We start from the raw sequence: 57,671 nt of genomic DNA, 5'->3' as shown, positions 1-57,671 counted from the left end.
GGCCGTTAGCCGGCAGATCAAAAAGCTGGAGGACGAGCTCGGAACACCCTTGTTCGAACGTTTTTCCGACGGTTTGCGATTGACCGCGGCTGGCGAGATCGTCCTGAAGCATGCCAAGGATACGCTGCTGAAATACGAGATCATGAAATCCGATCTCGGCGATCTTCAGGGCAAATGTGCCGGCCGGGTCCATATCGCTTCGCTCGACAGTCTCGCCGTCCAGTTTCTGCCGGAATTCGTCATGGGCTTCCACAAGCGGCATCCGGCAGTGGATTTCCGCATCCGCAACGACAATTATACCAGTATTTTCCGCTTTATAGCGGAAGGCGACGTCGATATCGGCGTCACCTTCGATCTTGCCCGGCCTCATGATATCAAGCTGGTTTATGGCGTTCCGATGCCGCTGATGGCGATCGTGTCGCGCAATCATCCGTTGGCGCGGCAGAAGTCGGCCACGCTGCAGGAATGTGCGCAGTTCAAGCTGCTCTTGCAGCTCGACAATGAAGTGATGAGCTCGATGATCGCCGTCGAGCTCGGTGCCCTCAACCGCGTTGGCCGTACGCTGGTTGCGACCAATAATCAGATGATGCTGAAGCCGCTGATCCTGTCGGGCGAGGGTGTCGCGTTCTTCACGCCGCTTGGCCTTCTGGAAGAGCTCGAGGCAGGCGAGGTCGTTGCCCTGCACATCGCCGGCTCTCGGTTGCACAATCTGCAGGTCGGTATCGTCGTGCCGCGTCAGCGCCAGCTCACGCACGCGACGGAAGTGGTGATCGAGTCGATGAGCATTGAGTTGAAGAAGTTCAGCGACAAAATCCATGCCGTGATCCAGAGGTAAAGCAGATGACGATATCCACCCGGTTGCTGCTTCGCCCCGGCTATCAGGTTGCGCAGCGTTTCGACGGCACGGCACGGTTTCAAGTAGGCGCGGACAGATCGCTCGCCTTTGGCCCAGGCGATCTGGTGATGCCGTCGCCTGTCAATGCCCATGACCATGGATATGGAATCCGCACGCTCGATTTCGGCGCAGTCGACGACGCCTTGGAGCTCTGGATCCCCTTTATGCGCCTGCGACCGCGAACCGATGCCTATCTGGAGGCGTTGGTCGCGTTCGCACGGCTGGCGCAAACGGGTGTGGGTGCGACGATGCACTGCCACAACTCGCTGAATATCAACCGGCTCGGTGATGAAGCCGCCGCCGTCATCCGCGCTGCGGGCGACGTCGGTATTCGTTTGGGCTTGTCCTGTCCGTTGCTCGATTTCGATCCCTGGGCCTATGGCGGCGGGCCGGAGAAATTGAAGCCATTTCTGAGTGAGGAGGATTGGCAAGATCTGTCCCCGAGCATTCCGGTCTATGCGCCGATTAAACAACAGATCGCCGCCGTTGAGGCGGTGGCGGCGGCAAATACCAATCCGATGGTCGATGTCCAATACGGGCCGATTGGTCCACAATGGTGTTCAAACGCCATGCTAGAGGCGATCGCCGAGGCGTCCGCGTTGAACAACCGACGCATCCACATGCATTTTCTGGAAAGCCCCCGGCAACGGCAATGGCTGGATCGCCGCTTTCCGCAGGGTGTCGTTCGCTACCTCGATGAAATCGGCTTCCTGTCGCCGCGGCTGGCGATTGCGCATGGGGTACAGTTGCAGCCAGCAGAATGCGAGTTGTTGGCGGAGAGAGGCGTGCAGCTCGTCAGCAATCCCTCGGCCAATCTGCGCCTGCGTTCCGGTATTGCGCCGATTGCCCTTGTAGCGGAGAAAGGCCCAGCGCTTGCCATCGGGCTCGACGGCTCCGGCTTTGACGACGATCAGGATCTCTGGCGGGAGATGCGGCTAATCTATCTTCTGCACGGCGGGCGAGAGCTGGCGCGCCGGTTTACCGCGAATCAAATCTTTGACGCCGCCATTCATATCGGTGCCAAGGTGGTCAACGCACCGGCAGCCCAGGATTTCGTGGTGATCGATTATGATGCCCTGACCGCGGATTGCCTGTTCGACGACATCGACGAGGCGGAGGTGCTGCTGACCCGCATGACATCGGCCTACGCCAAGGGGCTATTTGTCGACGGGCGCGAGATCATGCAAAACGGTCGTCTGACCACCGTCGATTTTGAGGGCGCGCGGCAGCAATTGCGCGAGCAGGCCAGGGGCGATCTGCCCCGTCTTCGGCGCGAACGACAGCTCGCCGGAATATTGTCTGCAGCAGTCCGCCGCTACTATTCTCGCTGGTGAGTAGGTCGGACTGTCTAGGCCACGCTCGTCAGCTCAGCGGCAATCGCATCCAGTGTATCCAGGCGCTCCGTCTCTGCGATCTTCAGGTTTGGCGGCAATAGATTGTTCCATATCGCATTCCTCGTGCGCTTGCCGACGAGATACTTGACCGAAGGAATGAGAGGGTGAGCAGCGATCGCCTGCCTGATATGTCTGACCCTATCGAGTGTCGCGCGATCGCTCTGGTTCTTCCAAAGCCGCGCCGAGGATTGCGGGTCGATATTGACGGTCGCGGAAATGCAGCCCGCGAAATTGTCCTTTTCCGCGCTGGCAAGTGTGGCCTCGTTGCTCGGAAAGACCGCAAAGCCGGGAATTTGCGCGAGTTGACGAGCGTAGTCCAGATTGCCTGAACTATCTTTCGCGCCGCGAATGCGCTCGGGAAATAATTGGATCAGTTTTGCTGCAAGGGCAGGGGAGAACTCGATGCCGGTTAACTGCGGGAAATTATAGAGATACACCGCGATAGGTGTCTCGGCCGTTTCTTGAATGACCTTGGCAAACCAGGCAAAAAGCCCTTCTTCCTGAACCGGCTTGTAATAGTAAGGCGGCAGGATCAGCGCGGCGGCATAGCCTAACTCGTGAGCTTGCCGCGTCAGCGCGATCGTCGTTTCGAGATCGGGCGTACCTGTGCCGACCATCATTCTGTCGCCGTCGAGACCCTTTGCGGCAGTCGCCATGAGGGCACGCCTTTGCGAAAATGACAGTGAATTCGCCTCGCCCGTCGTTCCCAGCACATTGAGAAGATCGCATCCTTTCGCCAGGCACCAGCGGCCATGTTCCAGGAAAGCGTCCGTATCGACGGTTCTGTTTTCGGTAAAGGGAGTTGGTACGGCTGCAATGACGCCACCGATCTTTGCTACTGTCATGTCGATATCCATTCTGGATGGTGACGCCTGTCTTAATCAGGCTCTTTCATATGCGGCGACGAGTGGGTGATCCCGACCGGTCGTATAGTTCTGGTCCCAACCGCCGGGCGAGCCCCAGCCGGTGACATCGGGGCCGAAGAAATCCTGATTGACGGCCTTGAACTGCACCCGGTCCTGCGGAATTTCCTCGTCCCAGGAAATCGCATCGACCGGACAGACCGAGAGGCAGAGACCGCAATTGATGCATTCGCCAGGATGTATGTAGAACATTCGCCCACCCTCGTAGATGCAGTCGACGGGACAAGCGACCGTGCAATCGCCATCCTTAACGTCGATACAGGGATCGGTAATGACATAGGCCATTCGGCGGCACCTCAATCTCGGCTTGAGGCGAGTATGGCAAAGCATGGCGTTGCGAAAAAGCGCCGATTTTCGATGTTTTAATTGCCGAAAAGGCAACGGTGACCTAGCGTCGAATGGATATCGCCATCAGGCCATCAGACGCCATTTTGATGGCTTGATGTGCGAGGCCTAATTGTCACTACAGGAGATCAATATCGCTGAACCGCAATTGTCCGTCCGCAGCACCAAGGCATTATAGCGGCGAGGCAAGCTTCAAAGAGCCTTCCCGATCATCTCCGCCGCTTTCGAGCCGATCGCCATCGCCGGAGCATTGGTATTTCCCGAAGGGATGAAGGGAATGATCGAGCAGTCGATGACCCGCAGGCCATCGATGCCGCGCACGCGCAGTTTTCTGTCAACAACCGACATCGGATCGTCGTCCGGCCCCATGCGCAGGCTGCCGGATGGGTGGTAATTCGTCTTGACGGTCTGGCCAGCGAATTTGGCAAGTGCCTCGTCATCCTGCAGCGCGGGGCCGGGTAGGATCTCGTCGGCGATCTTCGATTTGAATGGTTCCGTCTCCAGCAATTGGCGGGCGACCTTCAGCGAGGCGAGCGTCAGGCGCAGGTCGTCGGGATCGCCGAAGAAATTGCAGTCTACCAACGGCTGATCCGCAGGGTTGGCCGAGCGCAGCTTGACACTGCCGCGTGCCTTCGGGCGCAGCAGGCAGGAGGTGAAGGTGACGCCATAGGTCGGCTTTGCTGAGGAGACATCACGGTCGAGATAGACGATCGGGGCGCAATAGAGCTGGATCGATGGCCGGTCGCTACCGTCCGGATCGTAGAACAAGCAGGATTCAATGCCGGTCGTTGTAACCGGACCTGAATTGAAGAGCAGATATTGCAGCCCGTTGCGAAGCATGGGCCAGCCCTTGTCCTCACCGAAATAGCCGGATTTGGCTTTGGTCGTGGCGATGACCGGCACCTCATGGTGATCCTGCAGATTGGCGCCGACGCCAGGAAGATCGAGAGTTACAGCAATATCATGTTCGCGCAGATGATCGGCCTGGCCGACGCCGGACAGCATCATCAGTTTGGCGCTGTTATAGGTGCCCGCCGCGACGAGGACTTCCCGCTCGGCGTGGATGGTTTGGCTTTCGCCATTGCGCGTAAAGGTCACGCCGGTCGCGCGGCCGTTTTCGATGACGATACGGTCGACGCGAGCATCGGTGAAGATCTCCAGCCTTTTATCGCCGGCAAGTGGATCGAGGAATGCCTTCTTTGCATCGGAACGCTCCAACTTGCCGTTCCACTGGCCGTAGGTGTGCTGCATGATGCCGACGCCGTTTTGCCTCACGCCGTTGAAATCGGGATTGTAGGGATGACCAAGCCCTTGCGCGGCCAGCAGGAAATCCTCTGTCGTATCGGAGATGTATCCCGGCTCGGAGATGCGCAGGTTTCCGGATATGCCGTGATATCTGTTGTTGAAGCGGGTGTTGGCTTCGATCCCTTTGAAGTGGGGCAGCATGTTCGCATAGGACCATTCTATCCCATGGCCAAGATGGGCAGCCCAGCCATCGTAATCCTCTTTCTGACCGCGCATGTAGACCATGGCATTGACGGCACTGCCGCCGCCGAGCGCCTTGGCGACCGGAACGATCGGCCCGCGGCCACCGAGTTGCGGCTGCGCAACCGTCTGATGCATTTCGAGGAAATCATCGCGGGCAAGATATTTCATGTAGCCGGCGGGAAAGGACATCAGCTTGGCCGTCTTGCGCGGGCCGCGCTCGATGATGAGCACCGAAAAGCCGAAATCACGCACCAGCCGCATGGCCGCGACACAAGCTGCCGAGCCACCGCCAGCAATGATGAAATCATAGGTCTTTGCCAAGAACGCTCCCCCCTTTCGGTCGATAAACACCGTCTTAAATCGACCGGATCATGCCCCCGTCTACCCTGATCCGCGCCCCTGTGATGTAGGATGCCCGCTCGCTAGCGAGAAAGGCAACGACGTCGGCGAGCTCGTCTGGCCGTCCGTAACGGCCTGCCGGGATGGTGGCGATCGAAGCGGCGCGGACCTGATCGACTGTCATGTTCTGCCGCTCGGCCGCTGCCTGATCGAGCTGGTCGACGCGATCGGTATGAATGCGTCCCTGGACGATGACGTTCACGGTGACACCGGCAAAAGCCACTTCACCGGCCAGTGTTTTCGACCAGCCGACAACCGCCTGCCGCAGCCCATTGGATATAGCCAGCCGCGGTATCGGCACTTCGACGCCGGACGAGGTGAGGGTGATGATGCGCCCCCATTTGCGTTCGACCATCTTGGGCAGAAGCTGCTGGGTAAGCCCGATCAGGTTTGCCACCATGCCTTCGAAGGCGCGGATCCAGATGTCGGGCGCGACCGTCTGCGCTTCACCAGGCGCCGGCCCACCGGAATTATTGACCAGAATATCGACGCCGCCCTCGGCCAGGATGGATTGCGCGAGGGCTGAGACGCTGGCGCGATCGTTCAGATCAACATGCATAGCGCGGATTTTGCCGGTGGCGCCAGGCTCCAGCTTGCCGTTGAGCGCGTCGATCAGTTCACTGCCGCGCGCCGCGCCTATGACGTCGACCCCTTCATTGGCCAGTGCCAAGGCGATTGCCGCGCCCAGACCCTTGCTTGCGCCAAGCACCAGCGCCCTCTTGCCTTCCACGCCGAGCTTCATGCGCCGATCTCCTGAAGACGCCGTTTTTGTCGGGCGAGCAAGCGCTCCACATCCTTCACATCGAGTGGCGAAAGCTTGGCACCGGGCTTGCGCAGGGCGGCGGATTTGATGACGCCGCGCTTGGCAAGAACATATTTGCGGGCGGCAAGGCCAATGCCTTGTTGCTGCTCGTAGCGTGCGAGCGGCAAATAGGCGTCGAAGATTTCGTGCGCCCGGTCGACATTCCCAACCGAATAGGCTTGCACGACGCCCACCATCATTTCCGGATAGCAGAAGCCGGTCATGGCGCCGTCGGCGCCGCGACCCATTTCCTCAGGCAGGAAGAGCCCGCCATTGCCGCAGAGGATGGAGATGCGCCGCGTCTCACCCTTGTCGCTGTAGGCGCGCAACGCGGTGATCTTCGACAGGCCTGGCCAATCCTCGTGCTTGAGCATGACGCAGTTCGGCACTTCCTTGATGATCCGGTCGATGACTTTGGGTGCGATGGTGACATTGGTCGTCAGCGGGTAGTCCTGCAGAACGAAGGGCGTGTCACCCAGCACTTCGCCAACCGATTGATAGAAGGCAAAGGCCTGGTCGTCGGTCTTGATTGTCCAGGGCGGGGCGACCATCACGCCCGCAGCTCCCTGGTCCATCACAGCCTCGGCCAGTTCCTGCATCGGCGTAAGCCCCGGTGCGGAAACGCCGACGACAACGGGCAGGCGGCCATCGAGGCGCTTGAGCACGCGCTCCACGACGGTCCGCGATTCCTTCGCCGTCAGCTTCGGTGCCTCGCCAAGCTGACCGAGCACCGTCAGCCCCGTCACCCCAACGCTTTCGTAGAAATCCACCATGCTGTCGATGCTGGTAAAGTCGAGCGCGCCGTCGTCGGCAAACGGGGTTACGGCAATCACATAGACGCCTTTGGCGCCTTCTGTCAGTCTGGCCATTTAGCCGCCTCCAAATTCATTCGCCGAAACAGATGATCCAGTGCTACTGGTAAACATCGTCATAATTTTCATTGTTCGTCAAACGATTAGGCAGCGTTACTTTGATCGAGCCGCGTTAGCGGAGCCGATTTCCCTGACCATCGAAATAGCGGCGTCTTTCCGGCGAGCAGCGCAGATAAAGCGCATCACCGCGCTGAACATCTGGACCCTCGCGATACTCGGCGATCAGGTTCTGGCCGTCCTCAGTCTGACAATAGAGGTAGCGCGTGCCGCCGAGATATTCGTCGAAATCGACGGTCACGCGGATCGCGTCATGGCTGTCGGGTACCACGATCAGATGTTCCGGGCGCATACCCAGCATCAGCTTGTCGCCGGCCGTCAGGCTCGCTTGTCGTATATCCGTCCTGATTGAACCGCCGGGGACTTTGGCGGAGCCATCGGAGGCCCATTCGGCTTCGATCATGTTCATGCGTGGCGAACCGATAAAGCCCGCAACGAAGATATTGGCCGGATCTTCATACACCTCGCGCGGGCTACCGACTTGCTCGATCTTGCCGTCCCTCAGCACGACGATCTTGTCGGCCAGTGTCATCGCTTCGGTCTGGTCGTGCGTCACATAGATCATCGTGTTGCCGAGCTCACGATGCAGCCGGGCGATTTCGATGCGCATGGAAACGCGCAGTTCGGCGTCCAGGTTGGACAGCGGCTCGTCGAACAGGAAGACATCCGGCTTGCGCACGATCGCCCGGCCGATGGCGACACGCTGCCGCTGACCGCCGGAAAGTTGGCCGGGACGGCGGTCCAGGAGATGATCGATCTTGAGGATTGCCGAAGCGGCCTTGACGCGCGCCTCGATCTCGGTGGCATCGGTTCGGGCCATTTTCAGCCCGAAACCGAGATTTTCGCGCACGCTCATATGCGGATAAAGCGCATAGGATTGGAAGACCATGGCGATGCCGCGCTCGGACGGGTCGAGATCGGTGACATCCCGACCCTTGATGGCGATCTCTCCATCAGTCACTTCCTCCAACCCAGCAATCATTCTGAGCAGGGTCGACTTGCCGCAGCCGGATGGGCCGACGAAGACGACGAAGGCACCCTCCTGCACATCGAGATCGATACCGTGAATGACCTCCAGCCCGCCATAGCTCTTGCGGACGCCGGTCAATCTCATGCTGTTCTTCGCCATATCAGGCTCCGTGTTGCATCTGGTCAGCGCGGATCCAGACCAGCATCTCACCCGGTTCACGATTATCCCACAGATGATAGGGAACGAAACGGGCCGTGGCGGGGCGGCTCTTGGGCGGCGCCGTTCGATAGAGATCCGATCCCCAGTCAGCCTCAGCGCGGGCCACCGGAATGTCGAGCGCGACTGCACCCTCTAGCGCTGCAAGTTCCGCAGTCTGCGCCGATGCAGGATCGGTGATGAGCGAGATAGCGTTGAGATCGCGGCCATTGTCCGTGCTTTCGACGCAGTAGACCAGCGGCCCGCGCATCAATGCCGCGCGTCCTAGATCCTGGCGTACCCTGGGATTGGCGAACAGGGTGCGCGGGATCAGCGGAATATTGAGGTCGACCTTGTCGCCGCCCTGCCACTCCCGCTCGATACGTGCATAGCCATCGACGGTGACTGATGAGAGATCGACGGGAGCACCGTTGATGGCAAGCGTTGCGCCCTCGGCCCATTCAGGGATGCGCAGGGAAAGTGCAAAGCGGGCGCTGCGGTCCGGATTGACTTCGAAACCGATGGCGCCGTCCCAAGGGTAATTCGTCTTCTGGGCCAGTTCGACCGTGACGCCGCTTGCGAGCGGAACACGGGCCTTGCTCTCGCCGTAGAGATGGACGGCGATTTCGTTGTCGGCAGCCGCATACATATAAGAGCCGACCGAGGCCAGCAGGCGGGCAATGTTCGGCGGGCAGCAAGGGCAATTATGCCAGGTCCAGCGGTGATGCTTACCGGCGCTCTCAAGCGGGTTTTCGTAGAAGAAGGTTTTTCCGTCGAGCGAGAGCCCGGCCATCGCGCCGTTATAGAGTGCCTGTTCCATGATGTCCGCATAACGCCGGTTCGGCCCGCGGCCGAGCATGCGGTTCGCCCAAAAGACCAGTCCGACCGAGGCACAGGTTTCGGCATAGGCGCTTTCGTTCGGCAGGTCGTAATAGTCGGTGAAGCCTTCATTGGAAGCGGCCGGCCCAATGCCACCGGTGATATACATCTGCTTGGTGGTCAGATCGTCCCACAGCGTTTCCAGCGCCAAGGTCAGGCTGTCATCATTATATTCCGTGGCGATATCGGCCATGCCGGAATAGAGATACATAGCGCGCACCGCATGGCCGACGACCTTTGTCTGCTCCCTAACTGGCTGATGGGCCTGATTGTATTCATAGGTCTTCTGCACGAATTTCGCCGGATCGCGGCCGTCGCGAAGTGCCTCCTCGGTGAAGAAATGCGGCTCCTGACCACGCTCGTCGATAAAATACTTGGCGAGATCGAGATATTTCTTCTCGCCGGTGACCCGAGCGAGCTTGACCAGCGCGAGTTCGACCTCTTCATGGCCGCAATAGCCCCGAAGCTTATCCTCGCCATGGCCGAAAACGGTGATCATGTAATCAGCAAAACGGCTCATGACGTCGAGCAGCTTGCGCTTTCCCGTTGCCTGGTAATAGGCGACGGCGGCTTCGATCAGATGCCCGGCGCAATAGAGTTCGTGGTGGTCGCGCAGGTTGGTCCAGCGGCGGCCTGGCTGCACGCGCTGGAACCAGGCGTTCAAATAGCCATCCTCCTGCTGCAGTTTTTCATACATGTCGATGATTGCGTCAGCGCGGGCCTCAAGCTCAGCATTCGGGCGGCGATAGAGCGAATAAGCAATTGTCTCGATCGATTTGCCGAGATCGCTGTCCCAAAACATCTGCGTCGAGCCTGACCAAGTCTGCAACGGCATGACGATGCCTGGGCTCGGCTGGTCGACGTCGATTGCTTTAATCATGCCGGCCTCGACGCAGCGGTCGAGCAGGGTGGCGGCCGTCGAATTGCAGATCGCATCCTGCCGGGCACCGAAAAGGCCGTGAAGCTCGACATTCGGTACGGGCAGGGGGCGGAATTGGCGACTTTCTTTGTCTGACATTGCTTTCATCCGTTTCGTTTGAGGTTCATTTCACCGCGCCGGCCATCAGACCGCGCATGTAATAGCGTTGCAAAAGCAGGAAGACGATGACGCAGGGTATGGTCATCACGGCGATGCCGGCCTGGACTGCACCCCAGTTGACCGCGCCGAGCCGTCCTGTCCGGACCGCGATCATCAGCACCGGCAGCGTGAATTTCTCATTGCTGGACAGCAGCACCAGCGCCGCCAGGAATTCATTCCAGGCGTTGAGGAAGGCGAAGATCGCGACGGTCGCCACACCCGGCATCACCAGCGGCAGCAGCACGCGGAACAAAAGTTTCAGGTCGCGCGCGCCGTCGATGCGGGCGGCTTCCTCGATCTCCTTCGGCACGGCGTCGAAGGCGTTGCGCATCATGAAGACCGAGAAAGGTAGCTGAAGGGTGACATAAACGAGCGTCAGGCCGAGCAGCGAATTGTTGAGGCCGAGCCTCGCCAGGATGATAAACAGCGGCGTGAGGATCGACTGGAACGGGATCATCAGCGTTGCGATGATCAGGATGAAGAAAGCACCCTTGAACGGGAAGTGGTAGCGGGAGAATCCGTAGCCGGCGAGCAGGCTGACCATGACCGTTAGGACGACCGTCGTCACTGAAACGAAGAGCGAGTTCAGTGTATGCCGCACGACACCCGCGCCGAAACCATCGAGAGCACGATAGGCATCGAAGCTGAAGCCCGAAGTCGGCCAGGGCGGCAGGGGCGGAAGGCTCGCCTCCGTGCCGTGGCGGAACGATGACAGCAATGCGATCGCAAAGGGCGCGAAGAAGAAGATGACGATGATGACGCCGACGCCGTGGTAGCTGACGGCACCCCACAATTTCCGCCGGGCGCGACGTTCTTTTGCCATTCGTAACTTTGTGGTGCTCATGTTCGCGATGCTCATGGGCGATCCTCCCCGACGCGCAGAAGCCAGAGCTGGACAATGCTGATCAACACGAGAATGACGAGCAGGGCGATCGACAGCGCCGCGCCATAGCCGAGATTGAAGGACACGAAGGACTGGTTGAAAATGTAGTAGACCACCGAGATCATCTGGTTCTGCGGCCCGCCGCTGGTCATGATGTAGAACTGATCGAAGGCAAGCACCGAGCCGGTGATGGAGATGATCAAGGCAAGCGCGATCGTCCGGCGCATCAGCGGCAGGGTCAGGAAGCGGAAGCGCTGCCAGCGCCGGGCGCCGTCGATACGGGCTGCCTCCGTCAACTCGGAGGGGATCGCCTGCAGGCCGGTGAGCAGAATGATCATGGTGAAACCGGCTATCTTCCAAACCACCATCACGACGATTGTCGCAAAGGCGGTGTCGAAGTCGGCAAGCAGGTTCGGCCTGCGGTCGATGAGCCCGAGCGCCTGGGCCGCGGGTACGAAAAAGCCGCTATCGACATTGGCGAGCCAGACCCAAAGCAGCGAGGCGGTCGCCAGCCCGACCACGACAGGCAGGAAGATGATGGTGCGATAAAGGCCGACAAGCGGCCGTTGCTTTTCGACATAGAGCGCCAAGGGAAAAGCGACCGCGAAAATGACGATGGTGACGATCACGGTATAGTAGGCGGTGAAGCGCAATGCCGCCATGAAGCGGACGTCCGACACCATCCTTGTGTAGTTGCCGAAGCCGATCCAGCGCGGACTACCGAGCAAAGGCCAATTGTGCAGGCTCATCCAGCCGGTGAACAGGACAGGCAGGACGAAAAAGACAAAAACCAGCGCCATGGCGGGCGCTATATAGAGAAATCCATGCCAACCGGCACGTCGCCGCCGTTTGCGGCGCCGCAGTGCTCCTATAGCTCCGGGACCAGCCATGGAATGCTCCTGATGTTTTGGTGGGGAGGACCGGGAGACCTGGGGCTCCCGGTCTGGCGTGATTTATTGTTGCTGCGCGTTGTCGATGATCGACTGCATTTCCGACTGTGCATTGGAGAAGGCCGTATCGACGGTGTCTCCAAAGATTGCGGCATTGGTAAAGCCGGCCCACGGGCCGTTGGCGCTGTTGATCAGGTCGTTGAACTGCAGCGTATAAGGCGTCTTGGCAATAGAGATGGCTTTCAAGCCCACCTGCATGCGCGGATCGAGGCCTTGGAGCACCTGGTCGGCGATATCGCCGCGCGTTGGCAGGCTGCCGTATTTCGCCATGATCTTCTGGCCGTCCGGCGAATAGGTATATTCGAGGAATTTCTTTACAGCATCGAGCTTCTTCGTACCCTTGGAGATGACGAAGTTGTCGCCGCCGGCAAAGGAGGACGTCTTGCCGTCGACGCTCGGGATTAGCGTCACACCGAAATGGATGTCGGGATATTGCGTGATCAATGTACCGATCGAGAAGGCACCGATGCTCTGCTGCCCGATCTTGCCGTTGCTGATGCTCAGGAAGTTGGCACCGGTGTCGCTGGCAGCGCCTGCCGGCACGAGATCCTTCTTGACCATGTTGCGATAGATATCGACCGCCTTGCGCATCTCTGGCGTATCAAGCGTCGCCTTCTTGCCGTCCGCCGAAAGAATGTCGGCGCCTGCACCCCAGACAAGCGGCGTGAAGGTGAAGATCATGCAGCCGCCGCAGCCGCCGCCGGAGAAGTAGAAGCCGTAGGTGTCGCCGCCGAGCGCGCGGATTTTTTCGGCATTGCTCGTGATTTCGTCCCAGGTGGTCGGCGCTTTGTCCGGATCGAGACCGGCTTTCTTATAGAGGTCCTTGTTCCACGCGAAGACGGAGGTCTCGACCGAGAGCGGCAGCCCGTAGATATGGTCTTGATAGGTGCCGAGCTTCACATGCGACGGCGAGAGCGAGTTAAAATAGGGCAGGCTCTTGGCCCAGTCGGTCAGGTCTTCCAACTGGCCGGCTGCGGCGAAGGCCGGCGTGTAGATCAGGTCCATCGACAGAGCGTCAGGTGCCTGTCCGCCAGCAATCGCGGTCGCATATTTCTGCACGAGCTCGGAGAAGGGGACCTCCGTGATGGTGACCTTGTCGTCATGGCTGGTATTATAGGCTTCGACGACCTTCTTGAAGGAATCGCCAATGCCGGTGCGCACCCACATCGAAATATTTTCGGCGGCTGATGCGCCGGACATCAGGCACAAGGATATGAGGCCGGTCGCGGCCAGAAGTCGCTTCATCATGTTTCTCCTCCCATGGGGCTTTTCCGTCTGCCCCGCTTCATCAACTAATGATCGGGGTTTCCCCCACACGACTGCCGCACGACCAACTCGCACGGCAATGTCCTGATCCCGGGTTCGACGGCGCGGCCTTCCGTCAGCGCCAGAACCGTCAGCCCGGCCTCCCGCCCGAGCGCCTTGAGATTCATGTCGACCGTCGTCAGCGGCGGCCGCGTCTGCGCAGCGACAATCTCCCAGTTATCGAAGCCGACCACGGAGACATCGCGCGGTACGCGTACATCGCGCTCGCGCAAGGCATCGACTACGGCGCGGGCGATCTGATCGTTGCCGCAGAAGATCGCGTCCGGCTTCGGTCCGGACGTATTCCATATTTTGGCGACGGCCTCGTGCCCCCAGGCCTCGGACCATGTGCCGTAAAGAACCGGCAATTGGTCACCGACGAGGCTCAGATAGGCCTTGGCGCGCTCGCGCACTGAAACGAAGCTTTCCGGGCCGGTGATATGGGCGATCCGGCGACGACCGAGACCCATCAACCATTCGACGGCCAGAGTGGCACCCTGAAAATCGTCGGCGCAGAAGGTGACGCTGCCGGGCGTTCCCTCGGTGAAGGCGTAGACGACAGGTACGGGCAGATTGGACAGATCCACCGGAAGCCGGCGGTCGATCCTCTTTCCAGAGGCGATAATACCATCAACACTCTTGTCGAGCATGGCGTCCACATGAACCTTTCCGAGCGCAGGATCGTCTTCGATCGTGCAGAGAAACACCGAAACCCCGTGGTCGACGAGCGCTTCGGTAATGCCGGCCATGACAGGGAGGGTGAAACGGCCGTAGGTATCGTTGGTCAAAAGACCGATGGTGAAACTCCGGTTGCTGAGCAGACCCTTGGCCAGGGCATTCGGTCGGAAACCGATTTCGGTTGCGACCCGCTTGACCCGCTCCCTGGTGTCGTCGCCCATCCGCCCGGTATTGTTCAACGCTTTCGATGCGGTCGAAATGCTGACACCTGCGGCAGCGGCAACGTCATGAATCGTTACCCGAGCGCTTCTAACTCGCTGATTTTCCAGATGTCCTCTCCCGAACTTATTGTCGTGAGAAAAGCTTTTCTCAATCTGGGAGTCAAGATGGGAAAAGCTTTTCTCAAAATTTTTTGATCATGCCCGGCTATTGATGTTTTTGGCTGTAAACCCGCCGGATATCTGAGCGACTTTTACTGCCGGTCGAAAGACCAGCGGTTAACCATGTAGGTGCGTGGTGAGGTCCCCAGCATGCGCCGGAACATCGTCGTGAAGGCGGCGACGCTTTCATAACCGGCCTCCAGCGCGACGTTGGTCACCGGCTGTCCTTCGGCAAGTTGCGGCAGGCATGCAAAGACACTCGCCTGCTGGCGCCAGGTGGTAAAACTGATGCCCGTTTCCTTGCGAAATTGTCGCGTGAAGGTCCGCCGGCTCATCGCCAGTTTTTCGGCCCAATCGTCCAGCCGCGCATTCGGCGTCGGATTTGCCAGATAGTCGCGGCACAGCGCCACCAGCCGCCGGTCGGACGGGAAGGGAAGGCCGAGCGGACGTTCCTCCAGCGTCGAAATCTCTTCGATGAGGAGGGAAAGGACAAGTTCGGCCTTGCGATTTCCAATAGGAGCTTCCCGCAGCCGGATAGCTTCAAGCAGCAGACTGCGCGCGAGATCCGTGACTTCGACCACGCGAGGCGCCTCGTCCGATAGCGTTGGATCGCGCGGTGTCACATAGACCGATTTCATGCTGACATCGCTCAGTATCTCGACGGAGTGCTCCAGGCCAGCAGGGATGAACAGTGCGTGGCCGGGTGGCACCATCCATCGGCCTCGGGTCGTCAGGATCAGGACGACGCCGGAAAAAACGCAGAGCAACTGTGTGCGGCGATGGTGATGCCAGGGAACAGTGTAGCCCTGCGGCGGCTCCGAACTGTGGACGAGTACGCCCGCGTTCGATTCCTCCATCCAGAGCATATTTTGCTCGTGATCCCTTTCGAGTGTTGCCAGCAACTGCGCAGAGAGCGTTTCCATTTTTGGCCCGATCGCGAAAGAACTGGACCAAAACACGAAAGAAGGTCACCCGCAAGCCGTGTAAAAGGCTGATTAAACAGCACGGTTGAAAGGAATCAGCCGGCGCAGGAAGGAATCCTCAATGGTTGCGGCATTTTCGGGTACGCAGGCCCGATTTGAGAAGACGACGATTTCAATCGTAGTGGCGGTCAGCGTTTGCCATCTTTTGAACGACATCATGCAATCGCTGCTGACGTCGCTCTATCCGATGTTCCGGGAGAACTACGCGCTCGATTTCGTTCAGATCGGCCTGCTGACGATGACGTTTCAGATTACGGCGTCGCTGCTGCAGCCGATCGTCGGCATTGTCACGGACAAGTGGCCCATGCCCTTTTCCCTGCCGGTCGGTATGGTCAGCACGTTCTCAGGGCTGGTGCTGCTCGGCTATGCCGGCAGCTTCGGCATGCTTTTAGTCGCAGCCAGTCTCATTGGTTTTGGATCCGCGGTGTTCCATCCGGAAGCCTCGCGCGTAGCGCGGCTGGCTTCCGGCGGGCGCCATGGTCTGGCACAATCGCTCTTCCAGCTCGGCGGCAATGCCGGTTCCGCCATCGGGCCGCTGATCGCCGCCTTTTTCGTACTTCAGCACGGCCAGTCGAGCGTCGCTTGGCTTTCGGTTCTTGCTGTGATCGGCTTCATCGTCCTCAGCTGGGTCGGCACCTGGTACATCAGCCATCGCCGCCAGCATGCCGCGCGCCCGGCTCCCAGCCGCACTTTGCCCATAGCACGCAACAAGGCCATGTGGGCGCTTATAATCCTGATCCTGCTGACGGCCACGAAGAATGTGTATATGGCGAGCATATCGAGCTATTTCACCTTCTATGTCATCGACAAATTCCATCTCGACGTTCGCGACGCGCAATTGATGCTGTTCCTTTTTCTCGGTTCTGTCGCGGTCGGAACGATCATGGGCGGTCCGGTCGGAGATCGTCTCGGAGCGCGTTTCGTGATCTGGTTCTCGATCCTGGGCGTTATCCCCTTCGCTTTGATGATGCCCTATGCCAACTTGTTCTGGACCTGTGTCCTGACAGTGGTGATCGGGTTGGTGTTCGCGTCGGCCTTCCCGGCCATCGTGGTTTTCGCGCAGGAATTGATTCCTGGCCGCGTCGGCTTGATCGGAGGCATCTTCTTCGGCTTCGCCTTCGGGGCAGGGGGACTTGGTGCGGCGTTCCTCGGCGATTTTGCCGATACGCATGGGATTTCCTTCGTCTACACAGTCTGCTCTTATCTACCGCTGCTCGGTCTGTTCACGATCTTTTTGCCGCGCATTCCGAGACATTGAGCAATGGCGGCGGGGTGGTTGACCGCCCCGCCAGGACGCCTCACCGTCCCGGCTCTTCCCATGGAACCGAGCCCAAAAAATCGCCGTTGTGGGACTGGTCATCGGCCTGTTCTTCACCATAGTCTATGCTGCTTCACGCAGGAGGAGGTAACTGTCGAGTGAGCGCAGGCACCAAGGTTCCGGCCGCAGAATGTTTCTGCGCTGATCCTTCCCATCTGCTTTTGCCGATCCCACTCGTTTGACCCCGTCGGACCGTTATCATCCTACTTGTTTTGTAATGTCTCTTTCTCGACGCGGCGACCGCCGGTGCGGTTTCGGCCCTTGACATCAACCATGCAGGACACGCCATGCAGCTCACCATCGCCCAGCGCCTAGACCGCCTTAAGGTACGCACCGCAGAGCTCAGCCATTGGCGCGAACGCGCTGTACTTCCGGTCCGCAACTGGACCTTCGAGCGCGAAGATATCACCATCGGCCAGGCCTGGCCGCATCGCAAAGGCGTGGTGCATTTCGCCTCGCAAGCGAACGTGCCCACCGACTGGCCGCTGGAAGAAACTCGCCTGCAACTCGATCTCGGCGGCGAGAGCCTGATTACGCTCACTTATGATGGCGGCCGGAGCGAGCGTTTCGGTCTCGATCCCTTCCATCAGGAATTCCCGCTGAAGGACCGCAACCTCTCAATCACAACGGATAGCGTCGCTCGCCTTCCTTTCGGCGAACCGAACCGCCAGCCGAGGTTGAGCCGGGCGCAGCTCGCCTTGCTGGATATTCCCGTACATCGACTGAACCTGTTAATGCGGCAGATAGCGGAGGCGGTCGAAGCACTGGACGAACACGATGTGGTGCCGCATCTGCTCGATGCTGCCGAGACGGCGCTGCGCAGTCTGGACTGGCCTTCTGCGACACATCCCTATGTGTCCCGCACGGCGAAGGCCGAATGGCAACAAAAAATCTGGGAACTGCCGGAGCTGGTGGGGAGCCCCGCAGATTTGACTGAGGACGAGCGTGCGTCTGTCGTTGTGGCCTATGACATCCTCCGTGCCCGCCTGAAGACGCTGCAAGAACGCTATCCGCAAAACGGCGAATTGCTGCTGACCGGCCATGCTCATATCGATCTTGCCTGGCTTTGGCCTTATGACGAAACCCGCCGCAAGATGCGCCGAACCTTCCACACGGCGCTGTCGCTGATGGACCGCTCGCCCGAGTTCCGCTTCAACCAATCGACGGCGCATTATTATGCGCAGATGGAGGCAGACGATCCGCAACTGTTTAAGCGCATCAAGGAGAAGGTGGCGGATGGTTCATGGGAAGTGATCGGCGGCATGTGGGTCGAACCGGACACGAACATGCCGACCGGCGAAAGCCTGGTGCGGCAGATCCTTTACGGCCAGCGCTATTTCGAAAAGACCTTCGGTGCCCGTCACACGGTCTGCTGGCTTCCGGATTGTTTCGGCTTTTCTGGCGCCTTGCCGCAGTTGTTGCGCCAGGGCGGCATAGACAGCTTCTTCACCATCAAGGTCAATTGGAGCGAGACCAATAAGTTCCCCTACGATCTCTTCTGGTGGGAAGGCTTGGATGGCAGCCAGGTGCTGGCGCACACCTTCGACAATCCGATGCAGGGCTATAACGGTTTTGTCCAGCCGGATTGCTTCATGCCAACCTGGAAGAACTTCCGGGCAAAAACCCTACACGATACGTCGCTCCTTGCGGTGGGCTATGGTGATGGCGGCGGCGGCGTGACCCCGGAAATGGTCGAACGCGAAGTGCAGCTGCGCGATTTCCCCGCCATTCCGAAGGCGCGTTGGGGCAAGGTCGCCGATTTCTTTATGAGCGCCCATCGCACGGCCAGGGAAAAGCGTCTTCCGACCTGGTCCGGTGAAATCTATCTCGAATTACATCGTGCGACACTGACCAGCCAGAGCGGCGTCAAGCGGCTGCACCGCAGGGCGGAGCAGGCCCTGATAACAGCTGAAACACTTGCATCGATCGCCCACATGATCGGTGGCGCTAAACCGCCGAGCCTCGAGGCGGATTGGCGGGTGACGCTGAAAAACGAGTTCCACGATATCCTGCCGGGATCGAGCATTCGAGAGGTCTATCAGGATGCAGAGCGCGAGCTTTCCGACGTCATCGATCATGGCAAGGTCGTTCAGAGGGACGCTGTGGATGCGATCGTCTCGGCCCTTCCAAAGGGCGGGATAGTCGACGCTCTCGTCGTCATCAATCCGTCGCTGGACGCGCGGCCACTGCGCGCGGTGTTTGCCGACGGCATGGTGCTTTCGACCGAAGATATAATCTCGCCACTCTCCATCCACGTGCTCGACCGAGCCGCATTGAAGCCGGCTGGCGGCTTTTACGCTGACGCGAGGCGGCTGGAGAACGAGCATCTCGCCGTGACCATCGGTGCGGACGGAGCTGTGCGGAGCCTCGTCCACAAGGCGACCGGCCGTCAGGCGCTGGCGGCACCCGCCAATCAGCTTTGGATCTATCCGGTCGACAAGCCGCGCAATTGGGACGCCTGGGACATCGACGCTGATTATTCGGAAAAGGGCATTCGTCTCGATAAGCCGGAAAGCATCGAACTTGTCGAAAACAATGCGCATCGGGCGGCAATCAAGGTTGTCCATCGCCATCGCGATTCCAGCATCGTGCAGCATTATGTGCTAACGGCCAATGCGAGGCGGCTGGATATTGAGACCGAAATCGACTGGCATGATCGCCGCACGATGCTGCGATCGCTGAGCCCGGTTGCGACGCGCGCGCACACCGCCACGTTCGAATGCGCTTACGGTGTCGTCAGCCGTCCGACACATACCAATACGAGCTGGGATGCCGCCATGTTCGAGGCGGTTGCCCATCGCTTCATCGATCTCAGTGAGCCAGATTTCGGCGTGGCGTTGCTCAACGACGCGAAATACGGCCATAGCGCCCGCGGCAACGTACTTGGCATCAGCCTGGTGCGGGGCTCGATCTATCCCGATCCACTGGCGGACGAGGGCGAGCAGCGTTTCACCTATGCGCTCTACCCGCACGGCTTTGAGTGGCATTCGGGCCGGGTGCGCGAAGAAGCCGACGACCTAAATCAGCCATTGGTCTTCGCGACAGCCGCCAATCTCGCGGAAACGACAGTTGCGGCGATCGCGGTCACGGGCACGCCGGTGGCACTCTCGGCAGTCAAGCCGGCGGAGGATGGCGATGGGCTCGTACTGCGTGTCTATGAACCAGCCGGTCGTCGAGGCAAGCTCAGCATTGCGCCCTTAAGCGGTTGGACGATCAGCGAGGCCGTCAACCTCATGGAGGAACCAACCCGACGCGATGCCGGTCCAGATATCCTGCCCTTCGAGGTCAGGAGCTGGAAGATAAAGCGGATGTGACAGCGGCGCCGACCGGGCGCGGTTCGAATGAAGAGCAGCCAGCGTTGCCCTGATCGGGGAAGGTCGCGCCTGAGCGGAATTACACCTTCAGGAATTGCGAAGATTTATCGAAGCTCAGGCCAGGAAAGATCTTGGAGGTCAGGTCGTCGGCGCCGACATCGAACTGCCGGTAAAGCATGGCGGCTGCGATCTCGCGCACGTCTGCGGTGGGCATGAGATCGCGGTCCTCGAAGAGCTGATCGTCTTTAATTCCCGGCCATCTGCCAAGCACGCGGCCGCCATTGATGGCGCCGCCCGCCAGCAGGCAGCAGCCTCCGGTGCCGTGATCCGTGCCGCCCGAGCCGTTCTGGCGGACGGTACGGCCGAATTCGGTCATCGCAAGAACCACCGTCGTCCTCCAGGCATCCGGCCCGAGCATGCTCTTCAATGTCAGGACCGCCTGTGTCAGGTCACCGGCCGCCTTGCGGAACTGGACCGCCTGTTGCACGTGGGTGTCCCAGCCCGTGATGGAAAAGCTGGCGATACGGTATTCGCGCAATAACATCTTGGCGGCTAGCGCTGCGACATCGGTTACCTGCTCGCCGCGTTTGGTGCCTGGTTCCTCGCCCATCTTCGCCGACTGGTCGGCGCGCGTCGCCTCATCCATCGCCTTGGCGAAAGCTGGGTCGTTGGCATAAAGACGCGTCAGGAAATGCATCTCGTCCGCACCCATGCCGAAATTGGAATCGGACGCCCAGACATCGACCAGATTGGGACCGGAAAGGATCAACTCGGTCGAGGTGTTGATGTCAATCGCTTTGCGAGCCGTCGAGCGCGGAATGGTGGCGAGTGCGCGGTTCAGCCAGCCGGTTTTTTCCTCGGCGACGTGATCGCCGCCCGTTTCCAGCATGTCCTGCCCGTCGAAATGGCTGCGGGCGTCGCGATAGGGCGTCGAGACGGCATGGATGAAGGCTAGCTCCTTGGTCTTCCAGAGCGGAAGCAGGTCGGCGGCGGCTGGATTAAGACCGAAGAAGCCGTCGAGATCGACCAGTCCCTTGTCAGGCGCAAGTGCGATGTCAGGGCGCAAGCTGGCGAAGGATGGTTCGCCGTAGGGCTGCACCAGATCCAGTCCATCCATGGCCCCGCGCAGCACGATGGTCACGAAGCGGTTCTCTCCGGGCATGGCGGCAAAGGTCACCGGCGTAAAGATCGGCGCGGCCGCCAGACAGCAGGCGGAAGCGAGGAAACCGCGGCGGGAAAGCGAGAAGGCCTTGTCGTCTGCCATAGGGATGCTCCTCGCTCTAGCGACGATTGAATTCGGGGGAAGCAAGCACGAGCGTCAGGCCCGTCATCTTGTTCGGCGCCTGCGATACGACCCGGATCGTGTCGTCGCGGGCAGCATCGGCGAGCGTCTCCTTGAGGAACTGCCGCGGATCCACCTGCTTGCCATAACGGCCGATCGCGCGCCGCACCCACGAAATCCGCTCGGAAAGCTCGCCGGCATTGATCCAAGCGTCGAAGCCCTCCGGAAAGCCGGCCGGACTTGGCGGTCGCCAGACCGGCTGCCCCATGCGTTGCAGCGCGTAGATGCCGAGGCCGCGCGGCACGTAGAAGGTCGCGTCGATCGCGGCCTGTCGGCGCTTTGCTTCCTGAGGATCAGGTGTTGTGTCGGGCGTGGTAGCGCCATTGCCGGGCAGGGAAGGATTGTTGTTAACCATCGCCTGCGCCCCATCCTCATCATCGGCAAGCGGATCGACAATAGCTGTTGCAGTGGCGTTCTTTTGAAGATCGAGCGCCCGCAGGCCCGCCACGATGAAGTCGAAAGGCTGCCGGGCCTTGGTTGCCTCGTTCATCCAGGCGGCCGGGTGATCAAGCATCGCGCCATAGACAGCCATCAGGTCGCCATCCGTCTTTCGCCACGCCTGGGTCATGGCATCGATCATTGCTTGTGGCGGCGTATCGGAAATGAAGTGGATGGCGAGCTTGCGGCTGATATGTGCCGCGGTTTTCGGATTCAGCGCCAGATCGTCCAGCATCTGCAGGTAATCCCGCTCCGATCGCTGTGTTCGGCCATAGCTAACGCCCAGCACCCGATGGATGCCGGGTTCAGCGGCGGCCTTGCGGAAATCGGCCTCGACGGCCTGCCGATCGACGGTGATGCCCGTCAGTACCATCGCGGCGGATCGCACATCGTCTTGCGTATAGCCGCTGCCGGCACCAAGCGTATGCAACTCCAAGAGTTCGCGGGCAAGATTCTCGTTGAGCCCCTTGTTGCGTCTGATGCCGGCGGGGGAATCCGGCCCAAGCGATTGCGCTTGATCGAGATAAATCAACATCGCTGGATGTTGGGTGGCGCTGCGCAGCAGATCCGGAAACGTGCCCCCGATATAGGGCCGGATCGCCTCAGCCTCGAACAGAGGGACGATGAGTTTCATCGGCTGAGTCTTGTCGACGCTCACCGAGAAATGGGTCGTCCAGAATGCGGCCAGCCGCTCGTAAAAGCCGTACGGCGAGAAGACTGCTTGGGCGATGCGCGCATCGGCATCGCGTTGATAGCTCTGCCGAAGCTCCTTGAAGACGGTTTTCAGCTCGTCGCGCTTGGCGGCGTCCTCAATAGTGCTGGCGCGGATGTCGCGAAGACGGTCTACCACATTGGCGATCGCCTGCCGGCGTGGCTCGATACCGCCGACTGGAAAGAGGCAGCTGCCGTCCTTGATCCGCATCGGGTCGAGCAAGGCGTCCTTGTCGGCCGGCGGCGTTTCACCGTGCCGGAAGCCATAGCCGAACCGCAGCGCTGCCAGGGTCTGAAAGGAAAGGCTCATCAGCTTGTCACCATGTCACCGATATCAGACAGGCTCGCAGGCAATTGTGACAAGAAAGTTCGGAAATTGTGGCTTTTTCCCGACATGGACAATTTGTAATGACCACATCGGCAGGGTTCTCCGCAGGCGCCCGATCCGTCCTAATTCGTCCCTAATTTCTCTTCTATATGATCAAGGGAAATGAGGTGGGCAATGGTTAGGTTTATTTCTCGCAACATCGTACTTTTACTCGCCACGGTCATGACCGCGCTCGCCATAGTCATGTACAACTTGTTTTTGCTCGTGGTGAGGCATCACCACACATTGCTGCATGACATTCGTCGCGGATTTTTGGTGCTTGTTCTCTTCGGAATTTTTTATGGCGTCTTGCGCTATATTCAGGCAATACCGGACGACGCCGACTAGAATTCTTCAAAAGCACGAGCCCGTCGGGGCGCGACGTGTGGTTTATGTCGGTTCTATCGGGCTGTTGCCGGCGCGCCGGCAACCGCTGCCTCATACAGGAGTATTACCTCCTTGTTTTCGTTTTCTTGTCGACATTTTGCCCACAATCGCATTAATGTCGATTCCAGACGCGGTGCCAGCCGCAGGATAACCGCAGACAATAGGTACTGGAAATCACGATGACATGGTCCCACCCCGTCGCCCGCATCACTGACGATGAACGGCAGCTTCGCCTGGCGCGGTTGAGACAGGCGTTTGAGGCCGAGCAGTTCGCCGGTATGCTGCTGGGTTCGACCGAAAGCCTGCGCTATTTTACAGGTCTCGTCTGGCATGCGAGCGAACGGTTCCTCGGCGCCCTCGTCACGCCGACGGCACTTTACTATATCGTCCCGGGTTTTGAACGCAGCCGCGTCGAGACCTTGTCGCACCTGCCTGGTGAGATCCTGGTGTGGGAGGAGGAAGAAAATAGCGCCGCGCTGGTATCACGCTTGCTCGGTCAGGCCGGCTCGCTCGCACTTGACGATGAGCTGCCGCTTTTCTTCTACCACAGGCTTGCTGCGCAATTTAGGGCCGAAAGATTGAAGGACGGCGGCCAGATCATCCGGAGCCTGCGGCGTATCAAGTCTCCAGCTGAGATCGCCCTAATTCAGTACGCCATGAACCTGACGCTCGATATCCAGAAGCAGGCGCATGCCCTGATGAAGCCAGGTATCAAGGCTTCGGAAGTCATCGACTTCATCGATCGCCGGCATCGCGAGGTCGGCGCCGATGGAGGCTCGACGTTCTGTATTGTTTCCTTCGGAACGGCGACTTCGCTGCCACATGGCGCCGAAGGTGACCAGACGCTTGGCGAAGGTGACGCCGTGCTTGTCGATACGGGATGCCAGATCGACGGTTATCATTCGGATTTGACCCGGACCTATGTACTTGAAGGTGGCAACAAAGAATTCGAAGCGGCCTGGGCAATCGAACGGGAGGCCCAACAGGCGGTCTTCGATGCCGCCAAGCTCGGCGTGCCCTGTTCGAGCCTTGATGATGGCGCGCGCAGTGTGCTTTCAAGACATGCTCTCGGTCCAAATTACAGTCTGCCGGGACTGCCCCACCGCGCCGGCCATGGCCTCGGCCTACAAATCCATGAAGAGCCCTATATCGTCCGCGGCAATGCCATGCCGCTCGCCGCCGGCATGTGCTTTTCCAACGAGCCGATGATCGTCTTTCCCGACAAATTCGGTATTCGGTTGGAAGATCATATCTACATGGCGGCGGATGGTCCGCATTGGTTCACCACTCCCGCCCGCGGGCCGACCGAGCCATTTTCGTAATCGCCAGGCCGCATCAGGCAGGATGATAGCGAGCATAGGCTCCGCTTCCTTGTGACGTCCGGCTCCGGCTGTCGGTCGGACGCTCGTCATTGTCACGGTGATGAGTGTGGTTATGGTTAACAATCCATTGCCCAAGAAAGTGCACGTGAATCTGTATTCGCATTTTATTAGAATAAACATTGAGTTAACGGATTTCGGGAACGGCGTCGGTAAATGTATTCGGGTTTGAGCGAACACGCTGCAGACGACCGAATGCCATTTTCGATTAAGGGACCGGACCTCTGAGGGAACCAAACCGCGCTTCTACAGTTTAATGACGTTAAGAAACGTCAGAGGACAGCATGACCGCCAACGTGAGCGCCGCTCAGTCGTCCATCTTAGAAGGACACCACAGGCTCCTTGTCGATGCCATCACGGATTACGCCATCTACATGCTTGATCCGCATGGACTAGTCATAAGCTGGAACATCGGCGCTCAGCGATCCAAGGGATATACCGAAGCCGAAATCATCGGAGAACATTTTTCGCGCTTCTACATTCCTGAAGATCGTGAGGCGGGCCTGCCCCAACTGGCACTGAAAACGGCTACCGAGACAGGGCGGTTCGAAAACGAAGGATGGTATCTGCGAAAGGACGGTTCGCGATATTGGGCGCACGCGGTCATCGACGCGATCAGAAATGCGGAGGGCGATTTGCTGGGATTTGCAAAGATTACGCGCGATCTTTCCGGACGAAGAATGGCGGAACTCGAGCTCAAGCGGAGCGAAGAGCAGTTCCGCATCCTCGTTCAGGGGGTTGCAGACTACGCGATCTACATGCTCGACCCCCGGGGGCACGTCTCCAGTTGGAACCTGGGGGCACAACGTATTAAAGGCTACACGCAGCAAGAAATTCTCGGCCAGCATTTCTCCCGCTTCTATACGCAGGAAGACCGCACGGCGGGACTGCCCTGGAGAGCGCTCGATATCGCCGCCAAGGATGGACGTTTCGAAAACGAAGGCTGGAGGGTCCGGAAGGATGGGTCCCGGTTTTGGGCGAGCGTTGTGATAGACGCTATTCGCACCGATGATGGATTCCTTCTGGGTTTCGCTAAGGTCACGCGCGATATCACTGAGAAAAGAGAAGCCCAGCGCAAGCTGGAACAGGCGAAGGAAGAATTGTTCCAGGCACAAAAGATGGAAGCGGTCGGCCAATTGACCGGTGGAATGGCTCACGATTTCAACAATCTGCTGATGGCCGTTCTCGGGAGCCTCGAAATCCTGCGCAAGCGTGTCGCTGACAATCCCAGCATTACTCCGTTTATCGACAACGCCATTCAAGGCGCGCAGCGCGGCGCGGCGCTGACGCAGCGCATGCTTGCATTTTCTCGGCGTCAAGAACTCAAGCTTGAACCGCTCGACGTGACCGAGCTGGTTCGCAACATGACTGACTTGCTGCAGGGCGCGATGGGTCCGTCGATGATGATCGAGACGCATTTCCCCTTAAGCCTTCCAAGGGTGAAAACCGATCCGAACCAGCTCGAGAATGCTCTTTTGAATCTGGCGGTGAACGCACGCGACGCAATGCCAAAAGGCGGGTCGCTCGTCATCGCCGCCAGACTTCGGGAGATTGCAAAGGATGAAGTGAACGGTCTGGAAGCGGGCGCCTTTATCTGCCTCTCCTTAAAAGATGAAGGAGAGGGGATGGACGAGGAGACGCTTGCCAATGCAACCACGCCATTCTTCACGACCAAGGGAGTGGGCAAGGGAACTGGCCTCGGGCTGTCCATGGTTCAAGGGTTAATGGCACAGTCAGGAGGCAAGCTGGTCCTGAAATCATGCAGGGGCGCCGGGACGACGGCCGAGCTTTGGCTTCCTGTTGCGGCGGAGACAAGCGTGAAGATGGAGGAGCCGGTGGCAGAAGCAGCGCCAGCAGCCGGAGGCTCCTTCAATATTTTGGCGGTGGACGATGATGCGTTGGTCCTGATGAACACGGCGTTCATGCTAGAGGATCTGGGCCACACCGTTCTGCAAGCTCATTCGGGCGAGGAGGCGCTGAAGCTGATCGAGGATCACCACGACATCCATCTCGTCATCACCGATCATTCCATGCCGAGGATGACAGGCTCGGAGTTCGCTGCGGCGATCGCCGAGCGGATGCCCGACTTGCCGGTCATCCTTGCGAGCGGTTACGCCGAGCTGCCGGCCGGCAGCAACAACGATCTGCCCCGTCTCGCAAAGCCGTTCAATCAGCAACAGCTTGCCGCGGTGATTGCCAAAGCCATAGGGGTTGCTCCCGTCGCCAACCAACGACGTCTGCCGACGGGAGATGGTCGATGTTCTCCCGTCATGCATGTCCATAAATGAGCTTCGGATACCAATCCCTTGCCCGTCCCTCAGGCGTCATGTCCAAAATCGTCCATAACGGCATGAGGTCGGGCGCCCCGCGCGGATCCTGGCCAGGATCAGCGGTCACCGGACCCATTTCCTCGCTCCAGAAATGCCGGATTGTTCCGTCTCTGCGCGTAAAGACATTGATGGCCGCATCATCGCTGCCATTGGGGCCGAGCGCACGATAATCGCGGCTATATTCGCCGGTCGGGTCGCAATAGAGTGGCAGATGCTGCCAGCGGCGTTCCCTCTGGAAATCAAGTAGTCTCTCGATCGGTGATCGAGCGACGACGGCGATGGCCATTCGCTGCTCGATATCGAGCACTTCACCGTCCAGCGCGGAAAGGAACGATGTGCACATCGGGCATGGCCGCGCTCGCTCCGGCCCGAACATGTAACTGTAGATCAGCAGGGTATCCTTATCGTCGAACAGATCGGCGAAATCGACCGGGCCGTCCGGGCTGATGAATTGATAGTGTTTTTTCACCAAGCCACCCGGCGGCAACGCACGCCGCTGCGCGGCGACACGCTCTATATGCCGCCTGAGTTCGATCTCCTCAGCCAGTAGATCATTTCGCGCCAGCCTGTATTCATTGCTCTCGTTGGGAAACCTCGCGCCGTTCCTTTGCGCCAGTTCAGCAGCCGGTATGTATCCATCTTCGTTGATCATGGTGTCCTCCCTGTGCGATCCCGGTCCCGCGGCCCAGTACTGGTCGTATGGCACCGGCGGATTTCGACAATAACGCGGAGGAAAAACCCGGTTGCCGGTCGAAAGTTCCAGCGTTTCACGGAGGCATTTGACCTGCGGGAGTCACTGGGCGGCGAAGCGGGCCTCGGTCGTGTCGCCCCATTCGACATCCGATGTCGCTTCTTCTTCTTCGAGCATCGGCGTGTCCATGACATAGAGATAGCCGTCGAGCATGTCACAGGCGCGCTCGGTGGCGTCGATCTTTGCTTCCGTTTCGCTGATCGCTGTAGCGATGGCCTTGATGCGGGCGCGCAGCATATGGCCGACGACATCCTTGCCTGGACGTTTTCCCAAGCGGTCCAAATGAAGACGGATTCGGTCGGAATGACGCTCCAACTCGCTTTTGGAGAAGTTTGCCTTGCGGATTTCGTCCAAAAGACTGGCGCGCATATGGGCGACAGGATCGAAGGTTCCGGGTTCGCGCTCGTCCAGAACCATATCGGTAATGAGCTTCTCGATGGCGACCAGTGCCTGCAGATCGACAGCGTCGGTCAGTTCGACGTCGTAGCCAGTGTCGTCAAAGAGCTTTCGGCGCACGGGGTCCAGAAGCAGCTCATAGGCCTTCTGTAGCCGCCCGAAGGCATCAACGTCACCGCCGGAATCGGGATGCGTCGTCTTTGCCCGCTTGCGATAGGCGGTCTTGATCTGTTCTTCGCTCGCATCGCGTCCGATGCCGAGAATCTCGTATGGATCGGTCACTCCAACTCCTGCTGCCGCTCAGCCCCGTCAAAAGTCCTGAAGCCTTATGCTGTGATGGTATCGGTAGAACGCAAAGCCCGCCGATGGGCGGTTCCTGTCCACCCCTAACACCCTTCTCTATCATCACCACGGCATAGTTTGGACAAAAACTATCGTGACGCAACGCAGAAACGTTCCTTTTGTTAAAAGCCGGGATCCTTTAGCAGATTTATATTTTGCGCCGTGTTTCCCGCAATCGAAAAACTATGTCGGTCCTTCTAGATGCCTTATTTCCAGCTCTATGCACTGCTGATGGGTTGATCGGGGCTTTGACGCGGCAGCGCTATTGCGCTCACTCTTTCAATCATTAGAGCCAAGCTCTGTGGCTGGCCTTTATATCCGCCGGCCTGCAAGTGCCGTCCGAGGCGACTGCCTGAGGGAGGTTCGCGCGGTGCAGACTGGTCTCTTCCGGTAGATGAAGGTGAAAAAGAAACCCTAAGTTCCTTCCCGCATCACGCGTGTCATCTCCTCTGCCGGGATGGGCCTGCTGAACAGATACCCCTGAATGGCGTGGCATCCGGCCTCAGACAGAAAATGGGCCTGCGCCTCGGTCTCTACGCCTTCGGCGATCACGTCCAGCGCCAATATCCGTGCAAGCGAGACGATCGCCGACGTGATTGCCATGTCGTCGGCATCATCGGGAATATCTGCGATGAAGGATCGGTCGATCTTGAGGCGAGAAAGCGGGAAGCGTTTCAGCGTGCTCAAGCTCGAATAGCCCGTACCGAAATCGTCGATCGCGAGGCTGACGCCCAAGGCGTTCAGTTCATGCATCTTCATGATCGCCCCTTGCACGTCGCGCATCAGAAGGCTCTCAGTAACCTCGATCTCGAGCCACCGCGGTTCAAGACCACTCTCGGCGAGGGCGGCGGCCACATGCCGGATCATGCCAGGTTCTTGGAATTGCCGCGCCGACATGTTGACGCCGATCTTCACCGGAGGCAGCCCGAGCTCCTGCCATTTTTTCGCCTGGCCGCACGCCTTGCGCAGGACAGCCTCGCCAATCGGAACGATAAGGCCGGACTCTTCAGCAAGCGGAATGAATTCTCCGGGGAAGACGAGCCCTTCAGTCGGATGGTTCCAGCGCACGAGCGCCTCCACGCCAATGATCTCGCCGGAGGTCATGTCTTTCTGCGGCTGGAAGTGCAGGACGAACTCGTCCCGCTCGATGGCGCGCCTAAGTTCCTCTGAACGTCCGAGTTTTTGCCGTGCATTCTCCGCCATTGCTGGATCGAATACCTGGATACTGTTTCGGCCGTTCTCCTTGGCGCGATACATCGCCATATCTGCGTTGGCGAACAGTTCGGTGGCCGTTTTGCCGTGTGCGGCGAAGCAGGCCATTCCCATGCTGCACGTGAGCTGCAGGTTCATTCCGGCGAGCGTAAGCGGGCGCGCGATCGCCTCGCGAATGCGCGCCAGCCGGGGGACGAAATCTTCTTCGGTCTGCTGGAGCGCCAGAATGAACTCGTCACCCCCAATGCGCGATACCAGATTATCTCGTCCAATCTCCTCGGAGATCCGGTGCGCGACGATCTTCAGCAACTCGTCGCCGGCCGCATGGCCGAGGCTGTCGTTCACGAGCTTGAAGTTGTCGACGTCGAGGAAGACGACCGCGACTTCCCCTGAGGCTTCGTCGGCACGCCGCAGCATATCATCGAGCATCCGGTCGAGCAGCGTGCGGTTCGGCAATCCGGTCAGGGCGTCGTGCTCAGCAAGGAAGGTTATGCGCTCAGCGTCATAGTGTCGGTCGATCGCGATGCCGATCGTTTGCGCGATACCCGTCAGGAACTCGAACATGCTCGCTTCATGACTGGAAGATTCTTGAACGGCGAGCACGCCATGCTGCCCGCCATCACCCGACGAGATTGCGAGGCAGCGCCACGATGCCGGATTGTCGAGAATATCTGCCGGCGAAATCGACACGGCGGCCGCAGATCGGCACGCCGCCGCGATATGAAGCTCCTCGGCGCCTTCGTCGCGCAGCAGTACGGCTGCCGCAATACCGGGGATAACCTCTTCGAGCAGTTCGGCGACGTCCCGAAGGAACGGGTCTAGGCGCACTCCCTTTGCCACCGCCTTAAGAAGTTGCGCCTGAGCCTTCATCAGGCTTTCTCCGCGCTTGCGGGCCGAAATGTCGCGCGACGCCCCAACGACGCCGATCACCTTCCCCGCTTTGTCCCTGAGCGGGACGCGCGACATCATCAGCCAGCCGTTGCCTCTCAAACGGCGTTCCTCCAATCCGAGATCGGGTTCTCCGCTCTCCATAACGTGTCGCTCGACGGCGGCTATGCTCTCTGCCGCCGCCGAAGGATGGAGGTCGTAATCCGTCAGCCCAACCATGTCTTCCACGCGCTCGAGCCCATTGTTCAAGACGATGGCTCTGTTGGCGAATAGAAAGCGCCCCTCCAGATCCTTTGCATAAATATAGTCGGGCACGTGGTTGATCATGGCCACGAGCCAGTCGTAGCGCTCGGCGAGACTAGGTTCGCGCGACGGCGGGATCTCCTCCGTTGAGCGCGGGCGCGAGATCGGCTCGTCGGCATCTATCGGTGCCGGCCCCACAATCTGTTCTCCAACTGCCTTACGCATGTTCCCCTCACCATCCACGCTAGGATACAGTCTGAGCAAACAGTTATGTATCAGTGAAAGGCCTGTTGGGGGAGTGTTGTGTGTCAGCCTTCTCTGGCGACATCGTAAACCAGTCATTGACAATTGATGTTTTCGGCAAAATTGCCCCGCTCACGGCACGCGTCTAAGGCGCGATACATAGCCGCTAATCATTGCTTTATAGTTGATCAGACACACCTGCGCCCCGCCTCCGGCGGGGAGACGAGGCACAGATGTCCTGCAGCAGTTGTCCTTTAAAGGATGCTTATGCTGCTGCGAACGGCACAGCAACAAAGGTCTTGTTGCCGTCGCGCTGGATCAGCAGAAGCACCGACTTACGGCCTGCCTTTCCGGCCTGCGCGACCGCGCTCTGGACTTCATGGGCATCATGGACCGGCTGATCGTTGACCGAAACGATGATATCGCCGGTCTGGACGCCTGCGGCGGCGGCAGGCTTGTCGGGGTTGACGCTGGCGACAACTGCGCCTTCGACATTGCGCGGCAGGTTCATCTGCTGGCGCAGATCAGGAGTTAAGTCGGCGAGACCGACGCCGATGCTTGGCTGGTTGGACGGCACAACCTTGCCGTCGCCCTTGTCATTGGCTGCCCGCTTGTTGTCATCGTTGCCGCCGATTGTTACGTTGACATCGACGCTCTTGCCATTGCGCCAGACAGTGACCGACCGCTTGTCACCCGGGGAAAGATCGGCAACCAGGCGCGACAGATCCTTGGGCGTCTTGACAGTTTCGTTACCGACGGCAGTGACGATGTCGCCGCTCTTGATACCGGCATCAGCAGCCGGGGTTCCGTCGGTGACATTGGCGACCAAGGCGCCCTGTGGCTGCGAGAGACCAACCGCATCGGCGACATCGTTCGTCACCGGCTGAATGGCGACGCCGAGATAGCCGTGATCGATCGAACCGTTCTTTTCGAGTTTTGCAACGATCGCCTTGGCTTCATTGGAAGGGATGGCGAAACCGACGCCGACACTGCCGCCATTCGGCGAATAGATGGCGGTGTTGATGCCGACGACATTGCCATCGCGGTCGACCAGCGGGCCGCCGGAATTGCCATGGTTGATCGGGGCGTCGATCTGGATGAAATCGTCATAGGGGCCGCTGTGCAGGTCACGGCCGCGGGCCGAAACGATACCAGCGGTGACAGTCGTGCCGATGCCGAAGGGGTTGCCGATCGCCAGGATCTGGTCGCCGAGCTTCAGCTTGTCTGAGTCGCCCCAGGCCACAGTCGCGAGCGGCTTCGGCGCCTGGATCTTCAGGACGGCGAGGTCGGATTTAGCGTCGGCGCCGAGAAGCTTGGCGGGCACTTCCGTACCGTCGTCGAGCGTCACCTTGATGTCGGTAGCATTCTCAACGACGTGGTTATTGGTAACGATGACGCCATCTGCGCTGATAACGAAGCCAGAGCCGAGCGCCTTGCCACGCTGGGCCGGATTATGTTGCGGCGCCTGCTGCTGCGGGAAGGGGATGCCCTGATTCTCGAAGAATTGGCGGAACTGCTCGTCCATCGGGGAATCGCCCGCATCCGCGCCGGCATCGGCTGCCTTCATGGTCGTGGTGACGGTCACCACTGCCGGCTTGTCGGCGTCGACGATCGGCGCGAAGGAGCCGCCGGGTGCGATGATGCCGCTAGGTTCGTTGGCGGCCATGGCAGCGGGGCTGGTGAGGGCGAAGGGCAGGGCACCCGCGCCGACGATGATGGCCGCTCCCACGATGGCTGCGGCGCGGTGCTTGCGAAGAATAGATGACATGGCAAATGTCCCTTACGAGATCGTTGGCGATATGGCGTCTTGGGTCCATGTTCTGGACCAGGCGTCAAATGGAGGCCATTTCTACTGTTTCCCGGAACTTTGATTGCCCAAAGTTACTGCAGAATTTGCAGCGGAAAGAAGAATTGGCGCTGATGATTTATATGGTCCGCCTGGTAACTTTTACAAATTAAATATTTATCATGTTTATATTACAATATTGCAAGACATTACTAGAATTTAATGTTTCAGTGCCGGAATTTTCCCACATTTATTGTTTAAACTCCATCCGCTGGTGGCCAGCGCTTCAGCGCCGCCGCACCAAGTTCGGTCAGGGCGTAAATGCCGCGGTCGACGCGTTCGAACCAGCCATAGACGTTGTGCCGCAGGATTTTTTCGGCTTGAGGGGCACTGACGCGAATATCCTTGGGGCGTTGCTGGCCGCTCTGGATGGCAACGGCACAGGCGAGCGCCTGTTGGCGATAGGCGGTCATGATCGGCGAACGCGTGCTGCCACCGCGCGTGGGATCGCCCTTTCGCCGCCTATGTTCCTCAACGAGGCGTGATCGACGGCCCGTGTTCTTTCGGGGCATCGGCGCGACCGGACTGACGACGATGTCGACAGTACCGCTGTCGGAAACAGCCAGCATGCCAAAGCCGAGGCGGCGGCAGAGATCGCGAAACCGGCGATCGCTTTCTCGCCCCTTGCCCTTGGCCGAGACGCGGGCGGCAATCCAGACCTCATCGCTTGCCGTCGCACGATCGACAGCCTGCAGCACGAGTTCCAGATTAAAAGCGAGTTTCAATTCGCAAATGACGACGACAGGTGGTTCGTCGCTGCTCAGGCCGACAAGATCGCAACTGCCGATCTCGCCCTTGACCGCATAACCGGCCGCTTCCAGAAAATTCTTGATCGGAAGATAAAGCGCCGTCTCCAAATCCTGCCCTCTGCTAGTCGAATAGTCAGCGCTGTTTTACGTGATTCGCGATACCAGAAAGTCGATAAAGGCGCTGATGCCGGCAGCAAGATGATCATGGCCGGCATAGACGGATCGGCGGCCTGGTGGTGGAATCCTCGCTTGGCCTCGGTTCTACCCCTTGGTTTGGTACAATCTTAGTCGCCTTGGTGCTTGTCCCACCCCTTTGGAATGGCGCGCTCGGCCTTTGTTGCAGCGCCTGGCGCCGCAAGTGCCCGAACCTTGCCAGGAGGTAGCCTCAGGCTGCCTATGACTTTCACCTAACCATTGGTATGGCTTCGTCTAACCAATTGCAGTGCGCGGACCAACATTGCGCACAATTGGCCGACCCATCCCGAATTGGTACCTCTTAGTTGCTCGGGACTTAGCAGCTGGAAGGTAAACGATTATGGATGTGTATGAGGCGGTGAAGAGCCGACGGGCGGTGCGCAGGTTCGTCGACCGGGATGTTCCGAGGGAGGTGCTTGAGCGCGTGCTGCTCGCCGCGAGTTGGGCTCCGTCCGGATCGAACATCCAGCCGTGGAACAGCTATGTGCTGACCGGTGGGCCGCTTGCCGAGCTCAAGAGGCGCGCCGGCAAACGCGTGGCCGCAGGCGACCCCTGGGACGATCGGGAATACGAAATGTACCCGGCCGCAATGAAGTCTCCGTATCGCGAACGCCGATCTGTCTTCGGCCACGAACGCTACAGCTCACTCGGCATTGCGGACGGCGACTGGGAGGCAAGTCAGAGAGCAGCTTCCGCGAATTGGGATTGTTTCGGCGCGCCCGCCGCCCTGTTCTGCTACATTGACCGGGAACTGGGTTTGCCCCAGTGGGCCGACGTCGGCATGTATCTTCAGACTGTCATGCTGCTGCTGCGCGGCGAGGGGTTGCAAAGTTGCACCCAGATGGCTTGGTCAGTCTACCGCAAGACCGTCGCGGAGATCCTGTCACCGCCTGAAGGGCTCATCCTTTTCTGTGGCATGTCGATCGGGTACGAGGACGTCACGGAGCCCTACATCCACACCGGCCGGGCGCCACTCAACGAGACCGTCACCTTCGTCGACACTGCTTCGCACCGATCAGCGCAATCAGAGCGCGAGAATGCGTTGCCGGGTATATGAAACGACGCCCCCACTCTGCAAAAGCCGATGTGGGAGCGTTGAAGTCATCCCGATGGAACCCCGCATATCTAGGATTGAACAGCCAGGAGGACTACGACAATGAATTCGATTTTGCTCAGGCTAATTGTGTCGGCGGCAGTTTGCCTCGTTGGCACATTGTCGCTTGCCGCGGATGACGCTGCGCACGTCACACCGCTCATGCAAAAGGACCTCCCAAATTATCCGGGCAAGGAGGGACTGATGTTATCGGTCGAGTATGAACCGGGAGGTTCCTCGCCCATTCACAAGCACGAGGCGAATGCATTCGTCTACGTTCTGGAGGGCTCGGTCGTGATGCAGGTCAAGGGACAAAAAGAAGTCACCGTGTCGGCGGGAGAGACCTATTACGAAAGTCCCACCGACATCCACCTGGTCAGCCGCAACGCAAGCAATACTAAGCCCGTGAAATTCATCGTCGTGCTGCTCAAGAACAAAGGCGCCCCGGCTGTCTTGCCCGTGAAGTGACATCGAGTGAGATCGGCGGACGCGCAGTCTAGGCAAAAGGGGCTGGTGGTTGGTTACCGCACGATCAAATAGAAGTGGTAGGGAGCCGCAACTAGCGGCTCCTTCGCCCCTAGGCCTCGAAATTCAGTTCGACCTTGGAAACGGCAATTGATGCCGGCAATAGCGGCTTATGGATGCGCTTGCCGAAATGCCGTTTGAAGCCGAAGACATTGTTGATCAGGCTCCTCGTATAGAGGCCAGGGCCGCTTGAATAGATGCGCCAGCCGCCTTCGACGGCGATGGTGCCCGCTTTGACGCGGTCCCAATCATCAGACGCGTGGTAACGATCGGCGAAGGCAGCGTCGCTGCTGCTGAAATAGGTGTTGCGCTGGCGCAGTGATGCTTGATCGAGCCGGCCGCTGACCGCGATCGGATTGGCGAGCGCCAGTGCGTTCCAGACGCCTTCGGCATCACTATCGATGGCTAGCGCCTCGCAGTAGCGCAGATGCGCATGCACATACATCAGCCCGATCTCGCGCCCAAAGAAGGACGAGGATTCGGCGCGGCGGAACAAAGTCTCGGGTCCGCCGGCATAGGTCGCCGGCTTTTCCATCAGCCTCACGCCGTCGGGAAAAAGGAGATTGTCCTTTATCAGCTTCAAGTGCTCATGTCGCTGCTCCGGCGTGAAGAGACCGCCCAGCATCGGCTGCGTCATCGCGATCAGCGAATAATGCAGGCCGGTGCGGGTATCTTGCGGATGAAGCAGCAGCTCGACGCCATCATGGCTCGGATTGAACACGCCATAGCCGGCGACGACGCCGTCACGCATCAAGAGCCGGTTGAAGTCATCGCGCATGGCGGCAGCTGTTTCAGTCAGCGCCTGCGCTTCGCCGGCGCGGCTGCACAGCGTCAGGATCGCGGCATAGCGCACGAGTTGCTCGTAAAGCAGCGAGACCGTCCAGCTGCTGACCATCCAATCGCGTAGATGCGGATCGGCCGGCTGCAGGCTGTCGTTCCAATCGCCTTCGCCATAACGGATCAGGCTGGTGCCCGGCACGAAGCGGCCGCGGACGGTGTCGAGCAGCTTGTCGACATGCGCAGAGATCGTCGCCGTCTCTTCAGTCTGCTGCATGGTATCGTCGGCACGCCATGGAACGGTTGCAGCCAGGAAGGCGAGATCACCCGTGGCTTCGATATAGTCGCACAATGCCTTCAGCGGCCAAACGACGATATCGCCGTGACTCTCGCCGGCGCGGATACTGGCATATGGCTCCAGCATGAACCATTGCGGCCAGTCGCCCCGATCCCGGTATTGCTCGGAAAAGACCGTGCTCAGAACCCGCTTCACTTCGGCATCGTGTTCATAGGCGAGCAGGAATTCCACCGGTCCCTGGCAGACGTCACGCGTCCCCCAGGCAGCACCCGTATACTGCTCGAGGCCGTGCGGCACGCTCAAGTGCACGATCGCGTCATGCGCGATCCAGGGCAGCATCGCGGCCTGTGCTGCGACATCTGGCCCATCGCCTTCGATGCGCATGCTGCGCGTCACGTGGTTCCAGAAGCGTCGCGCGGGGGCGAGCATATCTTCGCTGCTGACACCGGCCTTGTAACGTGCTGCAAGACTTTCGCCTGCGGCTGTGTCGGTCATCGATCCTGTGACCGCAAAGCTGAAGCCTTGTGTCTGATGCGACTTGAGCGCGACGAAGGGACCGTTGCGAGACACGCCGTCGCTGTAGAGAAGCTCGTCGCCGCCGATCGCCTCGAAAACATCCGGCGTCGAGGTGACAAGATGATAGGCGGCATGCGGATAGCGATCCCAAAGCCAGGACGGCTGGGGCCGGAACGATATCTGCTTGGCCTGAGCGTCGATCTCGATATTTGCGACGGCCTCATAGTCACGTTCGCCGAGCACGATATGGCCAAATACCAGGAATCGACAGGGATCACCCTCGACCGTGACGCTCCACTGCATGGAGGGATCGTCGCCGGAAGCGATCGCCGACACGATGATGGTGCGGCCGGCAAGCCTGTAAAGCCAACGGACGTCGCTGAGCCCCATATCGAAGGCGGCGGGAACGCCAAGCAGGCGCCAGCCTTCGCCGAGATCGGCGAGGATGCGCAGGCCGCTCGCCCGCGTCAGATTGTAGGGGTCGCGGGAAACCGAGAAAAGCTTGTGGAAGGACGTATTGCCGATCGTCAACTGGGCGGCGAAGATGCCCTGCATCCAGCAGGTTGCAGCCAGTGTCTGGTCGTCGAGCAGCATGTTTTTGCCACTACGGACGATGGCCCCATGACGGCGTGCTACCACACGTTCTTTTTCACACAGCACGATATGGCGGTTAAGCGAGCCGTCGGGCACGAAGAAGGAATAGAGCTGGCCATCGATATGTTCTTCCAGCATGCGCTTTGGATAAAGCCGCTCGATCGTCGCTTCGTCCAAGGGCTCGGTTACAAACAGGGGCGCGTCCTGCACCAGGCTGCGAACCGGCAGGTCGTCGCCAATTTCCGTCGCAGCCAGTTCGCCGAGCGTCTGCGGTAGCGCGTCAAGGCGCGCAAGGTCGGCATCGCCTGAGGCCGCGGGGTGATCGGCAACGAATAGGCCAAAGAATGTTGTGGTCACCGCACCCCCTGGCGCAAGCGCAAGTGGCTTCGACTGGATCGCCGGACAGGCGACTTCGTGCTGCCGGCGCGTGCCGGGTAGGCTTTCACCAAAGCCCGGCACCATCTGCGCGTCGCCGCTTCGGACCGGCACCACCAGCTGGATCGCGTCTGTGGCATAGGCTGCGGCGCCATCAACGCAGCCCTGTGCGAGCCAGGGATTGCGTCCGCCGCCCTGTTTGAGATTTTGGCGGTTCATCACCACCGGGCCAAAAGCGGAATGATCGGCAATGTGATGATCGATATATTGCGAAGCATAGGCTTCGCTGTTCATCAGGAAGCCGCGATCGCCGAGGCCGACATCCTGGATCAGTACAAGATCGGCCGAAAGTGCGTCGCCGGTCGTATTTTCAAGCGAGACCCGCCAGAACCAAGCCGTGCCGCCGGGATCAAGCTGCAACCGGACTTTATGCCTTATGCCTGCGGTCTCGCCGCTCCAGCAAAAAGTCGTCTCGTCATGGCCGAAACGGACCGCAGCCTTCGGACCGACGATTTCGGCGACTTCAGCCCGCGAACCGCCGGTGCGCAGATAGAGGCGCCCGATGCCGCCGTAAACAGGCGATCCCAGCAGCTGATTGATCATCACGCCGCCCTGCTGGTCTGCAAAGTCGATGGCAAAAAGCGTACCGTTCGGTAGCGCCGACACCGATAGGCCGGCGCTATTGCTAAGTGTGGAAAGACCGAGTTCTTCGCGCCGTGGCGTCTGAAAGCTGCGATTGGGTGCCGAGGACATAGCCGGTGTCTCGCTGATTCATGGGTCGGATGGGCCTACTAGATCACAAGCCGCCGCACGATCATAGGAGGCAATTTGCCGTTTCCGATCGCAATCCTTCATGAGGTCCGCTTCGACCGGTGACTGGCAAGTTCCACTGTTACCGAACCTGGGATTTGCGCGACCTGATTGGCCGTGCGCACGATAGGAGAAAGGTCGGCATCGTCCCAAGCCTCTTTCGACAAGCCTTTGATATGAAAGGTCTTGCTCTCGCCCGGCATCAGGTTGACCAGCATGTCGTCTACCTCGGCGCTCGGGCTGATGCGATCGGCAAACAGGCAGAGTTCGCGTAGGAAGGATAGTGCTGTGATCGTGACTGCGACACCATCATCGGTGTTTTCGGCCTGAAGCTCGAAGCGAGGTTGCGGATATTGCAGTTTCATATCCTTTTCGAAGAACCACCAGGCTTCGGCATCGCCGAGGCGGGCACGCAGGAACTCGCGCTCAGGATCGCCCGGCGTCGCCACATCCTTGGGGATCGCGACCTCGGCGGCTTCGAAGCGGTCACACAGAATGCGCCAGACGACATGGCGGGCGAGAAGCGTGCCGTTGAAATCGAAACGCTCGACGGTGAAGGGTACGCGCCAGAACAGGGACGTATCGTTGACGGCGACGGCGGCGAGACTGTTGCCACGCGGCTGGATGGTCAAGAGATGCGGGGTGTAGCTGTTGCGGAGCGCATACCAGAGCGGCTTTTTTCGTCCGGCGCCATCGACCGCCGCCCAGGAGGTGACCGGCCAGCAGTCGTTGAGCTGCCAGACGATCGTACCCATGCAGGTGGGGCGATGCGATCGCATATGGTCAACGCCAAAACTTATGGCGCGGGCCTGGTTGAGTTGGGTCACGAAGAGCCAGTCATCGAAGCTTTCCGGGGTGGGAAACCAGCCTTCCAATCCTTTAAGCAGCTTGTCGTTGCCGCCGGTTGCCTTCTGGTGATGCAGAACGCCGGGGGAGGCGGGCGCTCGATTTTTCTCGCGCACGGACGCCGCAAATGTGGCGTAGGTCGGCGGTGCCTGCCAACCGAATTCGGAACAGAAACGCGGAATATAGTTGCGGTAGGTCTCGTATCCGACCTCGTTCCAGACGTCCCAGATGTGCTTGCAGCCATGCTCGTCGGCATTGGGCGCAATATCCATCGAGCCGGAATAGGGGCTTCCGGGCCAATAGGGCCGCGTCGGGTCGATCTCGGCAACCAGTTTCGGCAACAGGTCCAGATAATAGCCGGCACCCCATGGGCGATTGGCGAGCACATCCTGCCAACCCCAGTCGAAATAGCCCCAGATATTTTCGTTGTTGCCGTTCCAGAGCACGAGCGAGGGGTGCGGCATCAGCCGGGTGATCGCCTCGCGCGCCTCCGCTTCGATCTCGCTATAGACCGGCTCGTCCTCGGGATAGGCGGCGCAGGCGAACAGGAAGTCCTGCCAAACCATGATGCCGGCGACGTCACATTCCTCGTAGAAGGCATCGCTTTCGTAAATGCCGCCACCCCAGACCCGGAGAATGTTCATATTGGCATCGCGCGCCTGAGCGATCCGCTCACGGTAGCGTTCCCGCGTCACGCGCGGAAGGAAGCAATCCTCCGGAATCCAGTTGGCGCCGCGGGCAAAGACCGGTACATCGTTGACGACGATGGTAAAGGCAGAGCCGATCTCATCCGGCGCGGTGTCCAGGCGGACGGAGCGGAAGCCGACGCGGCGTTGCCAGGTGTCGAGGGTTGCACCATCGGAACCCAAAAGGCGAAGATCAAGATCGTAGAGCGGCTGGTCCCCTAGTCCATGCGGCCACCAGACCTGCGGATTGTCGATCCGGCATTCCACAAGGGCATGCGTCTCGCCTTGCGCAATCCTAACTTCGGAACGCTTGCCGCCGATCGACATCACCAGAGCCGCGCTATCGATACCCTCGGCCGCCCATTCGATCTCGATGCGCAAGCGTGCGAGGCCATCACCGCCCTGAAGCGTGATTTCGGGGCGAACGCTGCTCAGACGTGCCTTCGACCAGCTTTCAATGACGATCGGCTTCCATATGCCGGATGTAACAACGGTCGGACCCCAATCCCAGCCAAAATTGCAGGCCATCTTGCGGATGAGGTTGCCTGGGCCGGGATAGTTGGCGGGGATGTCTGCGGCCGAACCGAGTTCGCTGCGAACTGCTTCGCCATGGGCATAGGCGGAATCGAAATCGACGATGAGCTCGTTCCGGCCTTCCTTGAGCTGCTCGCGGATATTGAATCGATAGCTGCGATGCATATTGCCCGTCTCGCCGAGCAACACCCCATTCAGTTCCAGACGCGCAGCCGTATCGAGCCCGAGGCAGGAAAGATCGATCCGATCCGCTTCGTGCTCGTCCCAGTCGAAAGCCATCCGGTAACGCCAGGCCGAGCGGCCGATCCAGTCCTGGGAGATCTCATTGACATCGAGATAAGGGTCAGTGATGAGCCGGGCCGATAAGAGATCGAGATGCACAGTTCCCGGCACCGAGGCCGGGATCGCTACCGGTAGCGAGGGGGCGGTCGAGGGTGCGCGGAGGCGGGAAACGGCCCAGCCGGTATCGAGTGGCAGTTTCTTCATGGTTGTCGGTCCGTCATGATATGGATCGCGTCAAATCTGCCCTGGCTCGTTGGAAGGTGCAATGAACTGCAGCCCGGCGTGGAGATGACGATTCATATGATAGGCATAGGCGATGCGATCCCGCTTTTTCAATGCGGCAATGATATCGCAATGTTCATCATAGGAGCTGTCCACAGCGACGCGGGAGCGTTTGCCGGCCTCCATCAGCCGCTGCAAGAGCGGCCGCAGAATGCCATAGACCTGCGACAGCGTGCGGTTGTTAGCAATATTAACCAGCTCGGCGTGGAGCTTGAAATCGAATTTCGCAGCGTCGGAAAGATCCGGTGCCCGCTTCATGGCGTCATTGATCGCTTCCAGCCGCGCAATGCCGGCCTCGTCGATATTTTCAAAGAGAAGATCGGATAGATTGACCTCGATCAGCCGGCGAAAACCTTGGATGTCCAGGAAGCTCTCGGCGGAAATGTCGATCGCGAAAGAGAACAGCTCCATCAGCGCCTGCTGGCGGCGGTCGGTGATGACGGCGCCGACCTTTTGCCTGCTTTCGACGATGCCGTAGGCCTTCAGGATGCGGATTGCTTCGCGCACGGTATTGCGGCTGCTGTTAAACATCGCCGCCAGCTCGATTTCCGGCGGCAGGGCGTCGCCGACGCCAAGATTGCGCTCGCGCATCAGCTGCCGGATCGCATCGACTGCATGGTCCACCGCGGATCCTTTGTCTTCGATCTCTGCGGTTCCTATCGCCATGAGTCCTCCAGCAATAAGAGGATATTGTTGGTCAATAGTGGATGTCAAGCGTAGAATCGGCGGTATATTGAGTGGACAATCATCGATTTAGCGATATGTTGACCAACAAATAGGGAGGCGTGGCATGGAGAGCTGTTGGCGCTGGTTCGGACCGAGGGATCTTGTTCCACTCATTCACGCGCGTCAGGGCGGGGCAACGGGTATCGTCACCGCGCTCCACGAAATCTCCTATTCCCGCGTCTGGACGCCAGAAGAGATCGAGGCGCGCAAGGCTTTGGTGGAGGCGGCGGGCATGTCCTGGAGCGTCTGCGAATCGATCCCGGTCCCGAGTGCCATCAAGCTCGGCGGTGCCGGTGCTGCGCAAGCGATCGGCATTTGGAAGGATACGCTGGTCAATCTCGCCCGATCCGGTATCAAGACGATCTGCTACAACTTCATGCCGGTGGTCGACTGGACGCGCACGGACCTGCGCTTCGAGATGCCGACGACAGCGCTTGCCCTCCGCTTCGACATGGTGGAGTTTGTCGCCTATGACGCCTTCGTTCTGCGCAGGAAAGGGGCCGAGGCGAGTTATGCGCCGGAGCTACTGCAGCGCGCCGAGGAGCGGCTGAAGCTCCTCTCGCAGCAGGCGGTTCGCCGGTTGGAGAGCAATATCATCGCCGGCCTTCCTGGTGGCGAGGACAGCTATGGCCGTGAGGCCATTCGCACGGCCATTGAGTCTTTCAATGGAGTAACGGCGGAGGATCTGCGGGCGAACCTCGACAATTTCCTGCACGAGGTCGTGCCGGTCGCTGCCGAAGTCGGAGCACGGCTCGCCATCCATCCCGACGACCCTCCTGTTTCGCTGTTTGGCTTGCCGCGGGTGGTTTCGACGGCAGAGGATCTGCGTCGCATCGTCAGCAGCCTCGATCATTTCGCCAATGGGCTTACGCTTTGTGTCGGCTCGCTCGGGTCGCGTGCCGACAATGACGTGCTTGCCATCGCGCGCGAATTCGCGCCGCGCATCAATTTCGCCCATTTGCGCGATGTGGCGATCGAATCGGATGGCTCTTTTGTCGAAGCCGCCCATCTGGAAGGCCGCAGCGATATGTTCGCAATTCTGCGCGCGCTTCTGGCAGAGGAGACCCGCCGTCGCACCGAGGACCGACCAGATCGCGTAATTCCGATGCGTCCCGATCACGGACATCTGATAGGCGACGATGTCGATAAGCCGACCAATCCGGGCTATTCGCTGATCGGACGGTTGAAAGGCCTGGCCGAGTTGCACGGCGTCATCCACGCCATCGGCAAAAGCGATGAGTACTCGCGATATTGGAAGAGTCTTTAGAGATCCAGTGTCGGATAGGCTGAAGCCTGGGCTGAGCGCCGGGGCGGCTTTTGGCAAGGACTTCCTGATCCTTCGCATACCGCGGCTGCTCACGACAGTCCCGCTCGCGTCAAAGTCTCATGGCCGTCTGAAAAGACGAGGCAACAGTTGCTCTATCCCCATTGAGAGGGACGTTCAGCAATTTCGACAGGCGTCTTCATGATAATCTCGCGATGCGGGAAGGGGATCGAAATACCTGCCTGCTTGAAGGCGTCCCATAACGCCATTAGCACTTCGCCGCGAATGTTGGTCAGCCCATTGCTGGGATCAGAAATCCAGAACCTCAACTTGAAATCGAGCGAGGAGGATCCGAAGGCTGTCATCCAGCACACCGGCGCAGAATAGCTATTTGCGATGCGTGGAATGCTCTTTGCCGTTTCTATGGCGATGCGCACAACATCATGCGGATCGCTATCATAGGAAGTTCCAAAGTCGACTTCGATACGGACATAGTCGCTGGAAAATGACCAGTTCACCACTTTCTGTGAGATAAAGTCCTCGTTTGGGATGAGATATTCCTTGCCGTCTCTGGTGATTACTGAGACGAAACGAGAGCGCAGATCTCTGATCGAGCCGAAAGTTTCCCCGAGCGAAATCGTATCCCCTGGCTTGATGGACTTGTCGAGCAGGATGATGACACCGGAGATGAAATTCGACACGACCTTCTGTAAGCCAAAGCCGATGCCCACGCCCACCGCGCCGGAGAACACGGTGAGGGCGGTGAGGTCGATTCCCGTGGCCGAGAGTGCGATCGCCCCCGCCAATGTGATCAGGCCGATCTTGATAAGTTTGCTGATGAGGACCTTGAAGGAGGGAGAAAGGTCCGCGGACCGATGAACCCAGTGCGAAGAAACATTTCCAACAAGCACGGCGAGCCACACAAGCGCAACCACCAGAACGATGGCTTTCATCATCAAGAGCAATGAAAGCTTTACCGCGCCGATCCTGATTGCGGCACTGTCAAGACCTTCAAGGACCGGGTTATCGAGCCCAACGGTATAAAGGGCGATGTAGCACCAGCTCGCTACCGCGACCACGCGTGCGAGGGTCTGATTGCGGATGATCCTCGTTAGCACGGATATCACGAACCATGCAGCCGTGAGTGTTAGAGCCGTTTCGATAAGCCATCGATGGGAAGGCCACGCATAGCGTGATACTATCCCTTGCACCAGCCACAACCATAAAATCAGGAAGAGCCAACGAAGGCGCCTCAGGAAGGCGGCAACAACGCGCAGCAGGTCCGGGTTTCCCTTGATTTTACGGGCGCGCGCTTCGAAAAATGGCTCTACTCGTTTTGCTGCGAATGACGAAAGCAAGAAACCCAGGCCTATCAATCCACACTGGTAGAGTGTCCATGCATCAAAAAAAACCGTCCGGACCCAAACCTCAGTTTCTCTGAAGATTTCCTCGAAACCCACTGAAGTGTCCCCCGATAATCGGCGACCGGTGATTGTCCATCGTGAATCATAGCACCTAAGCGGCCACAGCGCTGTAGCACTTTGAATTGCCGCATGTTTTTGCGCGAGGCAGAGATAATATACTCGCGTCATCGAGATCGTCGCCGAGCCCAGCGTGATCGAAATTGAGTCCGTGGGATGATCGTGGAGTACGATATTATCAATCTATCTAAATGATTTTATTTATTAAATCGTCAATCCAAAACTCTGGCGGCGCCGTTCATCGGGAGCACAGCGCAAGCCAAACGCCCTTCAATAAAGCTCATGTCGTTGAGTCCTGGCTCGCAACGTCCGGATTTCCTCTATCGATGCCTTCGCGCTGCCCAGCCCAGGTGAGCAGCGCATCAAGAGCCGGGCACAGGGCCTGACCCCAGTCCGTGAGGCAGTATTCGACCTTCGGGGGCACCAGATGATGGACGATGCGGCGCACGATGCCGTCCTTTTCCATTTGCCGGAGCTGCTGGATCAGCATTTTCTGGGAGATCCCCGGGATCGCGCGTTCGAGATCGGAGAAACGCAGAACATGCCCGCCGAAGAGGTGAAACAGGATCACCAGCTTCCACCGCCCCTCAAGAAGCTTGAGCGCGTTCTCGACGCCCTCAGCTGCTGTTTCTCGCGTATATTGGTGTGACATACTTTTTGGTTAGTACCTTACTTTTTCGTTAGTTCTTGCTCTTTTTGCAAGTTAGGCCATTTTCGATAACCAAACAAGGTCAACCCGGAGATCGATCATGACCCTCGCATTACCCAAACCCATAGCCGACTACTTTGCTGCGGATGCGGCGGATGGCGCGGCGGTTGCCGCATGTTTCACGGCCGACGCCGTGGTCGTCGACGAGAAGAAGACTTATACGGGGCGCGACGCGATCGCGGCCTGGAAGTCCGAGGCATCCGCAAAGTATGAATATGTAGCCGACCCCGTAGCCATCGACGATCAGGGCGACAGGGTCGTCGTGACCGCGCATCTGACCGGGAATTTTCCTGGAAGCCCGGTGGACCTTCGCTACGCTTTCACGCTCTCTGGTAATGCGATCGCCCGGCTGGAGATCGTCCCATGAGCTTCGATCTTGGCCTTGATGGAAAGCGCGCCCTGGTGACAGGCGGCACCAAGGGGGCGGGCGCAGCGGTCGTTCAGGCTCTGGTGGCCGCAGGCGCGCGCGTTGCGGCAACGGCCCGGACCGTGCCCCAGGCTGCAGTGGGGAACATCCATTACATCGCCGCCGACCTGCTGACAGCGCAGGGCTGCGCCAAAGTCGCCGAGGAGGTGGTTCATGCGTTTGGCGGTATCGACGTCCTCGTCAATGTGCTTGGAGGATCAGGCGCGCCGGCGGGCGGCTTCGCGGCCTTGACCGATGAGGAATGGCAGAAGGAGATCGATCACAATCTCATGCCTGCGGTCCGGCTCGATCGGGCTCTGCTTCCGTCGATGATCGCGCAAAGATCGGGCGTCATCATCCATGTGACGTCGATCCAGCACGAACTGCCATTGCCGGAATCGACGACCGCCTATGCAGCAGCAAAGGCGGCACTGTCGACCTATAGCAAGAGCCTGTCGAAGGAAGTGACCCCCAAGGGAATCAGGGTGGTTCGCGTGTCGCCGGGCTGGATCGAGACCGACGCCGCCGTGGCGCTCGCGGAACGGCTCGCAAGCGAGGCCGGGACCGATTATGAGGGCGGCAAGAGGATCATCATGAATTCTCTAGGCGGAATTCCGCTCGGCCGACCGGCGAAACCGGCCGAGGTCGCGGATCTGATAACATTCCTGGCATCCCCGCGCGCTGCAGCCATAACCGGTACCGAATATGTCATCGACGGCGGGACCGTTCCCACCGCATGAGGTGGGGGCTCCCTCCGCTGTTTTAGCACAGCTTGGGGGTCTCCCCGCAGAAGGGGGTCGGCCGAGAACCATGGCTCGGTCGCAGGGGAAAACTTCCCCCTCAAGCCCTCATGCTGACAAGGTTGTCTCCACCTATCGACCTGTCTTAGCCAGTGTGACATCCTTCCGCATTGATGGTAGGGCTATGGAGTGAAATCGGCGGAATGCACGGATCGAGTCGGATTATCTCCTGCGTCCCACGCTTGACGATAGTTCCCGAAAGTTCGATTTTGGGTACTGTTCCGAAAAACCCAATGAACTAAGCTGAAGAAGCTTGGGGTCGACGCCCATCTCCGTGAAATATGACATGATCTGTACAGTTAACGTCTGAACGGCGGCCACTGCTGTCGGACCGTCGAGACTGTTTCCTGGCGCGAACGAAGATTGATGCACACCTATAGAACCCGGCTCCGCTTGGCGGATCACGCCACCGACATACGCCAGAGCGCAGGCGGAGGCACATTGGCTGGCCCGCAGCTGAAATGTCGATAGCCCGAGCGACCTAATCTTTCTCCCGTAGGCGATGGCCGCCAGGACATTGCCACCTTGAAAGTGACGACCTTGGCGCCGCTTGCCGTGACTTCCCGGGACAGCAGTTCGGGATCGTCGGACTGGCTAAACTCACCCTTTAGCAGAAGAACCGGGGAGGCGTTCTCGATTGGTATGCGCTCTATTGTCACCTCTGCATGCGCCGCTCCAAACAAGGTCGCGGATGCAAAAACTCCCAGAACAAACTGACGCATGAACGCGAGCGCTAATCCCAAAAAAACGGCGAGATGCATGCTATCGGATCAACCGTAACGCGCAACAATCAAAGCGATAGGCGACCTTGATTGATGCATCACTCTGCAATGCGGCCACCACACACCCGGCTACTTTAGGCGATATGGTCGCGATGGCCGGGTTTCGATTTCAGTAGATCGGGCGGTCGCCAATCAGCGACCCTTTGGGCCGCCGCCACCCTGTCTGCGCGCTTCTCCCAAGACGCGTCGCCGAGGACGCGGCGATAACGACGAGAGTGACGGCGGCGATCCCGACAATGACCATTACTCCCCAATCTGGTCCGTCGGGAAAACTGCCGGTTTGCAAGATGTCTCCCAAGTGGGCCTTACCGCCACTAGCGGGTCGCTGCCCGACGTGTTCGCAGCCGCCACCCAAGGGCAGGGCACGCTACGACGCCACCTCGGATCTCTGCACGCTTTTCATGCCGGGTGAAGCAATTACCCAAATGAAAGAATTGATAGGGCTTCTATCGATCTCAATGTTTTTGGTCTTGTGATGGTGTGACAAAACCTTGCGGTTAGCTGCCATCAAATCGGAAATCTCTCATCGTTCTTTCCCGGTGCTATATTTAAGTCAGAGCCGCGGCCTCACCGGAAGAACGCCAATGGCGGCCAGAGGAAAAGCAATTGCAGCACGCTTCCCGGCTCTAAATTCCCACCGGTGGTTCCGATCGAGATTTCCATGGAACATTCTGAATTGAAGACTTTCGGTCTTCCTCTCGGCAGGCGGATGCCATCCAGGGACTTCGGGTTGATCAACCCGGATGGGAACCGGGAAGACAGAGACGGCAGAGCCTGCCGCCCCTCGTCACTTCGAATCCTTGCATTTTGTGGCTGGTTGCCGAGTTCGCGACCTTTAGATCGGCGCGAAAGTCGGACAGGCGCGTGCAAGACACATCCGCGTAGACGCCAGACCCTTCCTGGATACGCCACCCAAACATTGGTGAAAACACGCGTTCAGGAGCGTCGTCGGAAACGATGACCTTCAAGTCCCAATCGCTTTGAGCGGTTGCTTCTCCCCTCGCTTGGCTACCATAGAGAATGACGTCGATCGGATTGTACACTTCCTTGATCCGAACAAGCAGCTTTCCCAGTTCGGGAAATTTCTCTGGGGAAGCGATACGTCCACCAAAACTCTCGGCAACGTCGCTCACGGGGCCACTCCGTCCAAAGTCCGTACAGTCATATAATCGGGTTGCTCGTTATTTCCCATAGCCACGACCCCATGGGGCGCCATTCGGAAATGCGACATGATTGCACGCGACTATGGCGATTAGATCGAGCGGCTGAAGGAGGAGGGGAAGCTGTGATCGACCTCTTCGGTTTCGAGATGCACCGTGATGCCGTGTTCCACGGCAAGAATCGCTTGACGCTTACCAGGCGCTGGGGACGGGGACCGCAGGCGTGCGTCATCGGTTGCAATCCTTCCAGAGCGGGAAAGCTGATCGAGGACAATACCTCACACTGGTGGAACGCCTGGTTCCATGAGTTCGGATTCGGCGGATATGATGCCGTGAACCTTTATCCCTTCTGCACGTCCGAACCGGCCAAATGCCGGCGCGTCGTGGCGACGATCGACCGCGGCGCGTGGCACGTGCGTGATGACCTCCATTTTGTCAACCTGCCACATGTCGTCGCCAAAGCCAAAGGTGCCGACAAGGTTTTCGTCTGCTGGGGCGCCATCGCTTGGGACATCGATTGGGTTGATCACGTGGTCAAGGAGATCCAGAGCGGCGACGGGCCGCATCCTGACCTCTGGTGCTGGGGCAAGACATCGAGCGGAGCGCCTAAGCATCCGCTCGCCCGCGGCAAGCATCGCATCCCAGCCAACCAGCCGGCTATCCTCTGGAGGGCAGCATGACGATCGATGACGGATGGGCCGGTGGACACGGCGACAGACGGGGGGAGATGACGCTGTTTGTCTGGCGTGAGTTTTGCGAGCGACCAGACCCGCCTCCGATAAGGCATACGTCAGCGACGTCATTGAGCTTTTGCGCAAAAGGATATGGTAAGCGGCATGACCGTAAAGAGCGACACGATATTCACCCTACACTGACATGCGCCACAATCTGACGTCGCGAGCACATTCGTTTTCGCACTTCAAAGATTGCTTAGACTGTATGGTCAATCTCTGAGCATCGTACGTCAGCGATTGTGTTTTTCAAAGCACGAGCCAGCGCATAGGAAGCTTAGGAAAAGCCGCCCCTTTGATTGGCAACGTCACCGAACTCGCACAGACAAGAACTGCTCATAACATTCGCTATATCGGATGAAACATCCCGCATCGACCGTAACTTTATCGAACTCGCAGCCTTCCCAGCAAGCCATCAGCGACGCGCTTGGGGCCTTGATGCATCGCCAAGGCCCTTTCGAGGGGTGTCGCGCGACGCTCAAAGAACCTGTTGACTAGGTCTTCCGCAGACGAAGCCTCAACGTCTGCTTGGACGAGTATTTTGACGACGGTGTCGAAAAACTCTCTCATCATGGGTGAATTGTCGAGGTCTTTTGGGTCGATTTGAGCCATGGCGATCTCTTATACAAAGTAGGTGTTGGGGGTCGATGACATCGTGCCCGCCGGAAGGCGGAACACGGAATTTCCGTTCGCATCAACTATGTTCGCTGGATTAGGAAAACAGATCTGATCACAGTTGGCGATGACCAGCGTCTGTGGGGACAACGAGACCGGACCATATATTGCGTCATAGGGCGCGGTTCGACCGTGGCTGACGCCGCCTCCGCCTCGACAAAAGGCACACAGGTCATGGAAGTCCTGTGTATCGGTGACAAACACGAGATGCTCAAGCGTTTCGATTGCCGATCTGCTCAAATCATATTGGAGAACTTCCGCGTTGACCCCGAAACCACCGATGGTTCGAACTCGTTCGTTTGCCCAATTCTTTGCCTGATGAAGCGACGTGGTTACGTAAAAGCCCGCGCCAAAGTCGGAACTAGGATTGAAATATTGAGCCAGTATTCCATTCATTCTAATGTTGTTGCCACTTAACGAGTCTGTACCGTGGTAAACGGTTAGTGTGATGTTGGGCCAAGGCATCTTCAATTCCTCTAGGCTTATCCGATCGCAGTCCGCAGATTTGTAAGGGCGGACCTCGTGGTATCGATGAGCTCCTGCAGATCGCCGTCCTCGTGAGCATTGCTTCGGGTCTCAATGTCATTGAGGGTCTCCTCAATCCGCCGAAGGGTGGCGGGAGTCGCCCGTTTTGCAAGCTCCGGAATCATTAGAACCATCCGATAGGCGGTAACTTGAATTTCACTTTTGAGGCGGCGGTTCTAAGGTTCTTCAGGTCGTCAGGCATAGGTTGTAAGATCGCCGCCGTTGCAAATGCAACGAGATAGCCTTCGTTTCCTTTTGCGAGATTTGCGCGAGGCAGGTTCAATGCCACCGCCAAGTCGCCCAGACGATCAGCAAGCTCAAATCGTTTTGCGACCCGCTCCTTGGTCCCTTGAATGTCCAGGTCTTGATACTCGCCTGCCAATCGGACGAACTCGTCCGCGTCTGTCTCGTCCGTCTTGGTTTTCTTTGTTGGGGCAATCGAGGTTCGTGCTAATTGGCTCGCCATCTCGAAGGTCAGTCCGAGAAAGCGAAACTTTAATTTATTGGCGTCGCTGATCCTTCTGATTACAGATGCCACGAGGAAGGTCAGTTGATGCCGTAAATAGAAAAAAACGATGACCGTGGTGATCGGCCAGGCAACTGCTTTCAAAATCTCCGCAACATCCTTCATATTGCTAGCCTCAGTAGAAGAGCACAACTTCCGGTGCTTCAAACCGCACAGTGTCCCGTCCTATTTCCCAGATGCTTTGGCTGTTTTCACGCTGGCCGTCGGGCCAGCCGGAGATTGTGGTATCGTGGCTTTGGCAGCTAGCGCCGAACCTTGGTCATGATCGATGCCCAAGCTATCGGCGACCTTCCGCGCGATCATCCTAAAGCCAGTCGGATCGGGGTGAAGCTCGTTTGCCCAATGCTGATCGTTCAGCGTGCCTTGCGTGGGGACTACATGAAAATTGTTGGCGGGTACTGACGCGAGATCATCCAGCATGTCCTTAAACTTCGCTAGCGCGTCGTGGGCAATTTGTTTGCCAGTCGATTTTGACCAATTGCAGAATTGGAGTGAGGGCCAAAGCCAGGGACCAATTCCGCATGGTGCTCCTATCCCGCTTGGGGTCGGGAAATCATAGCAATGGGCATAGATTGGAACGCCGCTGGCGTAGCGATCTCGAACAGCGAACAAATCCAAGTAGCACGCCCTAACGAGGTTCAACACACCAGCGTATCTTGCCTGATTTAGGCCTGTGTGGCGTCCATCGTTGAAGTCCAGAAAGATGCAGAATGAGTTGCCAGCCACGTCGTTACCCCCGGCCGAAACGATGATCGCGTCCGGTTTGCCGTTTGGCCAATTCTGCTTGTGGGTCAAAAATTGAATAATCTTCTCTTGCTTGGGCAGCGACATCTCTATTGTTGAAGCGTCGCCGCGATGAGCAGACGAAAGGATGATGGGCGCGGGGTCGCAGATTTGCTTCAGCTGCGCAAGGATGTCGGATGGGATAAAGACGAGACTATTGCCTTGGATCGGATAATCGTACCAAGAGTCGCCGATGGCCAGCAGATATTTTGGCTTAATGGCCGCCTTACCCGTCAAGGTTCTTGTCGCCTCGAATAGGGCCTCATGTTGGGCGACGATTTTTTGATGTTCTTTCTCGCGATCATCGAGCTCATCGTTGATCGCTTTGCGGTGACGTTGGTTTATGAAAAGGTCTTCCTGCATCGGGGTGCCTCCACGCGAACCGGCTGAATCGTCGTGAAATCAGGAAATCGGGCTTGAGCTGGGCGTTGGATTGCCGAGATCGTCGGTCGGCAAATACTGCTGCTCAAAGGCCGCGAAGTAAGCCGCCCACTCGGGTTGTCGGCAATCGATAAGAACCGCTCCATCTTGCCAGACGGCATTGTGATCATTTTGATCGCTGTTTGGGCGATGGATATACCGCCCCTTTGAACCCTGGTTCATGTGAGCGTCGTGGATGCCATTTCCTTCGCTGTAAAATCGGCCGAAGACGTACACATCGAACTTCTCCGAAAGCGCCTTCTCAATCAGACGGGTCAGTGATGCCACCGGCTCAGGCGTATCGCTGCCATCCATGACAGCACTGTCACGCCAGCGGCCCGTAGTGCCGAGCAAATCGCTGCGGACGAAATCTAAAGCGGGCAGGGCATTGACGTCAGTTAGATCGTTTTTGCCAGCGGGCGAGGCTTGCAGGGTTTGGATGAGCGGATGTCGATAGTCGAAGACAAGCTTGTATTTCAGCAAATCGTCAGAATCGTTCGTCCCGACATTAACAGCAACATCCCAGACTTCGTCAGCGACCTGGACACTAAAATGGAGATGATACTGCGTTTCGTGATCACGTCGCGTCGGCTTGAGACTAGGCGCGGATATCACTGTTCCCTTGGCGTAGCCATACGGTATCGTCATCTTGACCTCCGTCAGTTCTGCGGGAATACATCGGAACGATCGCCTTTAAGAAGGTTTTGCGGAATCTGGGAAAACGACCAGCCGCCATCCTTGCTTTCGAGGCACCAATTCATGTCGAACCGGTCATCGGGCCATTTCTTCGGTGCCGGTGGCGCGTGTGGGAATTTGTCCAAAAGGTCAGGGAGGAGATGATGCTCCCAGCATACAAGCACGACGCCTTCGGCGTCCAATATCCTGGCGAAGAGGCCATCTAGATCGCTTTTGAGGCAGGTCGTATCAAACTTCGAAAGGATATTGCGCTCGTTTAACAGCTCAGCGAGTGGCGTAACCGTTTGCTGCGGCCTTTTGCTGTCGCTGCCGGGTCCAATACCAGCGGCAAAAATCGTGGTTGGAGCGGATGCCGTGCCTGGCCAAGTCATTTGCGTCAATGCCCCAGCGCGTTGCCAGCCTTTTACCGTCAGGCTCTCCTTATCAATGCTGCCATCGGGCAACACGCCGTTCGTTCGCTTGGCTTCGTCCGGCTTTTCTGCATGGCGGATGAAATAGATTTTGGTCGGGGCCATCGCTTCCTCCCATGTTGATGCCGGACTTATTGTCCCGAGAAATAGAGCCGACGCAGTCCACCTGCGTCGCGCACATTGTCGTATCGGTTTAGCCAGGAATTGTCGGTGAATAGGTCTTGGGGCTTGAAGTTGTTCATGCCGGTCTTGTCGTCGACCGCATTCTTTGCCGCGTCCCGGAACGCATAGCTGGAAAACTGGCGCATGAACTCCCCGAGATAGATATCGGCGATGCGGGTATTCCCCCTTATCACCAACATGTTCTCGTGGTTGGTCTCGATGCTCGCCACGCTGAAATTCTGTGATCCAGTAATGACAATCGGATCATCCGAAAGCGGATCAACAAGCATAAATTTCGTATGGACCCACCGAACGTGTTCTCCCGGGGCGAGCCCATCTCGCTCTTTAATCCAGCGGTCGAATTCATTGAGGGTAATGTTCTGCCCGATCGCTATGACGGTGTTCGGCAGACGTTGTAGCACTTCAATTTGCTTTTCTCCGGTTGCCTTGTTTTTTCCAACGCCTACCGTGTCCATCAAAGCGAAGCGCAGCACGTCGCCCGGATTGGCGTAAATCGCTTGGAATTCCGCGTTCATACCGAAAGCAAAGGTCATAAACAGACCGCGCTTGGCTTCGCTGGCGATAACCGCATACCGTTTGAGGGTGTCCGCTCCGGTCTGAGGCGAAAACACCTCTGACGTGCCCGGATCGGGTGGCTGCGGAGGAGGGGTGGAGTTGGGACCAGTCCACTTGCGCAAGTCGCCTAATGGTTGATTCTTGCTGAGCTGATCCCAGTATTCCATGAACTTTGCAGCGACCGCGTCATCGTGGACAACGTGGGCACAGTTCAGATGGCCGAATACGCCATTTTCGGTGAAGTTGGTAGAGCCGCTTAAAACCCGTAGCGGCTTGTTCCTCTGCAGAAGCACAATGAACTTGTTGTGCATGATTTTGCCCTCGGTGATCCCGGTGCAAAAATCGGTTATGCCCGCCGCCGCAATCTGCTCTTCGTTCGGATGGACGGGGTTGCCCTCGGCGTTTTCTATCGCATCGAAGAGCACCTGCACGTCTACTCCGCGCTCCTTGGCCGCGTTTAACGCGCCCAATATTTCAGGCAGCTGAAACTCGTAGATCGCGATCCTCAGGGCGAATTCCGGTCCAGTGGCTTGTCCGATAAACGCGAGAATCGCTTCAAGAAGGCCACGAGAAAGCCAGATATAGGCAGCCGGTCCCGCTTCATTTGGCGGCTTGTTTTGAAATCTCTTTGCATATTCCTGTGATGCGATGGCACCACGATTGAAGAACACACTGTGATCTTCGCCCCATTCGGGTTCGGTCGCGATGTCTATTGAAATTTCGTTTGCATCGACCAGCGTTCCAGGTGCGCCCTTCATGGCGACCAGACGATAAGTATAGTTATGGCCGGGTTTTGCAGCGTAGTCCGCCCACTGAAAGCTCTGAAACGGCTGCTCGTGTGAGGACGCGTTTCCTCCCAAGGGGAGGGGATCGCTGCCAGGAAAGGTTTTCATCCCTCGAAGCCAAGCGATCTCGTTTTCGGTGTGATCCGTTCTTTGAATCGCGAACCCAAGCAAACCTTGGCGGATGAGCTGGTCTTTAATGTCCCAGCCAATGAGAACGACGTAGGTTCCGGCGACCGCTTGAGCAATTAGCCCATTTTTTTCGACCCTTGCACGCACTTCTCCCTCCCTCAAAAGTTTAGAACTTTGAAGACTGCAGACTAAATTGCGTGTTGAATGCCTTATTTGTGTATTATTAGCGCATATACACGCCATAGGCTAGCATATATTTTTAACTACAACCGGCCTTTACTTCAACGCTACAAGTTGTGTTTATGGGTTTCTTGACGCGAAAACAGTCAATCACAAGATGCGGTTAGGCCGGACTTTGAGCGCGTCCTAGAGACGGAGGGACTGCGTTTCTCATGGCCGGGCGTCGAAAATCGATGAGTTTCGTATAGGAAAGAGATGGGCACCAGTTCAGGGTCGAGGAGGCAGGGCTTGAAATGGGCCATCCAATTCTGACGGCGATATACCGCACAATCGCTGGCGTCTGCTTGTCAGACCGGGCTGCCGGCTCAAGGTTTGAGAGGCTTGAGATGCGTCGACGCGCTGGGATGGCGCAGGCTATCCGAGGTGAGGACGGCGTGATTTTGGCTTAAGAAGACGTCGAAGAGCGAAGATGATCCCGAGCTTCAGTAGGCCGATGATTGGATATCATTGGCTGCGGTTTAACAGGACCTCATGCCGGACGAGACATGGCCACCAAGAACTCATGCGAACTCGTCACGATCGCATCGCCTAGGAAACGCAGGGTTTCGACGGAACGTCTTCCTGCCTCCGCATCTCCGTGGCCACATGCGTCCTCGATCAAGACTGGAACGATCCCCAGATCGGCTGCGTGGCGGCAGGTCGGCTCGATACCGATTTCCATGGCAATTCCGCAGATCGCCAAAGCCGAAAGCCCGGCATCCCGCATTGCAAGCTCTAAGGGGGTCCCTTCGAATGCCGACATCCCGAGCTTGTCAAACACGAAGTCCTGCGGCTGCGGCCGCAACTCCGGAACGATTTGAACCGCTTCGCTGTCTCGCAGGAACCACGGTTTCACCTCGTCGGGATCGTCGGTGCGTTGCCATGCCATCGCCATCCGCGTTGCAAACAAACCCATCCACGGCTTCGGCAGAGAAAGATGACGACAGAAAGCGATCCGCATTCCCGCTCCCCGGGCAGCGGCGACAATTTTTGCGATCCGATGGATCGTTTCATCTGCGTTCTTGACTTGCCGCGCAATGCCAATCTGCATGTCGTACACCAGCAAGGCGGCGCGATCAGGAGAAAGCCAATCGGCAACGGTTGTGGGCATGGTCATTGGCGCGGCATCCCTGAGTATGAGCGACGGCCCGTTCTAAGACATGGTCGTCCTTTTGCCTAGCATCAAAGGGTTGCTCAACGATGATGGTCCCGCTGGTCATGCAGCGCGACCATCACCGTCCGGTATCAAAGCGGCGGCCCGACGAGGTCGATGCCGTTTCGCGCGCAGCAGCGGGCAAGTTGGTCGATCATGGCCTGCGTCGGCTCAGAGGGCGGCGGAAGCGAGCGGCTCTCGGCTAGACGGCTGCACTCAAGAAGCATGGATTCGAAGTCGTTGCCGTGTGTGATCGTCAGACACCGAGTTCCTTGTTCGCCCTCTGCGCGGTAGCTGTGCGGGATACCCTTTGGCGCCAGCGCCGTTTCGCCTGCTTCCGCGACAATGTCCTTGTCGTCAACACGAAAGCGCATCCTTCCTTCGAGCACATGGAAGATTTCGTCCTCGTTGCGGTGGACATGCATTGGCGGCGAGTCGCCGAACGGCATCCAGTGCTCAGCGACAGAAATGCGGTCTTGTCCCTCTCCTGAGCCAACTTGGATTGAGACGAGTGTATTTCCGAACCAGCGGAGCCGTGCACCGGGTTCCATTGATACGATGTCCATTGCCATTGCGTTTTCCCTTCATCGTTGCGAATGTGCAGCAAATATCTACGGCAGAACCGGCCCTTTTCGCCAATCGCATTTTGATATCGAGGCTATTGATGGCATGAATTTCAACGCGCTCGATTTGAACCTGATCCGCGTCTTCGACGCCCTTGCGCGAGAGAGGAGCGTCACGCGCGCCGGCGACAGGATAGGGCTCAGCCAACCCGCCGTCAGTTCGGCACTCAATCGGCCTGAGGCATGTCTTCAACGACCCGCTGTTCGTAAGGCAGGGGTTAGAACAGTTCGCTCGCAATCTTACTGAATTTATGTATATCCATCCAAAATGGGGACATTTGTGAGTATAGGCGAAGCGGCGGAAGTTTTGGGCGTGTCGATCACGACATTGCGCCGATGGGAAGCTGAAGGCCGTCTGGTGGCTGAACATACGCCGGGTGGTCAT

47 protein-coding genes and 2 pseudogenes (1 of these 49 running past the window's edge) are annotated in these 57,671 nt (G+C 58.5%); 15 read left to right on the top strand and 34 right to left on the bottom strand.

Features of this window, described 5'->3' with window-relative positions:
- Together PY650_RS23430 and PY650_RS23425 are read left to right on the top strand one after the other, a co-directional pair.
- Nucleotides 1-835, top strand: partial view of a LysR family transcriptional regulator gene (locus PY650_RS23430; protein ID WP_285881971.1) — the 3' portion only. The gene continues 89 nt to the left of window position 1, outside the view; 835 of the gene's 924 nt are visible here — the last part of the coding sequence; the start codon falls outside the window, past its left edge; it ends in the stop codon at nt 833-835.
- 5 nt (nt 836-840) lie between these two features.
- Nucleotides 841-2,229, top strand: coding sequence for an amidohydrolase family protein (locus tag PY650_RS23425; RefSeq protein WP_285881970.1), 1,389 nt, complete (start codon nt 841-843; stop codon nt 2,227-2,229).
- Between the two features lie 14 nt (nt 2,230-2,243).
- Here the strand turns inward: PY650_RS23425 and PY650_RS23420 are convergent, their stop codons facing one another.
- From PY650_RS23420 to PY650_RS23365, 12 genes are all read right to left on the bottom strand, one after another.
- Entirely contained in the window at nt 2,244-3,134 is an 891-nt protein-coding gene (locus tag PY650_RS23420) for a dihydrodipicolinate synthase family protein (RefSeq protein ID WP_285881969.1), read from the bottom strand.
- Between the two features lie 36 nt (nt 3,135-3,170).
- The gene (gene fdxA / locus PY650_RS23415; RefSeq protein WP_285881968.1) at nt 3,171-3,497 is read right to left on the bottom strand and encodes a ferredoxin; all 327 of its coding nucleotides are present in this window, start codon (nt 3,495-3,497) and stop codon (nt 3,171-3,173) included.
- Between the two features lie 252 nt (nt 3,498-3,749).
- Nucleotides 3,750-5,366, bottom strand: coding sequence for a GMC family oxidoreductase (locus PY650_RS23410; protein ID WP_285881967.1), 1,617 nt, complete (start codon nt 5,364-5,366; stop codon nt 3,750-3,752).
- Nucleotides 5,367-5,400: 34 nt separating this feature from the next.
- Nucleotides 5,401-6,186, bottom strand: a complete 786-nt coding sequence (locus PY650_RS23405; RefSeq protein ID WP_285881966.1) for an SDR family oxidoreductase — start codon at nt 6,184-6,186, stop codon at nt 5,401-5,403.
- Nucleotides 6,183-7,115 (bottom strand): dihydrodipicolinate synthase family protein, encoded by a 933-nt coding sequence (locus PY650_RS23400; protein ID WP_285881965.1) that lies wholly within the window; start codon nt 7,113-7,115, stop codon nt 6,183-6,185. The genes PY650_RS23405 and PY650_RS23400 overlap by 4 nt, the downstream gene beginning before the upstream one ends.
- 115 nt (nt 7,116-7,230) lie before the next feature.
- Entirely contained in the window at nt 7,231-8,304 is a 1,074-nt protein-coding gene (locus tag PY650_RS23395) for an ABC transporter ATP-binding protein (RefSeq protein WP_285881964.1), read from the bottom strand.
- Nucleotide 8,305: 1 nt separating this feature from the next.
- Nucleotides 8,306-10,237 (bottom strand): glycoside hydrolase family 127 protein, encoded by a 1,932-nt coding sequence (locus tag PY650_RS23390; RefSeq protein ID WP_285881963.1) that lies wholly within the window; start codon nt 10,235-10,237, stop codon nt 8,306-8,308.
- A 25-nt stretch (nt 10,238-10,262) separates the two neighbouring features.
- Nucleotides 10,263-11,120: a carbohydrate ABC transporter permease gene (locus PY650_RS23385; RefSeq protein WP_432761570.1), complete on the bottom strand. Its 858-nt coding sequence runs from the start codon at nt 11,118-11,120 to the stop codon at nt 10,263-10,265.
- A 32-nt stretch (nt 11,121-11,152) separates the two neighbouring features.
- The gene (locus PY650_RS23380; RefSeq protein ID WP_285881961.1) at nt 11,153-12,070 is read right to left on the bottom strand and encodes a carbohydrate ABC transporter permease; all 918 of its coding nucleotides are present in this window, start codon (nt 12,068-12,070) and stop codon (nt 11,153-11,155) included.
- Between the two features lie 63 nt (nt 12,071-12,133).
- Nucleotides 12,134-13,378 (bottom strand): ABC transporter substrate-binding protein, encoded by a 1,245-nt coding sequence (locus PY650_RS23375; RefSeq protein ID WP_285881960.1) that lies wholly within the window; start codon nt 13,376-13,378, stop codon nt 12,134-12,136.
- Between the two features lie 44 nt (nt 13,379-13,422).
- Nucleotides 13,423-14,352: a LacI family DNA-binding transcriptional regulator gene (locus PY650_RS23370; protein ID WP_432761568.1), complete on the bottom strand. Its 930-nt coding sequence runs from the start codon at nt 14,350-14,352 to the stop codon at nt 13,423-13,425.
- A 233-nt stretch (nt 14,353-14,585) separates the two neighbouring features.
- Nucleotides 14,586-15,416: an AraC family transcriptional regulator gene (locus PY650_RS23365; RefSeq protein ID WP_285881959.1), complete on the bottom strand. Its 831-nt coding sequence runs from the start codon at nt 15,414-15,416 to the stop codon at nt 14,586-14,588.
- Nucleotides 15,417-15,537: 121 nt separating this feature from the next.
- Between PY650_RS23365 and PY650_RS23360 the strand changes: the two genes are divergently transcribed.
- Nucleotides 15,538-16,734, top strand: a complete 1,197-nt coding sequence (locus PY650_RS23360; RefSeq protein ID WP_285881958.1) for an MFS transporter — start codon at nt 15,538-15,540, stop codon at nt 16,732-16,734.
- Between the two features lie 347 nt (nt 16,735-17,081).
- Nucleotides 17,082-20,108, top strand: a complete 3,027-nt coding sequence (locus tag PY650_RS23355; RefSeq protein WP_285881956.1) for an alpha-mannosidase — start codon at nt 17,082-17,084, stop codon at nt 20,106-20,108.
- 79 nt (nt 20,109-20,187) lie between these two features.
- Here the strand turns inward: PY650_RS23355 and PY650_RS23350 are convergent, their stop codons facing one another.
- Both PY650_RS23350 and PY650_RS23345 read right to left on the bottom strand, forming a co-directional pair.
- Nucleotides 20,188-21,372, bottom strand: a complete 1,185-nt coding sequence (locus PY650_RS23350) for a DUF1501 domain-containing protein (protein ID WP_285881954.1) — start codon at nt 21,370-21,372, stop codon at nt 20,188-20,190.
- A gap of 16 nt (nt 21,373-21,388) precedes the next feature.
- Complete coding sequence (locus PY650_RS23345) at nt 21,389-22,909, bottom strand: DUF1800 domain-containing protein (protein ID WP_285881952.1); 1,521 nt, start codon at nt 22,907-22,909, stop codon at nt 21,389-21,391.
- A gap of 623 nt (nt 22,910-23,532) precedes the next feature.
- Between PY650_RS23345 and PY650_RS23340 the strand changes: the two genes are divergently transcribed.
- Together PY650_RS23340 and PY650_RS23335 are read left to right on the top strand one after the other, a co-directional pair.
- Nucleotides 23,533-24,675, top strand: a complete 1,143-nt coding sequence (locus PY650_RS23340) for a M24 family metallopeptidase (protein WP_285881950.1) — start codon at nt 23,533-23,535, stop codon at nt 24,673-24,675.
- A 341-nt stretch (nt 24,676-25,016) separates the two neighbouring features.
- Nucleotides 25,017-27,020, top strand: a complete 2,004-nt coding sequence (locus PY650_RS23335) for a hybrid sensor histidine kinase/response regulator (protein WP_285881949.1) — start codon at nt 25,017-25,019, stop codon at nt 27,018-27,020.
- On the opposite strand, the gene PY650_RS23330 is transcribed toward PY650_RS23335, so the two are convergent.
- From PY650_RS23330 to PY650_RS23310, 5 genes are all read right to left on the bottom strand, one after another.
- The gene (locus tag PY650_RS23330; RefSeq protein WP_285881948.1) at nt 27,001-27,714 is read right to left on the bottom strand and encodes a DUF899 family protein; all 714 of its coding nucleotides are present in this window, start codon (nt 27,712-27,714) and stop codon (nt 27,001-27,003) included. The genes PY650_RS23335 and PY650_RS23330 overlap by 20 nt on opposite strands.
- Before the next feature lie 141 nt (nt 27,715-27,855).
- Nucleotides 27,856-28,491 (bottom strand): J domain-containing protein, encoded by a 636-nt coding sequence (locus tag PY650_RS23325; RefSeq protein ID WP_285881947.1) that lies wholly within the window; start codon nt 28,489-28,491, stop codon nt 27,856-27,858.
- Between the two features lie 474 nt (nt 28,492-28,965).
- Nucleotides 28,966-31,119 carry a putative bifunctional diguanylate cyclase/phosphodiesterase gene (locus PY650_RS23320; protein WP_285881946.1) on the bottom strand — a complete coding sequence of 718 codons (2,154 nt, stop codon included), beginning with the start codon at nt 31,117-31,119 and terminating at the stop codon, nt 28,966-28,968.
- A gap of 283 nt (nt 31,120-31,402) precedes the next feature.
- The gene (locus PY650_RS23315) at nt 31,403-32,905 is read right to left on the bottom strand and encodes a DegQ family serine endoprotease (RefSeq protein WP_285881945.1); all 1,503 of its coding nucleotides are present in this window, start codon (nt 32,903-32,905) and stop codon (nt 31,403-31,405) included.
- A 275-nt stretch (nt 32,906-33,180) separates the two neighbouring features.
- Complete coding sequence (locus PY650_RS23310) at nt 33,181-33,840, bottom strand: DUF2161 domain-containing phosphodiesterase (protein WP_285881944.1); 660 nt, start codon at nt 33,838-33,840, stop codon at nt 33,181-33,183.
- Between the two features lie 427 nt (nt 33,841-34,267).
- Between PY650_RS23310 and PY650_RS23305 the strand changes: the two genes are divergently transcribed.
- Nucleotides 34,268-34,984, top strand: coding sequence for a nitroreductase (locus PY650_RS23305; protein WP_285881943.1), 717 nt, complete (start codon nt 34,268-34,270; stop codon nt 34,982-34,984).
- Nucleotides 34,985-35,083: 99 nt separating this feature from the next.
- Nucleotides 35,084-35,488, top strand: coding sequence for a cupin domain-containing protein (locus PY650_RS23300; protein WP_285881942.1), 405 nt, complete (start codon nt 35,084-35,086; stop codon nt 35,486-35,488).
- A 109-nt stretch (nt 35,489-35,597) separates the two neighbouring features.
- Here the strand turns inward: PY650_RS23300 and PY650_RS23295 are convergent, their stop codons facing one another.
- The 3 genes from PY650_RS23295 to PY650_RS23285 form a co-directional block, all read right to left on the bottom strand.
- Nucleotides 35,598-38,858, bottom strand: coding sequence for a cellobiose phosphorylase (locus tag PY650_RS23295; protein WP_285881941.1), 3,261 nt, complete (start codon nt 38,856-38,858; stop codon nt 35,598-35,600).
- Nucleotides 38,859-38,956: 98 nt separating this feature from the next.
- Nucleotides 38,957-41,467, bottom strand: coding sequence for a glycoside hydrolase family 2 protein (locus PY650_RS23290; RefSeq protein ID WP_285881940.1), 2,511 nt, complete (start codon nt 41,465-41,467; stop codon nt 38,957-38,959).
- 30 nt (nt 41,468-41,497) lie between these two features.
- Nucleotides 41,498-42,211, bottom strand: coding sequence for a FadR/GntR family transcriptional regulator (locus PY650_RS23285; protein WP_285881939.1), 714 nt, complete (start codon nt 42,209-42,211; stop codon nt 41,498-41,500).
- A gap of 124 nt (nt 42,212-42,335) precedes the next feature.
- Between PY650_RS23285 and uxuA the strand changes: the two genes are divergently transcribed.
- The gene (gene uxuA, locus PY650_RS23280) at nt 42,336-43,538 is read left to right on the top strand and encodes a mannonate dehydratase (protein ID WP_285881938.1); all 1,203 of its coding nucleotides are present in this window, start codon (nt 42,336-42,338) and stop codon (nt 43,536-43,538) included.
- Between the two features lie 152 nt (nt 43,539-43,690).
- On the opposite strand, the gene PY650_RS23275 is transcribed toward uxuA, so the two are convergent.
- Both PY650_RS23275 and PY650_RS23270 read right to left on the bottom strand, forming a co-directional pair.
- On the bottom strand, nt 43,691-44,995 hold the full coding sequence (locus PY650_RS23275) for a mechanosensitive ion channel family protein (RefSeq protein WP_285881937.1): 1,305 nt from the start codon (nt 44,993-44,995) through the stop codon (nt 43,691-43,693).
- Nucleotides 44,996-45,296: 301 nt separating this feature from the next.
- The gene (locus PY650_RS23270) at nt 45,297-45,668 is read right to left on the bottom strand and encodes a winged helix-turn-helix transcriptional regulator (RefSeq protein WP_285881936.1); all 372 of its coding nucleotides are present in this window, start codon (nt 45,666-45,668) and stop codon (nt 45,297-45,299) included.
- Nucleotides 45,669-45,765: 97 nt separating this feature from the next.
- Between PY650_RS23270 and PY650_RS23265 the strand changes: the two genes are divergently transcribed.
- Both PY650_RS23265 and PY650_RS23260 read left to right on the top strand, forming a co-directional pair.
- Complete coding sequence (locus PY650_RS23265; RefSeq protein ID WP_285881934.1) at nt 45,766-46,092, top strand: nuclear transport factor 2 family protein; 327 nt, start codon at nt 45,766-45,768, stop codon at nt 46,090-46,092.
- Nucleotides 46,089-46,871, top strand: a complete 783-nt coding sequence (locus PY650_RS23260; RefSeq protein ID WP_285881933.1) for an SDR family oxidoreductase — start codon at nt 46,089-46,091, stop codon at nt 46,869-46,871. Before PY650_RS23265 ends, PY650_RS23260 begins: the two co-directional genes overlap by 4 nt.
- Before the next feature lie 951 nt (nt 46,872-47,822).
- Here PY650_RS23260 and PY650_RS23255 read toward each other — a convergent pair.
- Together PY650_RS23255 and PY650_RS23250 are read right to left on the bottom strand one after the other, a co-directional pair.
- Complete coding sequence (locus PY650_RS23255; protein WP_285881932.1) at nt 47,823-47,999, bottom strand: hypothetical protein; 177 nt, start codon at nt 47,997-47,999, stop codon at nt 47,823-47,825.
- A 448-nt stretch (nt 48,000-48,447) separates the two neighbouring features.
- Nucleotides 48,448-48,846, bottom strand: a complete 399-nt coding sequence (locus PY650_RS23250) for a nucleotidyltransferase domain-containing protein (protein ID WP_285881931.1) — start codon at nt 48,844-48,846, stop codon at nt 48,448-48,450.
- Nucleotides 48,847-48,998: 152 nt separating this feature from the next.
- Here PY650_RS23250 and PY650_RS23245 point away from each other — a divergent pair, with 152 nt between their 5' ends.
- Together PY650_RS23245 and PY650_RS23240 are read left to right on the top strand one after the other, a co-directional pair.
- The gene (locus PY650_RS23245) at nt 48,999-49,553 is read left to right on the top strand and encodes a DUF1643 domain-containing protein (protein ID WP_285881930.1); all 555 of its coding nucleotides are present in this window, start codon (nt 48,999-49,001) and stop codon (nt 49,551-49,553) included.
- 15 nt (nt 49,554-49,568) lie between these two features.
- A pseudogene (locus tag PY650_RS23240) lies at nt 49,569-49,765 on the top strand (hypothetical protein); the annotation flags it as partial.
- A gap of 460 nt (nt 49,766-50,225) precedes the next feature.
- On the opposite strand, the gene PY650_RS23235 reads toward PY650_RS23240, so the two are convergent.
- The 8 genes from PY650_RS23235 to PY650_RS23200 all read right to left on the bottom strand — a co-directional run bounded on the left by PY650_RS23235 (nt 50,226) and on the right by PY650_RS23200 (nt 57,112).
- Nucleotides 50,226-50,744: a DUF3990 domain-containing protein gene (locus PY650_RS23235; RefSeq protein ID WP_285881929.1), complete on the bottom strand. Its 519-nt coding sequence runs from the start codon at nt 50,742-50,744 to the stop codon at nt 50,226-50,228.
- Between the two features lie 184 nt (nt 50,745-50,928).
- The gene (locus PY650_RS23230; protein ID WP_285881928.1) at nt 50,929-51,435 is read right to left on the bottom strand and encodes a hypothetical protein; all 507 of its coding nucleotides are present in this window, start codon (nt 51,433-51,435) and stop codon (nt 50,929-50,931) included.
- 60 nt (nt 51,436-51,495) lie between these two features.
- A complete protein-coding gene (locus PY650_RS23225; RefSeq protein WP_285881926.1) occupies nt 51,496-52,476 on the bottom strand; it encodes an SGNH/GDSL hydrolase family protein in 981 nt (326 codons plus the stop codon).
- Nucleotides 52,477-52,515: 39 nt separating this feature from the next.
- The gene (locus PY650_RS23220; protein WP_285881925.1) at nt 52,516-53,181 is read right to left on the bottom strand and encodes a DUF2278 family protein; all 666 of its coding nucleotides are present in this window, start codon (nt 53,179-53,181) and stop codon (nt 52,516-52,518) included.
- Nucleotides 53,182-53,192: 11 nt separating this feature from the next.
- On the bottom strand, nt 53,193-53,744 hold the full coding sequence (locus PY650_RS23215; RefSeq protein ID WP_285881924.1) for a histidine phosphatase family protein: 552 nt from the start codon (nt 53,742-53,744) through the stop codon (nt 53,193-53,195).
- A 26-nt stretch (nt 53,745-53,770) separates the two neighbouring features.
- Entirely contained in the window at nt 53,771-55,438 is a 1,668-nt protein-coding gene (locus PY650_RS23210) for a phospholipase D-like domain-containing protein (RefSeq protein ID WP_285881923.1), read from the bottom strand.
- Between the two features lie 562 nt (nt 55,439-56,000).
- The gene (locus PY650_RS23205) at nt 56,001-56,627 is read right to left on the bottom strand and encodes a cysteine hydrolase family protein (RefSeq protein WP_285881922.1); all 627 of its coding nucleotides are present in this window, start codon (nt 56,625-56,627) and stop codon (nt 56,001-56,003) included.
- 128 nt (nt 56,628-56,755) lie between these two features.
- Nucleotides 56,756-57,112, bottom strand: coding sequence for a cupin domain-containing protein (locus PY650_RS23200; protein ID WP_285881921.1), 357 nt, complete (start codon nt 57,110-57,112; stop codon nt 56,756-56,758).
- A 220-nt stretch (nt 57,113-57,332) separates the two neighbouring features.
- Here PY650_RS23200 and PY650_RS23195 point away from each other — a divergent pair.
- Together PY650_RS23195 and PY650_RS23190 are read left to right on the top strand one after the other, a co-directional pair.
- Nucleotides 57,333-57,504: pseudogene (locus PY650_RS23195) on the top strand (LysR family transcriptional regulator); the annotation flags it as partial.
- Between the two features lie 50 nt (nt 57,505-57,554).
- On the top strand, nt 57,555-57,671 hold a 117-nt coding region (locus PY650_RS23190), incomplete at its 3' end, for a MerR family DNA-binding transcriptional regulator (RefSeq protein WP_285882020.1).

It is taken from the genome of Martinezella calliandrae (assembly GCF_030272695.1).
Taxonomy (GTDB): Bacteria; Pseudomonadota; Alphaproteobacteria; order Rhizobiales; family Rhizobiaceae; genus Rhizobium; species Rhizobium calliandrae.
The sequence above is the reverse complement of the archived record's forward strand: the minus strand, read 5'-3'. Positions and strand labels throughout refer to the sequence as shown.

Bases quoted from the DNA above. Each gene is read 5' to 3' on its own strand.
- PY650_RS23425 (WP_285881970.1), top strand. From the start codon at position 841: ATGACGATATCCACCCGGTTGCTGCTTCGCCCCGGCTATCAGGTTGCG.
- PY650_RS23420 (WP_285881969.1), bottom strand. From the start codon at position 3,134: ATGACAGTAGCAAAGATCGGTGGCGTCATTGCAGCCGTACCAACTCCC.
- fdxA (WP_285881968.1), bottom strand. From the start codon at position 3,497: ATGGCCTATGTCATTACCGATCCCTGTATCGACGTTAAGGATGGCGAT.
- PY650_RS23405 (WP_285881966.1), bottom strand. From the start codon at position 6,186: ATGAAGCTCGGCGTGGAAGGCAAGAGGGCGCTGGTGCTTGGCGCAAGC.
- PY650_RS23400 (WP_285881965.1), bottom strand. From the start codon at position 7,115: ATGGCCAGACTGACAGAAGGCGCCAAAGGCGTCTATGTGATTGCCGTA.
- PY650_RS23395 (WP_285881964.1), bottom strand. From the start codon at position 8,304: ATGGCGAAGAACAGCATGAGATTGACCGGCGTCCGCAAGAGCTATGGC.
- PY650_RS23390 (WP_285881963.1), bottom strand. From the start codon at position 10,237: ATGTCAGACAAAGAAAGTCGCCAATTCCGCCCCCTGCCCGTACCGAAT.
- PY650_RS23385 (WP_432761570.1), bottom strand. From the start codon at position 11,120: ATGGCAAAAGAACGTCGCGCCCGGCGGAAATTGTGGGGTGCCGTCAGC.
- PY650_RS23380 (WP_285881961.1), bottom strand. From the start codon at position 12,070: ATGGCTGGTCCCGGAGCTATAGGAGCACTGCGGCGCCGCAAACGGCGG.
- PY650_RS23375 (WP_285881960.1), bottom strand. From the start codon at position 13,378: ATGATGAAGCGACTTCTGGCCGCGACCGGCCTCATATCCTTGTGCCTG.
- PY650_RS23365 (WP_285881959.1), bottom strand. From the start codon at position 15,416: ATGGAAACGCTCTCTGCGCAGTTGCTGGCAACACTCGAAAGGGATCAC.
- PY650_RS23360 (WP_285881958.1), top strand. From the start codon at position 15,538: ATGGTTGCGGCATTTTCGGGTACGCAGGCCCGATTTGAGAAGACGACG.
- PY650_RS23355 (WP_285881956.1), top strand. From the start codon at position 17,082: ATGCAGCTCACCATCGCCCAGCGCCTAGACCGCCTTAAGGTACGCACC.
- PY650_RS23350 (WP_285881954.1), bottom strand. From the start codon at position 21,372: ATGGCAGACGACAAGGCCTTCTCGCTTTCCCGCCGCGGTTTCCTCGCT.
- PY650_RS23345 (WP_285881952.1), bottom strand. From the start codon at position 22,909: ATGAGCCTTTCCTTTCAGACCCTGGCAGCGCTGCGGTTCGGCTATGGC.
- PY650_RS23340 (WP_285881950.1), top strand. From the start codon at position 23,533: ATGACATGGTCCCACCCCGTCGCCCGCATCACTGACGATGAACGGCAG.
- PY650_RS23335 (WP_285881949.1), top strand. From the start codon at position 25,017: ATGACCGCCAACGTGAGCGCCGCTCAGTCGTCCATCTTAGAAGGACAC.
- PY650_RS23330 (WP_285881948.1), bottom strand. From the start codon at position 27,714: ATGATCAACGAAGATGGATACATACCGGCTGCTGAACTGGCGCAAAGG.
- PY650_RS23320 (WP_285881946.1), bottom strand. From the start codon at position 31,119: ATGCGTAAGGCAGTTGGAGAACAGATTGTGGGGCCGGCACCGATAGAT.
- PY650_RS23315 (WP_285881945.1), bottom strand. From the start codon at position 32,905: ATGTCATCTATTCTTCGCAAGCACCGCGCCGCAGCCATCGTGGGAGCG.
- PY650_RS23305 (WP_285881943.1), top strand. From the start codon at position 34,268: ATGGATGTGTATGAGGCGGTGAAGAGCCGACGGGCGGTGCGCAGGTTC.
- PY650_RS23300 (WP_285881942.1), top strand. From the start codon at position 35,084: ATGAATTCGATTTTGCTCAGGCTAATTGTGTCGGCGGCAGTTTGCCTC.
- PY650_RS23295 (WP_285881941.1), bottom strand. From the start codon at position 38,858: ATGTCCTCGGCACCCAATCGCAGCTTTCAGACGCCACGGCGCGAAGAA.
- PY650_RS23290 (WP_285881940.1), bottom strand. From the start codon at position 41,467: ATGAAGAAACTGCCACTCGATACCGGCTGGGCCGTTTCCCGCCTCCGC.
- PY650_RS23285 (WP_285881939.1), bottom strand. From the start codon at position 42,211: ATGGCGATAGGAACCGCAGAGATCGAAGACAAAGGATCCGCGGTGGAC.
- uxuA (WP_285881938.1), top strand. From the start codon at position 42,336: ATGGAGAGCTGTTGGCGCTGGTTCGGACCGAGGGATCTTGTTCCACTC.
- PY650_RS23270 (WP_285881936.1), bottom strand. From the start codon at position 45,668: ATGTCACACCAATATACGCGAGAAACAGCAGCTGAGGGCGTCGAGAAC.
- PY650_RS23265 (WP_285881934.1), top strand. From the start codon at position 45,766: ATGACCCTCGCATTACCCAAACCCATAGCCGACTACTTTGCTGCGGAT.
- PY650_RS23260 (WP_285881933.1), top strand. From the start codon at position 46,089: ATGAGCTTCGATCTTGGCCTTGATGGAAAGCGCGCCCTGGTGACAGGC.
- PY650_RS23235 (WP_285881929.1), bottom strand. From the start codon at position 50,744: ATGCCTTGGCCCAACATCACACTAACCGTTTACCACGGTACAGACTCG.
- PY650_RS23230 (WP_285881928.1), bottom strand. From the start codon at position 51,435: ATGAAGGATGTTGCGGAGATTTTGAAAGCAGTTGCCTGGCCGATCACC.
- PY650_RS23225 (WP_285881926.1), bottom strand. From the start codon at position 52,476: ATGCAGGAAGACCTTTTCATAAACCAACGTCACCGCAAAGCGATCAAC.
- PY650_RS23220 (WP_285881925.1), bottom strand. From the start codon at position 53,181: ATGACGATACCGTATGGCTACGCCAAGGGAACAGTGATATCCGCGCCT.
- PY650_RS23215 (WP_285881924.1), bottom strand. From the start codon at position 53,744: ATGGCCCCGACCAAAATCTATTTCATCCGCCATGCAGAAAAGCCGGAC.
- PY650_RS23205 (WP_285881922.1), bottom strand. From the start codon at position 56,627: ATGACCATGCCCACAACCGTTGCCGATTGGCTTTCTCCTGATCGCGCC.
- PY650_RS23200 (WP_285881921.1), bottom strand. From the start codon at position 57,112: ATGCCGTTCGGCGACTCGCCGCCAATGCATGTCCACCGCAACGAGGAC.